The 56759-nt window shown below is 71.3% G+C and carries 51 protein-coding genes and 1 tRNA gene (1 of these 52 running past the window's edge); 25 read left to right on the top strand and 27 right to left on the bottom strand.

Annotated elements, in window-relative coordinates; all coding sequences use genetic code 11:
• From ABZ693_RS13130 to ABZ693_RS13110, 5 genes are all read left to right on the top strand, one after another.
• Nucleotides 1-265, top strand: the 3' portion of a protein-coding gene (locus ABZ693_RS13130) for a hypothetical protein (RefSeq protein WP_359875952.1). The gene continues 263 nt to the left of window position 1, outside the view; only the last 265 of its 528 coding nucleotides appear in the window; the start codon falls outside the window, past its left edge; the stop codon is at nt 263-265.
• Nucleotides 252-2687, top strand: a complete 2436-nt coding sequence (locus ABZ693_RS13125) for a phage/plasmid primase, P4 family (protein ID WP_359875951.1) — start codon at nt 252-254, stop codon at nt 2685-2687. Before ABZ693_RS13130 ends, ABZ693_RS13125 begins: the two co-directional genes overlap by 14 nt.
• Nucleotides 2688-2755: 68 nt before the next feature.
• On the top strand, nt 2756-4609 hold the full coding sequence (locus tag ABZ693_RS13120; RefSeq protein WP_359875950.1) for a DNA polymerase: 1854 nt from the start codon (nt 2756-2758) through the stop codon (nt 4607-4609).
• A 393-nt stretch (nt 4610-5002) separates the two neighbouring features.
• Nucleotides 5003-5812 (top strand): sigma-70 family RNA polymerase sigma factor, encoded by an 810-nt coding sequence (locus ABZ693_RS13115; protein WP_359875949.1) that lies wholly within the window; start codon nt 5003-5005, stop codon nt 5810-5812.
• Nucleotides 5813-6591: 779 nt separating this feature from the next.
• Nucleotides 6592-6843: a hypothetical protein gene (locus tag ABZ693_RS13110; protein ID WP_359875948.1), complete on the top strand. Its 252-nt coding sequence runs from the start codon at nt 6592-6594 to the stop codon at nt 6841-6843.
• 51 nt (nt 6844-6894) lie between these two features.
• Here the strand turns inward: ABZ693_RS13110 and ABZ693_RS13105 are convergent, their stop codons facing one another.
• Complete coding sequence (locus tag ABZ693_RS13105; protein ID WP_359875947.1) at nt 6895-7101, bottom strand: DUF397 domain-containing protein; 207 nt, start codon at nt 7099-7101, stop codon at nt 6895-6897.
• Nucleotides 7098-7937 carry a helix-turn-helix domain-containing protein gene (locus ABZ693_RS13100; RefSeq protein ID WP_359875946.1) on the bottom strand — a complete coding sequence of 280 codons (840 nt, stop codon included), beginning with the start codon at nt 7935-7937 and terminating at the stop codon, nt 7098-7100. The genes ABZ693_RS13105 and ABZ693_RS13100 overlap by 4 nt, the downstream gene beginning before the upstream one ends.
• Before the next feature lie 153 nt (nt 7938-8090).
• Between ABZ693_RS13100 and ABZ693_RS13095 the strand changes: the two genes are divergently transcribed.
• The 4 genes from ABZ693_RS13095 to hemC all read left to right on the top strand — a co-directional run bounded on the left by ABZ693_RS13095 (nt 8091) and on the right by hemC (nt 10897).
• Entirely contained in the window at nt 8091-8264 is a 174-nt protein-coding gene (locus ABZ693_RS13095; RefSeq protein WP_359875945.1) for a hypothetical protein, read from the top strand.
• 229 nt (nt 8265-8493) lie between these two features.
• Nucleotides 8494-8721, top strand: a complete 228-nt coding sequence (locus ABZ693_RS36260; RefSeq protein WP_494485946.1) for a DUF7848 domain-containing protein — start codon at nt 8494-8496, stop codon at nt 8719-8721.
• 770 nt (nt 8722-9491) lie between these two features.
• Complete coding sequence (locus tag ABZ693_RS13090; protein ID WP_359875944.1) at nt 9492-9929, top strand: NUDIX domain-containing protein; 438 nt, start codon at nt 9492-9494, stop codon at nt 9927-9929.
• On the top strand, nt 9926-10897 hold the full coding sequence (hemC, locus tag ABZ693_RS13085; RefSeq protein ID WP_359875943.1) for a hydroxymethylbilane synthase: 972 nt from the start codon (nt 9926-9928) through the stop codon (nt 10895-10897). Before ABZ693_RS13090 ends, hemC begins: the two co-directional genes overlap by 4 nt.
• An 83-nt stretch (nt 10898-10980) precedes the next feature.
• Here the strand turns inward: hemC and ABZ693_RS13080 are convergent, their stop codons facing one another.
• Nucleotides 10981-11274: a GntR family transcriptional regulator gene (locus ABZ693_RS13080; protein ID WP_359875942.1), complete on the bottom strand. Its 294-nt coding sequence runs from the start codon at nt 11272-11274 to the stop codon at nt 10981-10983.
• A 206-nt stretch (nt 11275-11480) separates the two neighbouring features.
• Between ABZ693_RS13080 and ABZ693_RS13075 the strand changes: the two genes are divergently transcribed.
• Complete coding sequence (locus ABZ693_RS13075; protein WP_359875941.1) at nt 11481-11834, top strand: hypothetical protein; 354 nt, start codon at nt 11481-11483, stop codon at nt 11832-11834.
• On the top strand, nt 11831-12031 hold the full coding sequence (locus ABZ693_RS13070) for a hypothetical protein (RefSeq protein WP_359875940.1): 201 nt from the start codon (nt 11831-11833) through the stop codon (nt 12029-12031). The genes ABZ693_RS13075 and ABZ693_RS13070 overlap by 4 nt, the downstream gene beginning before the upstream one ends.
• Nucleotides 12032-12109: 78 nt before the next feature.
• Here ABZ693_RS13070 and ABZ693_RS13065 read toward each other — a convergent pair whose 3' ends face one another.
• The 6 genes from ABZ693_RS13065 to ABZ693_RS13040 all read right to left on the bottom strand — a co-directional run bounded on the left by ABZ693_RS13065 (nt 12110) and on the right by ABZ693_RS13040 (nt 19124).
• On the bottom strand, nt 12110-12481 hold the full coding sequence (locus ABZ693_RS13065; protein ID WP_359875939.1) for a VOC family protein: 372 nt from the start codon (nt 12479-12481) through the stop codon (nt 12110-12112).
• A gap of 67 nt (nt 12482-12548) precedes the next feature.
• Nucleotides 12549-12914 (bottom strand): hypothetical protein, encoded by a 366-nt coding sequence (locus tag ABZ693_RS13060; RefSeq protein WP_359875938.1) that lies wholly within the window; start codon nt 12912-12914, stop codon nt 12549-12551.
• Nucleotides 12915-13339: 425 nt separating this feature from the next.
• Nucleotides 13340-13834, bottom strand: a complete 495-nt coding sequence (locus ABZ693_RS13055) for a DUF5709 domain-containing protein (protein WP_359875937.1) — start codon at nt 13832-13834, stop codon at nt 13340-13342.
• A 461-nt stretch (nt 13835-14295) separates the two neighbouring features.
• A complete protein-coding gene (locus ABZ693_RS13050) occupies nt 14296-15270 on the bottom strand; it encodes a coiled-coil domain-containing protein (RefSeq protein ID WP_359875936.1) in 975 nt (324 codons plus the stop codon).
• Nucleotides 15271-15403: 133 nt separating this feature from the next.
• Entirely contained in the window at nt 15404-18115 is a 2712-nt protein-coding gene (locus tag ABZ693_RS13045; RefSeq protein WP_359875935.1) for an SUKH-4 family immunity protein, read from the bottom strand.
• 7 nt (nt 18116-18122) lie between these two features.
• Nucleotides 18123-19124 (bottom strand): HNH endonuclease, encoded by a 1002-nt coding sequence (locus ABZ693_RS13040; protein ID WP_359876017.1) that lies wholly within the window; start codon nt 19122-19124, stop codon nt 18123-18125.
• Between the two features lie 304 nt (nt 19125-19428).
• Here ABZ693_RS13040 and ABZ693_RS13035 point away from each other — a divergent pair, with 304 nt between their 5' ends.
• Both ABZ693_RS13035 and ABZ693_RS13030 read left to right on the top strand, forming a co-directional pair.
• Nucleotides 19429-19968: a YwqJ-related putative deaminase gene (locus ABZ693_RS13035; protein ID WP_359875934.1), complete on the top strand. Its 540-nt coding sequence runs from the start codon at nt 19429-19431 to the stop codon at nt 19966-19968.
• Nucleotides 19969-19978: 10 nt separating this feature from the next.
• A complete protein-coding gene (locus tag ABZ693_RS13030) occupies nt 19979-20479 on the top strand; it encodes an SUKH-3 domain-containing protein (RefSeq protein WP_359875933.1) in 501 nt (166 codons plus the stop codon).
• Nucleotides 20480-20619: 140 nt separating this feature from the next.
• Here ABZ693_RS13030 and ABZ693_RS13025 read toward each other — a convergent pair whose 3' ends face one another.
• The gene (locus tag ABZ693_RS13025) at nt 20620-22071 is read right to left on the bottom strand and encodes a sensor histidine kinase (protein WP_359875932.1); all 1452 of its coding nucleotides are present in this window, start codon (nt 22069-22071) and stop codon (nt 20620-20622) included.
• A gap of 153 nt (nt 22072-22224) precedes the next feature.
• Here ABZ693_RS13025 and ABZ693_RS13020 point away from each other — a divergent pair, with 153 nt between their 5' ends.
• From ABZ693_RS13020 to ABZ693_RS12985, 8 genes are all read left to right on the top strand, one after another.
• Nucleotides 22225-23097, top strand: coding sequence for a hypothetical protein (locus ABZ693_RS13020; RefSeq protein ID WP_359875931.1), 873 nt, complete (start codon nt 22225-22227; stop codon nt 23095-23097).
• A 24-nt stretch (nt 23098-23121) separates the two neighbouring features.
• Nucleotides 23122-23193 (top strand) — tRNA-Gln (locus ABZ693_RS13015).
• A 110-nt stretch (nt 23194-23303) separates the two neighbouring features.
• The gene (glmU, locus tag ABZ693_RS13010; RefSeq protein WP_359875930.1) at nt 23304-24752 is read left to right on the top strand and encodes a bifunctional UDP-N-acetylglucosamine diphosphorylase/glucosamine-1-phosphate N-acetyltransferase GlmU; all 1449 of its coding nucleotides are present in this window, start codon (nt 23304-23306) and stop codon (nt 24750-24752) included.
• Nucleotides 24753-24872: 120 nt separating this feature from the next.
• Nucleotides 24873-25847, top strand: a complete 975-nt coding sequence (locus tag ABZ693_RS13005; RefSeq protein ID WP_359875929.1) for a ribose-phosphate diphosphokinase — start codon at nt 24873-24875, stop codon at nt 25845-25847.
• A 327-nt stretch (nt 25848-26174) separates the two neighbouring features.
• Nucleotides 26175-26765, top strand: a complete 591-nt coding sequence (locus ABZ693_RS13000; protein ID WP_359875928.1) for a 50S ribosomal protein L25/general stress protein Ctc — start codon at nt 26175-26177, stop codon at nt 26763-26765.
• A 139-nt stretch (nt 26766-26904) separates the two neighbouring features.
• On the top strand, nt 26905-27501 hold the full coding sequence (gene pth, locus ABZ693_RS12995; RefSeq protein WP_359875927.1) for an aminoacyl-tRNA hydrolase: 597 nt from the start codon (nt 26905-26907) through the stop codon (nt 27499-27501).
• Between the two features lie 33 nt (nt 27502-27534).
• Complete coding sequence (locus ABZ693_RS12990; protein ID WP_359875926.1) at nt 27535-27978, top strand: hypothetical protein; 444 nt, start codon at nt 27535-27537, stop codon at nt 27976-27978.
• A 208-nt stretch (nt 27979-28186) separates the two neighbouring features.
• Complete coding sequence (locus ABZ693_RS12985; RefSeq protein WP_359875925.1) at nt 28187-29023, top strand: LPXTG cell wall anchor domain-containing protein; 837 nt, start codon at nt 28187-28189, stop codon at nt 29021-29023.
• Nucleotides 29024-29171: 148 nt separating this feature from the next.
• On the opposite strand, the gene ppc is transcribed toward ABZ693_RS12985, so the two are convergent.
• Nucleotides 29172-31901, bottom strand: a complete 2730-nt coding sequence (ppc, locus tag ABZ693_RS12980) for a phosphoenolpyruvate carboxylase (RefSeq protein WP_359875924.1) — start codon at nt 31899-31901, stop codon at nt 29172-29174.
• 257 nt (nt 31902-32158) lie between these two features.
• Here ppc and ABZ693_RS12975 point away from each other — a divergent pair, with 257 nt between their 5' ends.
• Both ABZ693_RS12975 and ABZ693_RS12970 read left to right on the top strand, forming a co-directional pair.
• Entirely contained in the window at nt 32159-33151 is a 993-nt protein-coding gene (locus tag ABZ693_RS12975) for an acyl-CoA desaturase (RefSeq protein WP_359875923.1), read from the top strand.
• A complete protein-coding gene (locus ABZ693_RS12970; protein WP_359875922.1) occupies nt 33148-33828 on the top strand; it encodes a TetR/AcrR family transcriptional regulator in 681 nt (226 codons plus the stop codon). Before ABZ693_RS12975 ends, ABZ693_RS12970 begins: the two co-directional genes overlap by 4 nt.
• A gap of 46 nt (nt 33829-33874) precedes the next feature.
• Here ABZ693_RS12970 and ABZ693_RS12965 read toward each other — a convergent pair whose 3' ends face one another.
• Together ABZ693_RS12965 and ABZ693_RS12960 are read right to left on the bottom strand one after the other, a co-directional pair.
• Nucleotides 33875-34243 carry a VOC family protein gene (locus tag ABZ693_RS12965; protein ID WP_359875921.1) on the bottom strand — a complete coding sequence of 123 codons (369 nt, stop codon included), beginning with the start codon at nt 34241-34243 and terminating at the stop codon, nt 33875-33877.
• Complete coding sequence (locus ABZ693_RS12960) at nt 34244-35077, bottom strand: trans-aconitate 2-methyltransferase (protein ID WP_359875920.1); 834 nt, start codon at nt 35075-35077, stop codon at nt 34244-34246.
• 150 nt (nt 35078-35227) lie between these two features.
• Between ABZ693_RS12960 and ABZ693_RS12955 the strand changes: the two genes are divergently transcribed.
• Entirely contained in the window at nt 35228-35725 is a 498-nt protein-coding gene (locus ABZ693_RS12955; RefSeq protein ID WP_359875919.1) for a MarR family winged helix-turn-helix transcriptional regulator, read from the top strand.
• Between the two features lie 15 nt (nt 35726-35740).
• Here the strand turns inward: ABZ693_RS12955 and ABZ693_RS12950 are convergent, their stop codons facing one another.
• The 8 genes from ABZ693_RS12950 to ABZ693_RS12915 form a co-directional block, all read right to left on the bottom strand.
• Nucleotides 35741-36424: a response regulator transcription factor gene (locus ABZ693_RS12950; RefSeq protein WP_359876016.1), complete on the bottom strand. Its 684-nt coding sequence runs from the start codon at nt 36422-36424 to the stop codon at nt 35741-35743.
• Nucleotides 36425-36728: 304 nt separating this feature from the next.
• On the bottom strand, nt 36729-37877 hold the full coding sequence (gene galK / locus ABZ693_RS12945; protein ID WP_359875918.1) for a galactokinase: 1149 nt from the start codon (nt 37875-37877) through the stop codon (nt 36729-36731).
• 8 nt (nt 37878-37885) lie between these two features.
• Nucleotides 37886-38854, bottom strand: a complete 969-nt coding sequence (gene galE, locus ABZ693_RS12940; RefSeq protein WP_359875917.1) for a UDP-glucose 4-epimerase GalE — start codon at nt 38852-38854, stop codon at nt 37886-37888.
• Entirely contained in the window at nt 38851-39885 is a 1035-nt protein-coding gene (gene galT, locus ABZ693_RS12935; RefSeq protein WP_359876015.1) for a galactose-1-phosphate uridylyltransferase, read from the bottom strand. Before galT ends, galE begins: the two co-directional genes overlap by 4 nt.
• A 106-nt stretch (nt 39886-39991) precedes the next feature.
• On the bottom strand, nt 39992-40744 hold the full coding sequence (locus tag ABZ693_RS12930) for a response regulator transcription factor (protein WP_359875916.1): 753 nt from the start codon (nt 40742-40744) through the stop codon (nt 39992-39994).
• A 214-nt stretch (nt 40745-40958) separates the two neighbouring features.
• Nucleotides 40959-42794, bottom strand: coding sequence for an outer membrane protein assembly factor BamB family protein (locus ABZ693_RS12925; RefSeq protein ID WP_359875915.1), 1836 nt, complete (start codon nt 42792-42794; stop codon nt 40959-40961).
• A gap of 144 nt (nt 42795-42938) precedes the next feature.
• Nucleotides 42939-44825 (bottom strand): PQQ-binding-like beta-propeller repeat protein, encoded by a 1887-nt coding sequence (locus ABZ693_RS12920; protein ID WP_359875914.1) that lies wholly within the window; start codon nt 44823-44825, stop codon nt 42939-42941.
• 147 nt (nt 44826-44972) lie between these two features.
• On the bottom strand, nt 44973-46796 hold the full coding sequence (locus ABZ693_RS12915) for an ABC-F family ATP-binding cassette domain-containing protein (protein WP_359875913.1): 1824 nt from the start codon (nt 46794-46796) through the stop codon (nt 44973-44975).
• Nucleotides 46797-46919: 123 nt separating this feature from the next.
• On the opposite strand from ABZ693_RS12915, the gene ABZ693_RS12910 reads away from it, so the two are divergent.
• Nucleotides 46920-47540: a Uma2 family endonuclease gene (locus ABZ693_RS12910; protein WP_359875912.1), complete on the top strand. Its 621-nt coding sequence runs from the start codon at nt 46920-46922 to the stop codon at nt 47538-47540.
• Here the strand turns inward: ABZ693_RS12910 and ABZ693_RS12905 are convergent.
• From ABZ693_RS12905 to ABZ693_RS12880, 6 genes are all read right to left on the bottom strand, one after another.
• Nucleotides 47537-48832 (bottom strand): acyltransferase family protein, encoded by a 1296-nt coding sequence (locus ABZ693_RS12905; RefSeq protein ID WP_359875911.1) that lies wholly within the window; start codon nt 48830-48832, stop codon nt 47537-47539. The genes ABZ693_RS12910 and ABZ693_RS12905 overlap by 4 nt on opposite strands.
• A gap of 182 nt (nt 48833-49014) precedes the next feature.
• Nucleotides 49015-52251 (bottom strand): DUF7507 domain-containing protein, encoded by a 3237-nt coding sequence (locus ABZ693_RS12900; protein ID WP_359875910.1) that lies wholly within the window; start codon nt 52249-52251, stop codon nt 49015-49017.
• A 218-nt stretch (nt 52252-52469) separates the two neighbouring features.
• Complete coding sequence (locus ABZ693_RS12895) at nt 52470-53369, bottom strand: 4-(cytidine 5'-diphospho)-2-C-methyl-D-erythritol kinase (RefSeq protein WP_359875909.1); 900 nt, start codon at nt 53367-53369, stop codon at nt 52470-52472.
• Nucleotides 53366-54268 carry a 16S rRNA (adenine(1518)-N(6)/adenine(1519)-N(6))-dimethyltransferase RsmA gene (gene rsmA, locus ABZ693_RS12890; protein ID WP_359875908.1) on the bottom strand — a complete coding sequence of 301 codons (903 nt, stop codon included), beginning with the start codon at nt 54266-54268 and terminating at the stop codon, nt 53366-53368. The genes ABZ693_RS12895 and rsmA overlap by 4 nt, the downstream gene beginning before the upstream one ends.
• Before the next feature lie 150 nt (nt 54269-54418).
• Complete coding sequence (locus ABZ693_RS12885) at nt 54419-55639, bottom strand: resuscitation-promoting factor (RefSeq protein WP_359875907.1); 1221 nt, start codon at nt 55637-55639, stop codon at nt 54419-54421.
• 90 nt (nt 55640-55729) lie between these two features.
• Nucleotides 55730-56599: a TatD family hydrolase gene (locus ABZ693_RS12880; protein WP_359875906.1), complete on the bottom strand. Its 870-nt coding sequence runs from the start codon at nt 56597-56599 to the stop codon at nt 55730-55732.
• Nucleotides 56600-56759 lie beyond the last annotated feature (160 nt).

Raw genomic sequence — 56759 nt, 5'->3', positions numbered from 1 at the left:
CTTCCCCTACGGCGTGGTCGTGCACAAGACCCGTCGCGCTCCCGTGAGTTCGGGACGCGTCCATTTCTCCGTCGCCACGTGGACACGCGTCCGGCTCGCCCTCGGGCACACGAGCCGAACCATGGCCGAGCTGTACGGCTGCACGGCGACCGTGCGCGGGCTCGACACCGGCCGCTGGTACGTGTCCATGTCCCTCCTCGACTTCGCGGCGCTGCTCGGGGACTACCGCACGCGGCATGCGGGGGTGCCTCGTGCTGTTCGCTGATCTGCTCGGCCGGTTCGACGGCGTCAACGAGCACCAGGACGGCGGGTACGTCGCACGCTGCCCCGCCCACGATGACGGACGCCCGAGTCTGCGCCTCTGGAGGGGCGAGGACGGAAAGGTCAGGATCACGTGCCGGGCCGGCTGTGCCACGGCCGACGTGATCGGCGCGGTACGGCTCGGCTGGTCTGATCTGTTCGACGTCTCCGGCCCCGGGGCGACCGTGTCCGCCGAGCGGCCCGAGCTGGTGTCCACGCGGCTGGTCGCCGGTCTCGCCGCGTACGTCGACCGGACGTCGTCGGCCCTCGGTGACTGGTCTTCCGAGTGGGCCGAACGAGCCCGGACGTATCTCGCCGATCGGTTCGGGCTCGATGTCGAGACCGCAGCGGATCTCCGCATCGGAGTCGACCAGGGCGACCGGGGCGACGGATTCCCCTACCTGTCCCGGCAGTACCGCTCCCACCCCCGGATCACGGTCCCGCTCGCCGGGTGGGACGGGGTGGCCCGAGGGCTACAGGGACGCGACATCAGCGGGAAGTGCTCCGCGCGGTGGGTCTCCCTGACCAACCCAAAAGGGCACCGCTGGATCCCGTGGGGCGTGCTCCGAGGCGGGGGCGGCTACGGCACGGTCCTGATCACCGAGGGACCGGGCGACGGCCTTACTGCGGTCGCGTGCGGCTACGACGCGGTGGTGATCCGTGGGGCGTCCCTCGCCGGCTCACCCGAGCTGGTAGCCGAACTGGCCGAGGGACTACGCGGGTCGCTGGTCATTCTGTGCGGCGACGCCGACCGAGCGGGCAGCGGGTTCACTGCTCGGCTCGCTGCTGGTCTCGCGGAGCACGGCGTAACGACTCACGCACTCGAACTCCCGCGTCCGGGCTGGGACTTGACCGACTGGCGCGAGGACAACCCCGGGCAGTTCGCGGCCGAGCTGCACCGCGCGGTCAAGGCGGCCCGTCCCGTACGGGACTCTGCGGACATCGAGGACGACGCCCGGTCGGCGGAACTGGCCGCGCGCACCGGAGCCGACACGGTCACCCGGGACCAGGGCGCCGAGGCTGCCGAGATTCTGGCCCGACTCGTCGGGCAGCTCGGCGAATCGGACGCCATGAACGCCCATGCGCTGGTCGGTTGGGTCGGAGGCCGGATCCGGTATGCGCCCGGCCTCGGGTTCTATTCCTGGGACGGACGGGTTTGGGTCCGCAGCGATACCCGAGTACGCCAGGAAGTGCACCGCATGGGCGCCGCACTTGTCCTCGCCGGACAGACCCAAGCCGCACGCGGATTCACGATGACCACCCGCATTGACTCGCTGATGACCGAACTCAAGTCGGTCCCGTCCGTTCTGGTGGAAGCCGTCGATTTCGACAACCTCCCTGATCTGCTCGCATTCAAGAACGGAGTTGTGGATCTTCGCACGGGCCGGCTGCGCCCACACGACATGCGCGACATGCTCACGTACGGGCTCGACCTCGATTACCGGGCTGAGGCCACGTGCCCACGTTGGGAACGGTTTCTCGCCGAGATCTTTCCCGGGATGCCAGACATGCCCGCTTACATACAGCGCCTCGTGGGTTACGGCATTACCGGGCACGTTACGGAACAGAGCTTTGCCGTTTTGTGGGGGAAGGGAGCCAACGGTAAGAGCGTGCTTGTCGACACCCTCACCGCCGTATTCCGTGCTATCTCTAAGACCACACCGTTTGCGACATTCGAAGCAAAATCAAGCGGCGGCATCCCCAACGACATTGCCGCGCTGCGCGGGGCGCGGCTCGTCATGGCATCCGAGGGTGAGAGCGGGGCCCCCATGTCCGAAGCGATTCTAAAGCGGGTCACCGGTAAGGACATGATCTCGGCCCGCTACCTTCGACGAGAGTTCTTCGAATTCAAGCCGTCCTTTCTGCTGATGCTGGCCACGAACCATAAGCCCAAGTTCAAGAGTCAGGATGAGGGGCTTTGGCGCCGTGTGAAGTTGCTTCCCTTCCTGCGCTACTTCGCACCCCACGAACGAGATACCGAGTTGGACGCGAAGCTACTGGAGGAAGCCGAGGGGATCGCCGCGTGGGCGGTACGCGGGGCGGTCGACTGGTACCGGGGCGGGCTACGAGATCCGCAGGTCATCGAGGGGGCGTCGCAGGAATACCGCGAGACGTCGGACCAGCTCGCCGGCTTCTTCCCCGGGGTCCTGGAGCACGCCTCCGACGACCAGGTAATGAACGGCAATGAAGCCTTCAATTCCTACCTCGAATGGTGTGAAGCCGAGAACCTTCCCGCACGGGAGCGATGGACCCGACGCGCCTTCTATGACGCTATGGAGGAACGGGGAATCTACCGCCGGAAGACCATGCGCGGTATCGCGCTCGTGGGCCTCCGAGAAGCCGACGCGACCCCAGACACACCGGGGCCGGGAATCTTCGCCAACTGACGCAGACCACATACGCGGGTCGTCCACCAATTCAAGGTGGGCGGCCCGCTTTTCGTTTAGGGGGACCCATGCTGACCTTCCGGCACACGATAGCCAGCGAGTCGGTCACCGTGAACGTGCCCGAGGATGCGGCCGATCTCAAACTCTTTTGGGAATGGCTCTATCGGGCCCGCGAGCGAGGACCGATTGCACTGGACACTGAGACAACCGGACTCAACATCTACTCCGCCGGCTACCGGCTCCGAACCGTTCAATTCGGCGACGCGCACGAAGCCTGGGTATTGCTGTACGAGCGGGGCGGATGGCACGCGCAATACGCCCGTGAGGCAATACAGCGATGCCGGGAAGTTCTCATTCACAATGCAGCCTTTGACTGGCTCGTCCTGAATGAGCACGCCGGAATACGGCTCGAAGATCTCGCGCCATGGACAACAGACACCCGCATACTCGCGGCTCTTATCGACCCGCGACAGCCCTCCGAGGGCGGGGCAGGGACCGCACTCAAGCCGCTTTCAGCGAAGTGGATTGATCCGGCAGCCCCGGACACTCAAGGCGGGCTTACAAAGGTTTTCAATTCGCTCGGGTTCACCAAAGAGACCGGGTGGGCTGGAATCCCGCTCACGCACCCAACTTTTTTGCTCTACGCGGGACTTGACGTCATTCTCACTGCCCGACTCGCCCCAATGCTCCGCCGGGAGCTGGAACGGCTCGGCGTGCGGGACCAGCTCGTCACGTACGAACACGAGATAGCCCGCATGTGCGCAGTGATGCAGCGGGCGGGGCTGCTCGTGGACCAGGAGTACGCGGCAGCCCTTGCGGGCCGGCTCGCCGAGGAAGCCGAGCGGCACGGCGCGGTGGCAGCTCGGTACGGCGTCGCCTCGGTCGGTAGCCCCGGGCAAGTAGCGGAAGCGCTGTTGGGTATGGGCGAGCGGCTGACCGAGCGGACGAAGGGCGGGGCACTCGCGACGGATAAGGCCGTGCTGTTGCCCCTCGCAGACCTTGACCGGGACTGGCAGCGCATCGGTGCCCGCACGGCAAATCCCCTCGCTGACGCGGTACTTCGGGGCAAGAGGGCAAGTAAGTGGGGTGTCACGTACGCCGAGCGGTTCATGACCAAGCTGTCCACGGCGGGCCGGCTGCATGCGGCGATTTCGCCCCTCGCGGCGCGCACGGGCCGCATGTCGGTCACGGACGGCCTGCACCAACTCCCATCGTCCGATCACGTCATCCGCCGCGCGATTCTCGCCGAGCCCGGACACGTGATGGTCAGCACCGACTTTCAGGCCGTGGAAATGCGGGTCCTCGCCGCCCTCGCCAACGTTCGCCGCATGAAAGACGGGTTCGTAAACGGCGGGTCCGATTTCGATATCCACATGTTCACAGCCAAGCTCATTAAGGGTAAGAACGCCACTCCGCGTCATCGCAAGATTTTCAAGGGAGCTGGATTCGGAAAAGTCTACGGCGGCGGCATTACGACAATTGCACGGCAGACCGGGGCCGAGGAATCCGAGATCGCGCAAGCGGTCGCCGCCTACGACAGGGCGTTCCCTGAGATTAAGCGCGCGTCCTCACGATGGCAGCGGCAGGCTTTCCAGAACCGCATGGTTTTCATCTCCGCGACCGGCCGCCGGCTTCCACTCGACCGGGACCGTTCGTACAGCGTCGTCAACTATGCCTGTCAAAGTGCGGCGCGCGATCTACTCGGACAAGCCATGCTCAATGTCGAATCGGCCGGGCTCCTCGAATTCTGTCGCCTGCCTATCCATGACGAGCTACTGGCATCCGTCCCGCAGCGTGACGCCGACGAGATCGCGCGCGAGTTCCAGCGCTGCATGTCCATGGACCTGTACGGCGTACCCATCACTGCCGATGCCGAGATCGGCGGTCGGTCGTGGGGCTCGCTGTACGGCGCTGACTACTGATTGCCTCTCTGAGCTGCGGAGACTCGCGATTCCGCGTCCGCGCGGACACCTGAGCAAGAGGGAGGGTTGCCCCCCGGTTGGTCACGAATCGAGCAATGACAGCACGTCAGATAACGGTCGCATGCCCAATCTGAATCCTTTGTCCATGTAAGCGAAGATAACGCACGAATCTATGGCGTTGTCCGCTCCGTGATGCCGACCTAATTTCGGTGCCACGCAGCGACAAGGCAATGCGCAAGCCCCGTCCTGCTAATCCGGGACGGGGTATTTTTATGCCCTTTTGCAAGGCGCATTGCATTTCGAGCTAGGGGAGAACTCTGCCCTTCCGGCTCCGTTCCGGGAATTCCTTGGTCCCCACAAGGACCAAAGCCCCCAGATACGGAGAACGGTCCCATGACGCACCTCACGCACGCTCAAATCGCTGCCGCTAAGGACAATGAACTGACCGCCATTACGGCGATTATCAAAGAAACCGAATCTCTCGTTTGGTCCCGTGCCCGCTACTACGCGGGTTCGACCGCCGAGAACGGGAATGCCCTCGCGGAAGACCTCGCACAGAGCGGTCGTATAGCCGTCTGGGAGTGCATCGCCAAATTCGACGGAGACACCCCCGAAGCATTCATGGCCTACATCGGGCGCCACATCGACACGGCCATGTTGGACGCTCTCCGAACCGAGACCCGCCCGGGGGTAACTGCCCGCGCCGCAAAGGACTTTGAACATGCACTCACCCTCGCGGCCGGCGACCCGTACGATGCCGAACGCATCGCAGCGGGCGGCGAAATGGGCGACCGAAAGATGACCCCTGAGCACGCCTACGCGGCCCGACTCTCGTGGCTCGGACTCGACTACCTCGACCGGCCTGTCTCGGCCGAGGATGGCGACTCGCTCACCCTCGCCGAGAAAGTCGAGCGCGAGTCCGGTGTGCCCGCCGACCTAATCACGCCGGCGGACATCGCATCGCACCGCCGAACCGTTATCCGCACACAGGTGCACCGCGTGCTTGGGCTGCTCTCCGAGCGGCAGCGGCACGTACTCAAAGCGGGGTTTGGAGTGAGCCCCGTCCCGCAGTACCGCCCCGGAGCCGACGACGGCGAGTTGGCGGCGGACATGGGGTGCACCCGCTATCAGGTGCAGCAAGCCCGGACGAAGGGGAACCGGCGGTTCGGCGAGCTGTACCGAGCTGGTGCACGCGCATGGTGACGCTGCGGACCCTCGATGCCGGAACCGTGACCGTGACCCGTTGTGGCGCCCTGTTGGACATTTACGTTCGGGATGCCGAGGGGCGGCGGATCGTTGCGACTGTGGTCCGCCGCGCCAATGCTGTTGCGGGGCTGTTCCCTGTGGACCCCGGCGAGAGCAGCCCCCGCCGATGAAAATGTTGCGTCGTCAACTTGTGCATGTTGCACAGGAGTTGAGAATCAGCCGCTCCACTTGACGGGCCGACCGGTCGGTACCAGACACCTGACCTGCACCTATCTTCACGGAATGCTCTTGAACGTATCCCCTCCGTGACCTAATCTCGATGGCACCTGGCGAAAGCCTGTTCGATTCAAGGGGTGGGGTATGTCCTTCGAGAGGAACACGACGACTGGTAACCGCGCTGGTGGGGGGCCCACGGCCGAGCTGCGCGTAGAGATCTTCCAGAGCGGGCCCGGGGGGGGTTTCCGCGAGTGGGTACCTGCGTTCGACGTGGCCCCGGTAAGGGTCGCCGTCTACACGGAATCTGCACTGGCTACGGCGCTCGCCGGCCACGGTCCGAGGGTCGCGGGACTTCTGGAAGCGTCCTCGGAGGACACGTGGAGGATCACAGCGCACTGTCTGTCCACGGGCGCCGTGGTGGGCGAGTGGACGTGGGCGCGGAGCGAGGAAACGGGCCGGTGGATTCCGGCTGGGGATCTCTGGTGTGTGTGGGACGACTCGCTCAGGATCGCCGCCCTGGAGCGGGCGAACGCGCGGGCCGCGCAGAACGGGGATGCCGCGTGACTGTTGCCCCGACCCGAACTTTCCTCGACGGCTACGACTTCAAGCCGGACGCGTACGACCACGCGGTGCGGATGGCTCAAGTCCTGGTGCGAGCCGGTCTGACCAAGCGGTACGGAGTGAGCGTGCACCGCGCCGCCAAAGTCGGCTGGGGCGTATACCTCACCGACCGTACGCCCGACCAGGCTCCGCCCGTAGGCGTGCACGGCCTACCGGCCGCCGAGCCTGCCCACCGTCTCACGGCGGCATGACAAGGCCCCGCCCTATCCCCAACTCGGGGACGGGGCGGGGCCTTTGGCGTTTCAGGCGTTGAAGCCGTTGCCCTTGACGCCGGCGACGAACGACGAGAACGCGGAGGCGGAGACGCTGAGCGACGGCCCGTCGGAGACCTTCGAGTCACGGACGGGGACGACGTCGCGCGCTGCAACGAGGTTCGTGGCGACCTCAACGCAGTTGCTGTTGGTGCTGCTGTAAGAGGACTTGAACCAGCGGGGGGATGCAGTCGTCACGAGATGCCCTTTCGTACCTGCTCGATCATGGCCACGGAGCCGGCCTGCGAGAGGCATTCGGCCTGAAGCTGATGGTAGCCCGTCAGAACAGGTATTACGGATGAGGTTTCACGGTCCACATGCCCCTGGGCGTGCGACTCCGTGTACGACACCATCGACCGGTCCGGCAGCGTCAGCAGGTTGACGGGAAGGTTGAAAGGCCGCCGCTCGCCCAGCTCGAAGGGCGCTATCTGAAGCATGCTGTTCGGCTTCCTGGCGAACTCGACCAGGCTCCGAAGCTGTGCGTCCATGACCTCAGGGCCACCGACGCGACGGCGGATGCAGCTCTCGTCCATCACCACGAGCAGCATGGGCGGACGGTCTCTCGTCAGCCCTTTTTGCCGCTGCGCGAGGAAACCGACACCCTCGTCCGCTTGCTTCTGGGTGAAGTGACCCCGCTCGACATAGCCGTTGGCCATCGCCTGCGCGTACCCCGGCGTCTGCAACAGTCCAGGGACAACCCCAATGTCGAACAATCGGATCTCGACCGCGCGCGCCTCGTAGGCCACGTACTCCGGGAAGCCCTCCAACAGGATCCCGTGACTCAGCGTTCGCCACTCCCGCTCGAACGAATCTTCCGTGTTCGCGACGCCGAATGCTCGATCAAGAGCCCTAGAGAAAACTAGAGTTGAAGAGCTCCGACCAGTTTCAACCGCCGAAATGTGCTTGTTGGAATATCCCGTGCGGGTAGCCAAGTCGTCTTGCCGCCACCCCCGTTCCTCGCGCAACCTGCGTAAACGTGCCCCGTACGACGCCTGCGGGGAGGCGTCCGGGGTAAGCGCCTTGACGTTGCTCACGATTCTTTCTCCGTGGTTCTTACGTTGAAGACCCTCGCAGAGTAGGCCACGCTGGCGGCCCTCGGTAGCGAAGTCGCGACGGAGAGGAGCAGAGCTGTGCCCGATCACAACGCCTGTCCGAACCCGGAACCTGCACCCATCATCGGGACGTACATGGTCGACACGTTGGTGATACGCCCCGGACGAGTGATGGCCCGCGAGGGCGACGTCTACTTTCTGCGCCCGGTGGGCGGGGGGTGCGAGTGGACCGCGCGAGCCGAGGACCTGCGCCTGCCGACCGAGCACGAACACTTCCTCGCCCTCCCCGCTCCGGTGGTGCCCCGGTGAACCGAATAGCACGCTCCGTGGACTTCTTCGACCCACGCCCCGAGCCGGCCCCCGGGTGCATGGTCTGCGTGATGCTCGTGCGGTGGCACGCCTACTACACGACCGGTCCGCAGCGGGACGAGTCTGCGGCCGTTGACTGTGTAATCAAAACCCGTAACCACCCGCACCGGCCCCCGAAGATGACGATCAAGGCGTACACGCAGCCGCTCTATCGGCCGGAGGCGACATCGTGACCCGGGCCGTGCTGCGGTACGCCGAACACCGCATCCGCCGTCACCCCGAGTCCGAGGCCGTCGCGTCGGCGCGGTGCCTGCACGGCGCATGCCGGTGGGAAGCGCCGCCGAACGCTGACGTAGGCGCCGTGGACATCGCGTGCATGGCGCACACGGGGCGTCACCCGGACCACGACACGTTCGCTCGCATGTTTACGGACGTCGCGCTCGTAGAACGCACCTAGCCCACCCGAACCCCGCTCTCCCCGTCTGTGCCCGTCGTCCGGGCGGGGAGAGCGGACCCAATCCGAGAGCGAGCAACCTCGTGGTGATACGGCGCCATCCGAACCGCATGGTCTGGGTGGGAAACCCTCTGGGGCTCCCGGTCCCGGACGGGTTCGCATCCCGCCGAGTAGCGTTCGAGATCCGTCCCGGCGACACGGTCTGGGTAGCCAACCGCTGGCGCGCAGCGGCAAGGGTCGAGATCTGGCCCGGTCAAGCGGATTGCATCGTTCTCGTGGAGTGGTGCGGCCAGACGGAGTCCCGCACGGTGTACCACGGCTCGGGGCTGGTGCGGATCCTTCAGGATCCCTCCCCCACGATCCCCCCTGATAGTCGGCTGCCGGTCTACGTCGGCCCCTAACCCAAAGCTCCCCGCCTTTGCGGGCGGGGGTGTGCAGTCTTGCGAGCGACTACCCGTCCGGTCCGGATCGGACGGAACAAACTCCCCCGCGCGGAGGGACCTTATTGGGCGCCCTCGGGCTCTCTACAGCGGCGCCGCCGGCCTCCCTTATACCGGCGGTGGGGGACTGCACAGCGGGTCCGACAGCACTGTTGTTCATCCTTGGGGCAGCGCTGTCGGACCCGCACACGCACTCCGCTCCCCGGCATGCGCCTGGAAGCCCCGTGCCGGGGAGCGGCCCTGTCCTGCGGCGGGTGGCGCGGCCCCGTAGGCGCCGCTGCTCATTTCGTCTGGAGGTTGCATGGCATGCGTCCCACAGCCCCCGGTCACCCCGTGACCGCCACCGCACTGATTACCAACCCTCGTGACCAACTGCTAATCGTTCAGCCCGCCAAGGATGGTGCCGCGTGGCATCTGCCGGGCGGCCTCGTTGAGCAAGGCGAATCCCCTCTCGACGCCGTCCGACGTGAGGGCCGCGAAGAACTGGGACTCGATCTCGACGTGAAGGAGCACGGCTTGCTCGCCGTCGAATGGGTGCGGGCGACTCGGCCGGAACGGCGTGACCGGCTTGTCTTCCTGTTCGCCGGCCCAGTTCTCACCGAGGCCGACACAGACCGCATCGTCTTGCAGCGCGACGAACTCGCCGCGTGGCGGTGGGCAACCCACATCGAGGCAAACATGCTGCTTCACCCCGCCGTAGCCGCGCGGATCGTGGGCCCCCTCCATTCCGGCAGCGCCTCATACCGCGAAACAAGAAAGGAAGAGTTATGACGAACGACTTCCCCGCGCGAAAACTGCGCATCGGCACCCGGTCCTCACCGCTCGCGCTCGCTCAGGTCGAGACCGTGTCCGGCCTGCTGCGCAAACTCGTCCCGGACATCGACATCGAGGTTGTTCCGGTCACGACCGAAGCCGACAGGTGGCAAGGTGACCTTGCCCAGCTCGGCGGGAAGGGTCTGTTCGTCCGCGAGATCGACCAGATGTTGCAGCGCGGACAGATCGACATGGCCGTGCACTGCATGAAGGACGTCCCCGGCGACGTGCCCATGCCTCGCGGTTTGATCTTCGCCGCGTACCTCCCCCGCGACGACGTCCGTGACGTGCTACTCGTCCCCGAGGAATCCGACGTCCAGTCGCTCGCCGACCTTCCGTCCGGCGCATCGGTCGCCACCTCCGCCGTACGCCGCAAGGCACAGATCCTCCAGACACGCCCTGACCTGAACGTGATCAGAGTGCGCGGCCTGGTCGGCACCCGCATCGAAAAGCTCGACGGCCGTAAGCCGATGGACCACAAGCTTGACGCCATGGTCCTGGCCCTGGCCGGCCTCGAACGTCTCGACATCACGGAACGGGCCCGTCAGGTGTTCGAGCCGAGAGAGATGCTGCCCGCCGTAGGCGCCGGAGTCCTCGGTCTCGAATGCCACAAGGACGACGACGCAACCGCGTATCTCCTCCAACAGCTCAACCACGAAAGGACCATGACCGAAGTCACGGCAGAGCGGGTGATGCTCCACGGTCTACGAGGGCACTGCAACAGCCCGATCGCCGGACACTGCGTCACCGAGCCGGACGGCCAACTCAGCTTGCGCGGAATGGTGTTCTCACGCGACGGAAGCAAGTTCGTGCACGCCCACATCTGGGGTGAACGCTTGAACGATCCCGGCGTGTTGGGCACGCGGGTCGCCGCAGAGCTGCTGCGCCAAGGCGCCCGCGACATCATCGACGGCATCCCCCACTGACCCTGGCGCCCCCTCCAACGCCCCGTCCGTGCGCGGTCCCCCCATCACGCACGGGCGGGGCTCCCTGTCGTCTGGGAGCAGCGTTACGCGTCCGCCTGGTCGTCGTCCTGGCGCCCATCCTCGATGCCCGAGCCGGCAGGGTGGGACACGTACGAACCCGCGCCCCATCGGGTCTCGATAAGCCCGCGCTCGCGCAGGATCCCGATGGCACGGCGGGCGGTCATCCGAGCCACCTTGAACCGCTCGGCCAACTCGCGGTCACTCGGGATCTTGTCCCCCGGCGCATACTTCCCCGCCTTGATCTCTGCCATGAGCGCATCGAGCACCAGCACATACGGCACCTGTGGTGCGTGTGGATTCTGCGGCAGATCAGGCATGCCCGAAGCCTAGACATTGCGCCCCTCACACGGCGACTTAGGCCAGTAGTCCAGTGGACCAGTTAGACCAGTTGCTCTACGGTCGTACCCAGCACAAACGAAAGTGCCCCGGAAGACCGCTGGTATCGGTCCGCCGGGGCTTGCCGAAACAGCTAGTAGAGAGCTGAACCGACATGCGCGATCTTATCGCCCTCGCATCCCTCGGAATGGGACTGCTGCTCATCCTGTGGTGCGCCCTCGGATGGGCGCCGAGCCGGCCCGGACGCCACTCCGCCGCCTACCGCGCCCCCGAGGCCCTGCCCACCCTCACCGGACCCCGAATGACACCGTGGTCCACCCCGACCCCCGAACACGTCCACGCCCGACGCACGCCGCTCCGAGGCGAGGACACGGCCTTGATCCGCCCCTACGTGTTCGCCGACGCGATGCTGAATCTCGGAACCGTCTGCGAGCGACGCCGTGCGCTGGACGCTGCCGCACAAGGACACGACTACCCGTACAGCTACCCCGGCGCCCCCTTCCCCGCCGAGCACGCAGCCGCTACGGGGGTGACCGCATGACCCGCGAATCCGTCACCGGAACCCCCGCCCCGTCCGGCGCGATGTGCTGCCGCTGCAAGCAGTGGACGTACGCACCCGTGGAAGTCGGCTACCACGAGCGACCGAGCGGCCCCGGAGTCACCCTCTACGCCTGCCCCAGTCACGCCGTGGCCATGACCCCCGGTCCGATGCCCGGAGAGCGCACACGGCGCCCGTAGCCCCGTTCAGACAGCAAAACGCCCCGTTCGGCTCAACTGCCGGGCGGGGCTTCTGTGTTCTCTGACGTGCGCGTATCCTCAGAACTGGTAGTCAGATGTGTTGGGGTCGGCCAGGACGACCCAGCTCCGGTCCGGGCCCTGGCCCACGTCCGCCGTGGTGGCGCCGAGGCCGATCAGCCTGGCCACCTCGTCCGCCGTACTGCGGTCGATCGGACTGACGTCGATGTGGAGCCGGTTCTTCACCGTCTTGCCCTCGGGCACCCGGGCGAACACCAGCGTGGACGGCATCTGGCGGGCCCGGACCTCCTCGGCGGTCGGCACCCAGGAGCCGATCTCGACCGTGTCCTCATCACGGTCGATCACCTTGAAGTCCAGGACCTCGCACCAGAAGGCCGCGAGGCGCTCCGGATCGTGGCAGTCGACGGACAGCTCGGTGAATCTACTGGTCATGGTTCCCCCGGCGTACGAACGGAGTCTCAGCCTAGGAGTTCCCCGCCCGTCCGGACAGGCATTTTCTCTACGCCGGATCGCCGACCTCGAAGGCCGGATCCGGGTCGGAGTCCGCCCCGGGGGCGGGGGCCGGATCGGGGGCCGGGTCGGGGGCCGGGTCGGGGGCCGGGGTGAGGCGGCGGGCCACCGTGACCGGGCCGACGACCGTGAGCGGGATGCCCAGGGCCTCGCAGAGCCGGCGGATGCGGGACAGCGCGCCCAGGCCGGCGGGCGACGGATCGAACGTGGGGAGCTGCACCCGGACGCGCCGGGGACGGTGGACGTGGACCAGGAGCTCGGTCTCCAGGGCGGCCACGGGCCGGCCGGTGACGTCGAGATCATGCGGGAGCGACACGTGCAGGACGCCGTCCTCGAAGGAGTGGCGGATGAGCATGACGATCGGTCTCCTTCCTCCGCTCGGCGGGCGCGGTCCACCGCGCGCGAGAAGCAGCGGGGGCCACGGCCACGCGATGGCGGGCGGATCTCCGGGCTCCGGCATGCCGCCGGGCCGGGGAAGGGCCTCGCCGGGGGAACCTCGCCGGGCTCGTACGGCCTCAGGCTAGGCAACCGCCCGGACTGATCGCACCCGGCCCCGGCCCGCTCCCGCCCGCCCCGGAGCGCCGTCCGGCCGGAACCCACGGGCCGCGCGGGGCACACAGGCGTTGCGCCACTGGAGTGACGGGAGGGACGGGCCGGGGTGCGGACCGGGTGGCTCGGGTCGGGGACACGGGCCGGGTGGTGCGGACCGGGGTGCGGACCGGGTGACGCGGGCCGGATGGCGCAGGCGGGGGGGAGGGTCCGAGGGCGCGGGCCGGGTGGTCAGCCAGTGCCGTCGCCACCCCGCAGGCCGTCGATACCGGTGTCGCGGTGCATCGCGGCCTCCTCGGCCGGGGCCGTGCCGTCGTCCCGTCCGACGTCCACGGCGGTGACGCCGTCGTCGGACCGCCAGGCCAGCCGGCCCGCCCGCCGGGCGCCGGTCTCCTCGTCCAGCGGCTCCCCCTCGCCGCCCGGCAGGTCGCCCACGTCGTCCCCGAGGAGCGGGTCGGTGCCGGACGGATCGTCGGGGCGTTCCTCGGCGAGCCGGTCGTCGAGGGACGCGCGCTCGTACTGCTCGCGGGCGGTCGTCCCGTGGTGGGCGACCCCGCGCGGGCGTTCGGGCGGCGAGTAGCCGGGCTTGGCCAGATCCTCGGTCGGGTCGGTGTCGAGCGCGTTGTCCGGGTCGTACGGGCCGCTCGGCCGGTTCGCGCTGTCCGAGCCGGCCGGCTGGTAGACGTCGTCCCCGCGCGCGTCCGCCGGCGGGGTGTTCTCGCTCATCTCCCCGCTCCTCTCGTCTGTCCGCCAGGTCCCCCCGCGCCCCCGCGCCCCACCGGGGCCCGCTGGGTCCACGGCATCCGCCCCGCGCCTATGCGGGTACCCACGGAGCGGGAACGCAGACATCGGCGTCCGCCGAACGCCGGACAGATGGTCCGCCCCCGAAGAACGCGTGTCCCGGGGCGGCGCCCCCTCCCCCTTTTGGAGAGTCCCGCGCGCGTACGCAACGTCCTCGCGGCCCTCGCCCTGGGCTGCCGGAGCCCCGACCGGGACGGGTCCGAACCCACCCCACTGGCCGGCGAGGACGGGGGCCGCCCCGGACGTGGTGCCGGAGGCGGACGTGGTGCCGGCGGCCTCCTCCGGCGCGTCGAGCAGGTTCGGCACCACGAGCAAGATCAAGACCGGCGGCACGACCGGCCTCGCCCGCTCGGTGGCGAGACAGCCGGCGGCGTCTCCTTCCGCGCCTATGCCCTCCGGGACGTCTTCGACGTCTCGGCGCCCTCGGCAGCCCCGGTGGCCTCGGAGCCGCCTTCGGCCGCCTCGGCCGCCTCGGCCGCCCTCGCGCTCCTCGTACGCCCCGGCGGACGCCCGCCCGTGAGCGCCGCCAGCGAGGCGCGGATGTGCTCCATGTGGGAGTGGATGTCCTCGCGGTCCTCCTCGTGCTCGCGCAGCACCCGCTCCGTCGCCCGCTCGATCCGCTCCTCGCCGACGTGCGCGGCGGCCAGCAGCTCCGCCGCCTTCGCCTCCGCGTCCTCCTGCCCGTGCCGGGCGGCCTCCTCGGTCCTGGCCAGGGCGCGGCGGGCCTCCTCCAGACGCTCCTCGGCGCGCGCGACCTGCTCCTCGTGGCGGGCACGCTGGTCGGCGAGGGCCGCCGCCTCCGCGCGGTCGGCCGCCTCGCTCGCCGCCTGCTGCCGCTCGGCCTGGTCGGCGAGCAGCGCCGCGCCCTCGCGTTCGGTGGTCTCGTAGGCCTCCTCGGCCTCGTCGCGCAGCTTCCGGACGTCGCGGGTCGCCTCGTCGCGTATCGACTCGGCCCGCTCGCCGGCCGTCTTCACGGTCGCGCGGGCCGTCGAATCGGCCTCCGACCGGACCTCGCCCGCGTACGTCGCGGCCGACTCCGCCAGCTCCTCGACGGCCGCCTCCGTCGCCTCCGCGAGGGACTGCGCCTCGGCCTCCGCGGCCCGTACCAGCGCCTCGTCCTCGGCCTCCGCGTCCGCCAGGATCCGCCGCGCGCGCTCGCTCAACGCCTCGTAACGCTGCGGCGCGAGCGAGGCGACGGCCTCGCGCAGCCGGGCCGCCTCCTCCTCCATCTCCTTGGCCAGGACCGTCAGCCGCGCCGCCCGCTCCCACGCGGCGTCCCGCTCGGCGGAACGTTCCGCCAGGTAGCGGTCGACCTGCTCCGGGCGGTATCCGCGACCGCGTCCCCCGATGGAGAAATTCATCCGACGCCCCTTCGGCTGCTTTTGACCTCGAAAGTCAAGGATGCGGCATCAGAACGGACAAAAGGCGCCCGATGTGAGCACACATCGAGCGCCTTTTGTCACATTGCCCGGGTCTCCCCGCGGAACGGATCCCCTACAACAACCCGTCCCACATCTGCTCCAGGAGCACCGACCACCAGTTCTCCGGCGACGACAGCGCCGCCGGGTCCAGCATCGCCAGCTGCGCCTGGAAATCGACCGTCCAGCGGCCCGCCTGCTCCGGGTTGAGCCCGAACCGCAGCCGCCACATCCGGCCCAGCAGCGCCAGGCAGCGCACGAACTCCGGCAGCCCCGTGTTCACGAACTGCGGCGGCGCCGACTGCCCGCCCGGACCCGGCTCCACCGGCACGGCCACGATGTTCGCCGTCCCGTACTGCACACAGATCGCCCGGCCGAAGTCCGTCCCCAGCACCAGGTACGAACTCGCGTCCGCCGCGGGCTGGATCTGCCGCTGCTGCGCCACCTCCGCGAGCGTCGGCACCACCGGCATCGGCGGCTGCGCCCAGAAGAACGGACCGAAGTCGGCCGGCAGACCCGCCCACACGAGCGTGACCGCCACGACCTCCGGCACACCCTGCCGGGACACCGCGCGCTGGTCGAAGCGCAGGATGCCCGGACCGAACGCCCCGGCCAGCTCCTGCGCCACCCCGTCCGGCGGCACCGGCGGCGCGGGCTGCACCTGCGGCAACGGCGCCCGCACCGGCGCGGGACGCGCCGGAGCGTCCGCGACCTGCGCCAACTCGCCCTGATGGGTGAGGAGTTGATGCATACCCTGACGACGGGTCGCGTGCTCACGGCCGTACGGCGCGATGTTGGTGATCCGCGCCTGCGGCCACGTCTCCCGGATCATCCGCGCGCAGTAACCACCCGGCAGCTCGCACGACTCCAGCTCGGTATGGAGTTCGAGGACCTGCTGCGGCGGTACGTTCATCGCCCGCAGCTCGTGCAGCATCTGCCACTCGGGGTGCGGGGTGCCCGGCGCGGAGCGGCGGATGAGCTGCTGCTCCGAGCCGTCGGGCGCGCGGTAGCGCAGCACGGCCTGGTAGCCCGGGCCGACGGTCGGCTGACCGGTCGGCTGCGGGTAGCCGTACGCGCCCCCGGGGCCGGAAGCGGGCGGCGGCGTGGATCCGGGCGCGGGCGCGGGGCCCGGCGGCGGAGGCGGACCGGCCGGACCGCCGGGGCCACCCGGACCGGGCTGCGCCAGCATCGTCGCGGCGTGCGCGACACCACCCGGAGGCGTACCGGGAACACCCGGCGGCGGGGGCGGCGGAGGCGTGTTCCCACCCTGACTCGGCTGACCCGGACCCATCTGATTCGGATGCGCCAACATCGTCGCGGCGTGCGCCACGCCACCCGGAGGCGTACCGGGAACACCCGGCGGCGGGGGCGGCGGAGGCGTGTTGCCCCCCTGACCCGGCTGACCCGGACCCATCTGATTCGGATGCGCCAACATCGTCGCCGCGTGCGCGACACCACCCGGAGGCGTACCGGGAACACCCGGCGCGCCGGGAGGACCGGGCGGGCTGGGAGGACCGGGAGGACCGGGAGGACCGGGCGGGGTCGGCGCACCCGGGACACCAGGGGCACCAGGAGGACCGGGCGGGGTCGGGGCTCCGGGAGAGCCGGGCGGGCCGGGAGGCTGCGGGCCGTCGACGCCGGCCTGGGACGCCGGCTGCGGCCGGACGTAACGGCCGGGCGGCGGCGTCGCCTTGCTCGTCGCCGCGTCGGCGATGTCCGCCGCACCAGGCGCCCTCGGCGGCACCGAAGGCGGCGTCGGCGCTCCGGGCGGACCCGGCGGGGTCTGCCGGGCCTGCGCGGGCGTCGGAATCGGGGCCGGGGACGGAATCGGGGCCGGGATCGGGGACGGCGGCGGAGGCGTCTGGCCGGGGCCGGCGCCCGGGTTCAGCGCGGGCGCGATCGCCGTCGCGGGCAGCGCGCTGCCGCCGTGCATCAGCGCGGTCGGCGCGTCGGCGCCCACCGCGGGCGGCGGCGCGTCCTCGTCGTCCGCCCCGGACAGCGGCGGCGCGAAGACCGTCGCCGGCAGCGGAACGGCGCCGGCCGCACCACCCGCGCTCGCGTTGGCGTCCGCCCACGGCCCGTTCACCGGCACCCCGTCGGACGCCGTCGGCACATAGTCGTCGGACACCTCGTCCCCGCCGCGGGCGGGACCGGAGGGAGACGCGGACGCGCCGGTGCCGGAGGGGGTGGCACCGGACGCGCCCGCGGGCATGGGGGCGGGGGGCGGCGTGGGCGCGGGGGCGGCGGGCGCCGCACCGCCGGCCGAAGCCGAAGCCGGAGAAGGGGAAGGGGAAGGCGAAGCGGAAGGCGAAGGAGAGGCCGGGGAAGCCGACTCGTCCGCCTCCGACGGGGACGTCGTCTCCTGCGACGCGTCCGCCGTCGCCTGCGACGCGTTCGACGCCACCGGCGGCAGGCCGACCTTGTCCGCCGCCTCCTGCAGCCACTCCGGCGGAGTCAGCAGGAACGACGTCTGGTTCAGATCGATCCGGGCCGCCGCCGGAGCCGCCTCCGGCGGCGCCTGGTCCGCCGACGCGCCGTACGCCTCCTCGTAGCGCCGGATCACCTCGCCGACCGGCAGCCCCGGCCACAGCGTCACCTCGCCGCCGTCCCGCGCGAAGACCAGCCGCAGCCGGTCCCCGTCCGCGGTCCGCGCCTCCTCGCGGTCCTCCGCCCAGACCACGAACCCGAGCCCGAACTCCCGTACCCGCACCTCACGGTGCAGATACGCCGGCACATCGCCGTTGATCCACTCCTCGGCGCGCTCCTGCGCCTGCGCGAACGTCACCACAGCCAGTTCACTCCCCCACCGGGACCACGGGCACGGCGCGCGCGAAGCCACCGTCCACCATCAGATTCGCCACCGTCTCCAGCTCCGGCGGACTGCCCGCCAGCCGCTGGAGGAACTCGTCGAAATCCGCGCCGCAGGGCACCAACAGCCGCTCCACCCGCTCGGCCACCGTCCAGGCCGCCGCCAGCTCGCCGCCGTCCCGCGCGTCGTCGTACGCGCAGAACCACACCGAACCGACCGCCTCGCCCTTCACCTTCACCGCCAGCAGACCGCCCTGGACGAAGGCCACCCCGAGGTAGTCCTTCGTCAGATGATCACGCAGACACTTGTTGACGTAGACCAGGTCGTCGACACCGGCCTCCTCGCGCACCGTGAAGAACGGCTGATCGACCAGCAGACCCAGCTCCGCGTCCAGCGCCGTACCCACCGGAGCACAGCCGCCGGCCGCCTTCAGGAAGGCCCGGTACGCGCCCGGCAGGCGGTACCCCAGATCCTCCTCGACACCCTGCACCTGGTGCTCCGGCACCGACACCGCGCGCTTCGGCAGCCCGAAATGCACCGGCCGCGTCTCCTGCAGCGGACGCGTACCCCGCTTCGACTGGTCCACCGAGGCCGACGTCGCCACTCCGCCGTGATGCCGCAGCAGCGCCTTCACCTCGACCGGGACCAGCTCCAGCCGCCGCGAACCCGCCACGTGATGCCACGTCCAGCCGTGCGGCGTCGCCACCGCCGGAATCGTGTCCCACAGCTCGTGCCCCGTCGCGGCCAGCGCCGCGTTCGCCGACACGTAATCCGTCAAGCGCAGTTCATCGACGCCGAAACCATCCGGCGGATCGGCGATCTCCGCCGCCGCACGCGCGTACGGAGAGAAAACCGGGTAGCCGTGCTCGTCCACCCGCACCCCACGGGGATGGCGGGAGGCCCGGACCGGGTCCGGGAAATGCACGACCTGACCGGCGTACGCCGCGTTCGGCGGCACGGTGTCCCGGCCGAGCCGACCTGTCGTCATGGCGATTGCCCCCAAAGTGGCTTTCCGTGGCTTCTGCTGAGCGGCGGCCTGTTTCCTGCATCCGACCGACCCGGGCCCACAGCCTAAGCGCTGCCACAAGCCCCCTCCCCGGCCCGCCCCGGCCGGGCCCCGACCTCAGCCGACCCGCTCACCACAGTGACGATCCGTCACCTCCGCGTCACCCCCCTCACCCCCGCCACGACACACCCATCACCGTTTCCCCGCCCCAGCTTTCCCATCGGGCACCGCATTTGGCAGGCTGTTCACGCAACTCGGGGGGATTGCGGAGGGGAAGACCAGCACCATGAACGCACGAACGACACCGGCACCGGCGCCCACACAGGGTGACCCACGTCTCGCCTGGGGCAACGACGCCACCGCGCATCACGCCCCCACCCTGCGCCAGCGCCGCGACGGCATCCTGCCCACCGTCGGCGCGGCCCTCTCCGTCCGCGGCGAGACACTCACCTGCACCGCCGCCCGCGGCGACCAGGCCCCCGCCCTCCACCCACTGGTCCAGGACTTCCTCGACACTCTCACCAGCGGCCAGCGGGAACGCTTCACCGGCCGCTGCCCCGAGGCGATCCTGCTCTCCCGGCACCTGACTGCCACCGAGAACAGCCGTTCCAAGCGCGCGCAGCGCAAACCGCTCACTCCGAGCGAGGCCCGGCGCGCCCTCAAGCACGCCAAACTCACCGCACGGCGCATCCGCGAGGACGGCGACCCGCTGCACGGCAGCTACGCCGCCCCCTGCCGCTCCTGCGCCGCCATGCTCGCCCACTTCGGCGTCCGTACGGTCGACCCGGCCGGCACCGCCCCCACCCTCCCCACGCAGAACGGCTGAACGCGCCCGCATGCCCGACCTCACCAGCACCCGCTTCCCGGTCAACGTCGACGCCGCCCTCCGCGAGGCCGGCTGGCAACCCGGCCGCTGGGACATCAAGCTCGCCGAAGAGTGGGCCGACACCCTCCGCGCCCACACCTCCCCCGCGGGCCACCGGCACGCCGTCTTCCCCGCCGTCGTCGAAGCCTGGGCCGAATTCGGCGGACTGCTCGTCACGCCCCCCGGGCACGGCCGGCAGATAGCCCCCGCCCCGCTGCGCTTCGACCCGCTCGCCGGCCTCCACCTCGCCCGTACGCTCGGCGACCTCGGCCGCGCCCTCGACACCGAACTCGCCCCCCTCGGCGAGGAAGGCGAGAACAGCGAGCAGCGCGCCATCCTCGCCATGGACACCGAAGGCCGCGTCTACAGCATCGACCACACCGGCGACTGGTTCCTCGGCCGCGACATCGACGCCGCCCTCGCCACCCTCGTCACCGGCACCCAGCCCACGCGCCTGACCACCGCCCCCTGACCCGCGGGCCCGGACACCCGGGGGTCAAGGGCGGCGGTCGGGGCAGGGACCCAGGGAATCGGGACTTCAGGAACGGGTCCTCGACGACAAGGCCTCAGGAGCGAGGCCTCGACGACACGGCCCCAAGGACGCGACGGGACTCACGCCCCCACCGGAACCGGCAGCACCGCGCTCACCCGGAAACCGCCCGCGTCCGTCGGCCCCGACACGAACACCCCGCCCAGCCGGGTCACCCGCTCCCGCATCCCCACCAGACCGTTGCCCCCGCTCGGCAGATCCGCGGCGACCACCGACGCGTCCGACGGACCGTTCTCCACCTGCATCGCCACTTCCTCCCCGCGATGCGCGAGCCGCACCACCACCTCGGCACCCGCCGCGTGCTTGTGGACGTTCGTCAACGCCTCCTGGACCACCCGGTACGCCGTCTGCTCCACCGCCGGCCCGTACGCGCGCACCTCGCCCATCACCACGAACTCCACCAGCGCGCCGGCCTGACGCGACTGCTCCACCAGCGCCTCCAACGCGTCCAGCCGCGGCCCGTCGACCCCCTCGGCCACCGCGTCGGCACCCGTCACCGGACCCACCGGACCCCCAGGGCCCATCGAACCCACCGGCACCTGCGGACCCGCCGGCCCCACCGACACCGCGGCCTCCGCCGCGGCCGCGGCCGCCCGGCCCACCGCCGCCAGCGGCGGCGCCTCCCGGCCCGCCGGACCGGCCGGACCCGCCGGACCCGCCGCCGGGGACTCCTCCCGCAGCACGCCCAGCATCTCCCGCAGCTCCGTCAGCGCCTGCCGGCCCATGTCCCCGACCAGCGCCGCGTTCCGCACCGCCTTCTGCGGATCCTTCGGCGCCACCGCCTGCAGCGCCGCCGCGTGCACCACCATCAGCGACACCCGGTGCGCCACCACGTCGTGCATCTCCCGGGCGATCCGCCGCCGCTCCTCCTGCCGCGCCCACTGCGCCTGCTGCTCCGCCCGGTCCGCGAGGAGCGACAGCTCCTGCTCCAGGCTGTCCGCCCGCTCCCGCAGCGACTCCATCAGCCGCCGCCGCGCGCCTATGTAGAGGCCGAACAGCACCGGCGGCGCGTTCAGCCCGAGCGTCATGAACGCCGACACCACCGGCACGTACCAGCCGCTCGGATCGAAGTCCTGCTGGTCGAGATCGGCCTGGGCGACGTCCTCCCGCATCCGGGCCACCATCACCACGAACGTCGCCAGCGTCGACATCCCCGCCAGCGCCGCCGTGAACCGCCGCGGCACGTCGGCCGCGGCCAGCGTGTACAGACCGACGATCCCCATCAGGAAACCCATCTCGGCCGGCGCCATCGCCACCGAGAACAGCACGACCGTGATCGGCCACCGCCGCCGCACCACCAGTACGGATCCCACGGCCAGCCCGACGAGCACGCCCAGCGGCACCGGCAGCGACACCCGGTGCGCGAACGCGACCCCCTCCACCCCGCATTCCAGCGCCGACACCACGGCCAGCCCGACATCCAGCGCCACACTGCGGCGCTTCCCCCACCACCACCAGCTTCGCTGGGCGCCCCGCGCGCCCGTCACGTCCTGATCTGCCCCCGTTGCGGTCATGGCACCCACCCTACGGGCGGGTGCCACCGATTTTCCCCCCGCCGGCGCCCCCGGAGCGCCGCCCGTCAACCCCGCACACACACCAGTCCCTCGAACTAACGAATCGCCCGAATATTCGACCCGGACTCCCCTATTCCGGACGAATCTGAGCCCATGAGCCGCACCACCCCCGGACCCGACCACCCCGCCGACTTCGAGGACCTCCGCCGCCAAGCCGTCGCGCTGCGCCGCGAGGGCCTCAGCCTCCGCCAGATCCGCGACCGCCTGAAGATCCACAACAACGACCTCCTCAACCGCCTCGTGAAAGGCGAACCCCCACCGGACTGGACCCGCCGCCCCAACGCCAAGGACGACCTCCGCGAGCGCGCCCGCGCCCTGCGCCGGGAGGGCAGGACCTACGACCAGATCCAGCTGGAACTGGGCTGCTCGAAGAGTTCGATCTCGCTGTGGGTACGGGACCTGCCGAAGCCGGAGCCCCGCTACACGCCCGAGGAACAGCGCGCCCTCATGAACGAGGGGCGGGCTCGCATGCGCAGCGCGCGTGACGAGGAACGAAAACAAGCCAAAGGACGCGCCGCCGCGGAGGTGGGTTCCCTGTCACCCCGCGAGCTCTTCCTGATCGGCGTCGGGCTTTACTGGGCCGAGGGTTCCAAGGACAAGCCGTACGCGCGCCGGGAGGACGTCCTCTTCGTCAACAGCGACCCGGGCATGATCCGCGTCTACCTCGCCTGGCTTCACCTGCTGGGCATCACACCCGCCCGTATTCGCTACCGCGTCATGATCCACGCGACCGCCGACATCGCCGGTGCCGAGCGCTACTGGGCCGGTCTCGTCGGGACGGACGTCGACCGGCTCCAGAAGACCACCGTCAAGAAGCACAACCCCAAGACCGTCCGGAAGAACGTGGGCGAGGACTACCGGGGCTGCCTGGTGATCCGCGTGACGAAGGGGGCCGACTTGTACCGTCGCATCGAAGGCGCCTGGTACGGCATAGTGGGTGCCGCTGGATCAACGGACCAAGATTAATGTCCGCATTGACCCAATACGCCATCCCCTGTGGTGTAATCGGCAGCACTGGGACCTTTGGAGTCCTATGTCCGGGTTCGAGTCCTGGCAGGGGAGCTGCGCAGTTCGGGCCCCGACCCTTCCAGGTCGGGGCCCTTACTCATGTCCCGGGCGATACCCCCCGGTATCCTGCGGACGTCCGACACCCGAAGCCGAAGGGCATATCCGTGAGCGCCAATCGCCCGGCAGCCGTCGTCGTCCTCGCAGCGGGTGAGGGCACCCGCATGAAGTCGAAGACCCCCAAGGTCCTGCACGAGATCGCAGGACGGTCGCTCGTCGGGCACGTCGTGTCCGCCGCCCGTGAGCTGGAGCCCGCGGACCTGATCGTGGTCGTGGGGCACGCCCGGGAACGGGTGGCCGCGCACCTGGAGGAGGGGTACGCGGGGACGCGGACCGCCGTACAGGAGAAGCAGCTGGGCACCGGGCACGCGGTGCGTACCGCGCTCGACGAGCTGGGCCGTACGCCCGAGGGCACCGTGGTCGTGGTGTGCGGTGACACGCCGCTGCTGTCCGGGGCGACCCTGAAGGCGCTGGCGGCGACGCACGCGGCGGACGGCAACGCGGTGACGGTGCTGACGGCCGAGGTGCCGGACTCCACCGGGTACGGCCGGATCGTGCGCGACGCCGCGACGGGCGCCGTGACGGAGATCGTGGAGCACAAGGACGCGACGGACGAGCAGCGGGCGATCCGGGAGATCAACTCCGGGGTGTTCGCGTTCGACGGGGCGCTGCTCGCGGACGCGCTGGGCAAGGTGCGGACGGACAACAGTCAGGGCGAGGAGTACCTCACCGACGTGCTGGGGATCCTGCGCGCGGACGGTCACCGGGTGGGCGCGTCGGTCGCCGGCGACCACCGGGAGATCCTGGGAATCAACAACCGGGTGCAGCTGTCCGAGGCGCGCGTCCTGCTGAACCGCCGGCTCCTGGAGCAGGCGATGCTGGCGGGCGTGACGGTCGTGGACCCGGCGTCGACGTTCGTCGACGTGACGGTGACGTTCGAGCCGGACGCGACGGTGTTGCCGAACACGATGCTGCTCGGTGCCACGCACGTCGCGGAGGACGCGGTCGTGGGCCCGAACACGCGCCTGTCGGACACGACGGTGGGCCGCGGGGCGCGGGTGGACAACACGGTGGCGGACTCGGCCGCGGTGGGCGAGGGCGCCATGGTGGGCCCGTACGCGTATCTGCGTCCGGGGACGTCGCTGGGCGCGAAGGCCAAGGCCGGTACGTACGTCGAGATGAAGAACGCGACGATCGGCGAGGGGACGAAGGTCCCGCACCTGTCGTACGTGGGGGACGCGACGATCGGCGAGTACACGAACATCGGCGCGGCGAGCGTCTTCGTGAACTACGACGGTGAGGCGAAGCACCACACCACGGTGGGGTCCCACTGCAAGACGGGGTCGGACAACATGTTTGTGGCTCCTGTCACTATCGGGGACGGTGCCTACACCGCCGCCGGATCCGTGATCACGAAGGACGTGCCGTCGGGCGCGCTGGCCGTCGCCCGTGGCCAGCAGCGGAATATCGAGGGTTGGGTGGCCCGCAAGCGGCCGGGGAGCGCCGCCGCTCAGGCCGCTCAGGCGGCTGGGGAGAAGTCCGCAGGCGAAAGCTGACCGGAAACGACTGCGCCGGACACGGCGTACCGTGATACGTGCACACAAATTCGGCTGGCTCGCACACGCGTACGAGGCGCGGGTAATCGCGGCCAGAGAACCCGTCGAGGAGACAGTGCTGTGACCGGGATCAAGACGACCGGCGAGAAGAAGCTCATGCTCTTCTCCGGCCGCGCCCACCCCGAGCTGGCCGAGGAGGTCGCGCACCAGCTGGGTGTCGGTCTCGTTCCGACCAAGGCGTTCGACTTCGCCAACGGTGAGATCTACGTCCGCTTCCAGGAGTCCGCGCGCGGTGCGGACTGCTTCCTGATCCAGAGCCACACGGCTCCGATCAACAAGTGGATCATGGAGCAGCTCATCATGGTCGATGCGCTGAAGCGGGCCTCGGCCCGCAGCATCACCGTGATCATCCCGTCCTACGGCTACGCCCGTCAGGACAAGAAGCACCGCGGCCGCGAGCCGATCTCGGCCCGCCTCATCGCCGACCTGATGAAGACCGCCGGTGCGGACCGCATCCTGACCGTGGACCTGCACACGGACCAGATCCAGGGCTTCTTCAACGGCCCGGTGGACCACCTGTCGGCGCTGCCGGTCCTCGCGGACTACGTCGGCACCAAGGTGGACCGCAAGAAGCTCACGATCGTGTCCCCGGACGCCGGCCGGGTCCGCGTCGCGGACCGCTGGTGCGACCGTCTGGACGCGCCGCTGGCGATCGTGCACAAGCGCCGTGACAAGGACGTCGCGAACCAGGTGACCGTCCACGAGGTCGTCGGTGACGTCAAGGGCCGCGTCTGTGTCCTCGTCGACGACATGGTCGACACCGGCGGCACGATCTGCGCCGCCGCGGACGCCCTGTTCGCGCACGGTGCGGAGGACGTCATCGTGACGGCCACGCACGGCATCCTGTCCGGCCCGGCCGCGGACCGTCTGAAGAACTCCAAGGTGAGCGAGTTCGTGTTCACGGACACGCTGCCGGACCCGGGTTCGCTGGAGCTCGACAAGATCACGGTCCTGTCGATCGCGCCGACGATCGCGCGCGCGGTCCGCGAGGTCTTCGAGGACGGTTCGGTCACGAGCCTGTTCGAGGAGCACTGAGCCTTCCGGATCCCCTGAGCCGAGGATCCGAGCGGCGGGCCCGCTTCCTTCGTACGTCGTCCCCGCGACGCGTACGGCGGAGGCGGGCCCTTTCGCGTGCCCGCCCCGCCCCGCCCCGCCCCCGCTTGACACCGCTCCGGAGATCCATTTGGGCGGGCCGGAGGGGGCGGCTAGACTGTCGAGGTTGCTCGGCGAGGGAGGCCGGAGCCGTACGCGCGTCGTACGGGGTTCCGGCGGTCCGTTATCGACGCGCTCTTCGTAGCAGGCCATCGTGCAGGTCGTGGCCGGGTGACAGTCTCATCCGTCATCTGACTACGAGGAGTGCACATGTCCGACGTGAAGATCTCCGCCAGCATCCGCACCGAGTTCGGCAAGGGCGCCGCCCGCAAGATCCGCCGTGCCGACCAGGTTCCCGCGGTCCTCTACGGCCACAAGACCGAGCCGGTCCACATCACCCTCCCGGCCCACGAGCTGACCATGGCGCTGCGTACGCCGAACGTCCTGCTCTCCGTGGACATCGAGGGCCAGGGCTCCGAGCTCGCCATCCCGAAGGCCGCCCAGCGCGACGCGCTGAAGGGCTCCCTCGAGCACGTCGACCTTCTCCTGGTCAAGCGTGGCGAGAAGGTCACCGTCGAGGTCCCGGTCGTCGCCGAGGGCGAGCTGGCCGTCGGTGGCAACCTGCTGGAGCACGTGCTGAACACGCTCTCCGTCGAGGCCGAGGCCACCCACCTGCCCGAGTCCGTGACGGTCTCCATCGCGGGCCTGGACGCCGGCGCCTCCGTCCTGGCGAAGGACATCACCCTGCCCAAGGGTGTCTCCCTCGCGACCGACGCCGACGCCGTCGTCCTGCAGGTCCTGGCCGCGCAGGCCGAGGAGCCGGCCGCCGAGGCCGAGGGCGACGAGTCCGCCGAGGCCTGAGCCGTAGGCTCTGCCTGACGTGACGGGGTGAGGGGCCCACCGGGCCCGTCACCCCGTTTCTCTTGCCCGCGCGCACTTTCGGGCATATGCCGGTGCGTGCGCGGGTGTGTAGACGAGGACACGAGGAGACGAGACGCATATGACGGACGACGCGAACGCCCCCTGGCTGATCGTCGGCCTCGGCAATCCGGGCCCGGAGTACGCGGGCAACCGGCACAACGTGGGCTTCATGGTGGCGGATCTGCTGGCCGGGCGGATCGGCGGCAGCTTCAAGCGGGCGCAGAAGGCGCAGGCGCAGGTGCTGGAGGGCCGGATCGGTCCGATGGGGCCGGGGAGCCGCCGGGTGGTGCTGGTGAAGCCGATGTCGTTCATGAACCTGTCGGGCGGTCCGGTGACGGCGCTGCGGGACTTCTACAAGGTGCCGACGACGCGGGTCGTGGCGATCCACGACGAGCTGGACATCGACTACGGGGTGCTGCGGCTGAAGATCGGTGGCGGGGACAACGGTCACAACGGTCTGAAGTCGATGACGAAGTCGATGGGTCCGGACTATCACCGGCTGCGGTTCGGGATCGGGCGTCCGCCGGGGCGGATGCAGGTGGCGGACTTCGTGCTGAAGGACTTCTCGTCGACAGAACGCAAGGAGCTGGACTACTTCGTGGACCGGGGGGCGGACGCGGTGGAGTGCCTGGTGACGGAGGGCCTGGAGCGGGCGCAGTCGGCGTACAACTCGTAGGAGCCGTTCCGTACGGCTGTACGATCGCGGGTCATGACGTTCGCTCGTAATGCCGTGGTGGCCCTCGTCGTTCTGCTTCTGCTGGTGGCGGGGGCGTGGTCGTCGTGGGGCACGGCGCAGCATGTGCTGTTGTCCCAGGGGCGTGAGCGCGGGACGCTGACGGTGACCGGCTGCAATGACGAGACGTGCAGCGGCCGTTATGTCCCGGACGGCAAGGGGTCGTCCGGCCGGGCGCTGACGATCGTTCATTCGGTGGCGGCGGACAAGGGCGAGACGCTGCCGGTGGTGGTGAAGCCGGGGACGGACGAGGCGGTGCGGGCGGGCTGGGGCGGTGGTCTGCACGCGTGGCTGCCGCTGGGCGGTGCGTTGCTGCTGGCGGCGCCGCTGATCGGGGGCGGGATGCGGCTGGTGCGGACGGCGTGGTCGTTCGCGGGGGCGGGTGCGGCGGTGCTGCTGGGGGCGTTCTTCCTGCTGTAGGGCCGTCAGGGACGGGCGAAGTGGCCGGAAGAGGCCGGAAGAGGCCGTTCCGTACGCGTTACCTGGGCTGTTTCGGCGGGGATTGGGATCTTTCGACCGAATAGTCATCGACCCTTGGGTTAAGCGTGACTTAAAGCGATGGATAGGCTGCCCCCGCCACCCCCTCACGGCACCTCTCCCATTCGTCTCTCAGATGGACAGCAGCCCTATGCGACGTTCCCTCATATCCGCCGCCACGGTGGTCAGCACCGTCACCGCGGCCTCCCTGATGCTCGCTCCGATGGCCTCCGCCACCGGAAAGCCCGGTGGCAACGGCAAGCCCGGGGACAACGGCACCGTGAAGATCCACGATGCCAAGACGGGCGAAGAGCTCATGAAGAACGAGCCGCACGTCTGCACGTTCTACCTCGACGGCTTCAAGTTCGACGGCGCCCAGAAGGTCGACTGGACCATCAAGGGCTGGGCCCCGACCAAGGACCTCGAGGGCACCTCGGGTTCGCTCACGCTGGACGGTTCCGGCCACGGGCGCACCCAGGACATCTCGCTGCCGAACGGCCACTACAAGCTGTTCTGGAACTTCGACGGCGAGAACGGCAAGGCCAAGCAGAAGGTCTTCTGGGTCGACTGCGAAGGTACCGAGCCGGGCACGCCGGGCGAGACCCCCGGCACCCCGGGCGAGACGCCGGGTACTCCCGGCGAGACCCCGGGCACCCCGGGCGAGACGCCCGGCACCCCCGGCGAGACCCCCGGTACGCCGGGCGAGACGCCGGGCACCCCGGGCGTGACCCCGAGCACCCCGGGCGAGACGCCGGGCACCCCCGGTGAGACCCCCGGTTCCCCGGCGCCGTCCACCACGTCGCCCGCCGGCAGCGCCGGTGGCGACAACGGTTCGAGCTCGACCGGTGGCGACAACGGCAAGACCGAGGGCGACCTGGCCGAGACCGGTTCCAGCGCTCCGGTCGGCATCATCGCCGGTGTGGCCGTCGTCCTCGCGGCCGCCGGTGCCTTCCTGGTGAGCCGCCGCAAGAAGGCCCAGCAGCACTGACGGCGTACCACCTGATGGCGTACCACCTGATGACGCACCACTTCATGGCCTACCGCCTGACGTGGTGACGTCCTGACGGAGCCCGTCACGCATGTGCCCCCGTGGATCGCTCCACGGGGGCACGTGCGTATACGGGACCGGACGGGACTCAGCCGGTGTTGCGCAGGCCCGCCGCCACACCGTTCACGGTGAGCAGCAGCGCCCGGGCGAGCAGCGGGTCGGGCTCGGTCCCGGCCTCGGCGGCGGACCGCTGACGGTCGAGCAGGGCGACCTGGAGGTACGAGATCGGGTCGAGGTAGGCGTCGCGGATGGCGAAGGTCTGCTGCAGGACGGGGTTGGAGTCGAGCAGCCGCTGCCCGCCGGTCACCTTGAGCACCTCGGCGACGGTGAGGGCGTGTTCGGCCTCGATGGTCTCGAAGACGTGCCGCAGGTCGTCGGGGACGAGGGTGTCGACGTAGTGGCGGGCGATCCGCAGGTCGGTCTTGGCCAGCGTCATCTCGACGTTGGAGACGAAGTTGCGGAAGAAGTGCCAGCGGTCGTACATCTCGCCGAGGACGGCGTCGAGGCCGGCCTCGCGCAGGGCCTTGAGGCCCGCCCCGACGCCGTACCAGCCGGGGACGATCTGCCGGGACTGGGTCCAGCCGAACACCCAGGGGATGGCGCGCAGTCCGTCGAGGCCGGCGCCGGAGTCGGGGCGGCGGGACGGCCGGGAGCCGAGGTGGAGGTCGGCGAGCTGGTCGACGGGGGTGGAGGCGAAGAAGTACGCGGGCAGGTCGGGGTCCTCGACGAGCCGCCGGTACGCACCGTGGGCCGCGTCGGACACGGTGTCCATGGCGGCGTCCCAGCGGGCGAGGGCCTCGTCGGACTGGCGGGGCGCGGTGTGCAGGGCGGAGGCCTGCAGGGTGGCCGCGACGGTCAGTTCGAGGTTCTCGCGGGCGAGCGACGGGATGAGGTACTTGTCGGAGATGACCTCGCCCTGCTCGGTCACCTTGATCTCGCCCTCCAGGGTGCCCCAGGGCTGGGCGAGGATGGCGTCGTGGGAGGGGCCGCCGCCGCGGCCGACGGTGCCGCCGCGGCCGTGGAAGAGGCGGAGCCGTACGCCGTAGCGGTGGGCGACGTCGCGCAGCCGGCGCTGGGCGCGGTGGATCTCCCACTGGGAGGTGGTGATGCCGCCGAACTTCGAGGAGTCGGAGTAGCCGAGCATGACCTCCTGGACGTCGCCGCGCAGGGAGACGAGGCGGCGGTACGAGGGGTCGGCGAGCATGTCGTCGAGGATGACGTCGGCGGCCCTGAGCTCGTCGGTGGTCTCCAGGAGGGGGACGATGCCGATCTTCGCCCAGCCGGCGTGCAGGTCGATCAGGCCGGCCTCGCGGGCGAGGACGGTGGCGGCGAAGACGTCGTCGGCGCCCTGGCACATGGAGATGATGTACGACTCGATGACGTCGGGGCCGAAGACGCCGAGGGCGCGGCCGACGGTCTGGAAGACGCCGAGGGTCTTCTGGCCGGCGGCGTCGAGGGGCGCCGGGGTGGGGGCGAGCGGGCGGCGGGAGCGCAGTTCCTTGGCGAGGAGCTTCTGCCGGTACTCGCGGGGCATGTCGGCGTAGCGCCAGGACTCCTCGCCCAGCCGGTCGAACAGCTGGCCGAGGGCGTGGTGGTGGGCGTCGGCGTGCTCGCGGACGTCCATGGTGGCGAGCTGGAGGCCGAAGGCGGCGAGCGTGCGGATGGTGCGGTCCATCCGGCCGTCGGCGAACAGGCCGCCGCGGTGCTCGCGCAGGGAGGTCTGGACGAGGGTGAGGTCGCGGAGCAGCTCGTCGGTGCCGAGGTAGTCGCGGCCCTCCTGGTGGGGGGTGCCCTTGGCGAGGCGGTCGCGGGTGTTGAGGAGCTTCTGGCGGACGCAGGTGACCTTGAGCCGGTAGGGCTCCTCGGCGTTGAGGCGCTTGTAGCGGGGGCTGATCTCGGGCAGTCGTTCGAGGTCGGCCTGGAGGGATTCGAGGAGTTCCTCGGTGGCGCCGGCGTACCGGATGGAGTTGGAGAGCAGCCCGCGCAGGAAGTCGACGAGTTCGAGGGCGTCGGTGATGCCGTGCTCGTGCTGGAGGATCAGCACGTCCCAGGTGACCTGGGGGGTGACGTTGGGGTTGCCGTCGCGGTCGCCGCCGATCCAGGTGCCGAAGGTGAGCGGGCGGGTGCCGGCGGGCAGCTCGAAGCCGACGCGTTCCAGTTCGGCGGCCAGGTCCTCAAGGACGTCGCCGACGGCGTCGGCGTGCAGTTCGTCGAGGTAGTAGATGGCGTTGCGGGCCTCGTCGGAGGGCTCGGGGCGGACGACGCGCAGTTCGTCGGTCTGCCAGATGAGGTCGATGTTCTCGGCGAGCCGCAGGTCGTGGCGGCGCCGGTCGGCCTCGATGACGGGGGTGTCGAGGAGGGCGGCGATGCGGCGCAGCTTGTTGAGGACGGAGCGCCGGGCGGCCTCGGTCGGGTGGGCGGTGAAGACCGGCCGCACGTTGAGGTTGCGGATGGTGGCGCGGACGTGGTCGGCGTCGCCGTCCTTGAGCATGTCCGCCGTCCGGGCGAGCAGTCCGCCCTCGGCGGCGCGCTTGTCGCGCAGCTCGCGGCCGCGGTGCACCTGTTCGGTGACGTTGGCGAGATGGAAGTACGTGGAGAACGCGCGCACCAGCTGGGCGGCGGTCTCGAGTTCGACTCCGCGCAGCAGCTCGGCGGCGGCGTCGCCGTCCTCGCGGGTGAGGCGGCGGACCTTCTCGACGAGTTCCAGGAGGGCGTGACCCTCCTGGCGGACGAGCGTCTCGCCCAGCAGGTCGCCCAGTCGGCGGATGTCGGAGCGCAGCTCGGAGCTGGCGGTGGAGGTCTGGTCGGCACTGCTCACAGGTGTGGCTCCTTGCAGTGTTTGAGCACGTCTGGAGGGGTTCTGCAGGCTTGCGGACCGCGCTGTCCGGCGCACCCAGGATAGGTGTCCGGGTGCGCCGCACGGGCCATACCCCGGGTTTGGCGGTCTTGCCGGACGGGGAGGCGCTGCCATACTTACGACGCCGTAGGTTACGGAGCCGTAGCCTCGTGACGTTTCAGCGTTTCAGCGTTTCACCCTTACCCACCCCCTCACCCTCATCTCCCCAGGGGACCGTCATGACCACAACCCCCGAGGTGACGTCCGCGTCCGAGCGGACCGCCTCGCCCGCCGCCGGCCAGGCCGGGCCGTCCGCCACGCTGGGCGGGGACAGCAAGCGGTCGATCGAGCAGATCACGCTGCTGCTGTTCATCACGGTTCCCTTCGCCGCCCTGGTCGCGGCGGTGCCGCTGGCCTGGGGCTGGGGGGTGAGCTGGCTGGATCTGGGCCTGATGACGGCGATGTACTACATCGGCTGCCACGGCATCACGATCGGCTTCCACCGCTACTTCACGCACGGGTCGTTCAAGGCGAAGCGGCCGCTGCGGATCGTGCTGGCGGTCATGGGGTCGCTGGCGGTCGAGGGGCCGCTGGTGCGGTGGGTGGCGGACCATCGCAAGCACCACCGGTTCTCGGACGCGGAGGGCGACCCGCATTCGCCGTGGCGGTACGGCGAGACGGTGCCGGCGCTGCTGAAGGGCCTGTGGTGGGCGCACATCGGCTGGATGTTCGACGAGGAGCAGACGTCGCAGCACACGTACGCGCCCGATCTGATCAAGGACCCGGTGATCCGCCGCATCTCCCGCCAGTTCGTGCTGTGGACGCTGGTCTCGCTGCTGGTGCCGCCGCTGGTCGGCGGGCTGGTGACGATGTCGTGGTGGGGCGCGTTCACGGCGTTCTTCTGGGGCTCACTGGTCCGGGTGGCGCTGCTGCACCACGTCACCTGGTCGATCAACTCGATCTGTCACGCCGTGGGCAAGCGTCCGTTCAAGTCGCGGGACCGGTCGGGCAACGTGTGGTGGCTGGCGGTCCTGTCGTGCGGCGAGTCCTGGCACAACCTGCACCACGCGGACCCGACGGCGGCCCGGCACGGGGTGCTGCGCGGCCAGGTCGACTCCAGCGCGCGCCTGATCCGCTGGTGCGAGCGGCTCGGCTGGGCGTACGACGTGCGCTGGCCGGGCGCGGAGCGGATCGCCGCCCGGCGCCGGTCTCCGGCCACTGACGCGGCATGATGGAGGATGTGGCGATCGACGGCGGTACCAGCGGTACGAACGAGCAGAAGCCCCGGCGCGGCCGCCGGGTGAGGATGACGGGCGCGGAGCGCCGGGAACAGCTCCTCGACATCGGTCGCACCCTTTTCGCGGCGAAGGGCTTCGAGGGCACGTCGGTGGAGGAGATCGCGGCGAAGGCCGGGGTGTCCAAGCCGGTGGTGTACGAGCACTTCGGCGGCAAGGAGGGCCTGTACGCGGTCGTGGTCGACCGGGAGATGCGCCAGCTGCTCGACATGGTGACCGGGGCGCTGACCGCGGGCCACCCGCGCGAGCTGCTGGAACAGGCGGCGTTCGCGCTCCTCGACTACATCGAGCGGTACACGGACGGCTTCCGGATCCTGGTGCGGGACTCGCCGGTGGCGCAGTCGACGGGCACGTTCGCGTCGCTGATCAGCGACATCGCCACGCAGGTGGAGGACATCCTGGGTCTGGAGTTCAAGGCCCGGGGCTTCGACCCGAAGCTGGCGCCGCTGTACGCGCAGGCGCTGGTGGGCAGTGTGGCGCTGACCGGCCAGTGGTGGCTGGACGTGCGCAAGCCGAAGAAGGCGGAGGTCGCCGCGCATCTGGTGAACCTGGCCTGGCACGGCCTCGACGGTCTGGAGCAGAAGCCGCGGCTGATAGGCCACCGCAAGAGCTGAGCGGTACGGGTGGGGCGCGCGGGTACCGCGCCGCCCCACCCCGCCCTCACTCCACGGGTTCGAGGAACTCCAGCCGGTTGCCGACGGGGTCCTCGGAGTAGAACCGCCGGTGCCCGGGCAGGTGGTCGTCCCAGACGACGGCGCCGCCGTGCGCGGCGACCCGCGCGGCGAACGCGTCGATGCCGCTGACCCGCAGGCCGGGGTGGGCCTTGCGGGCCGGTCTGAAGTCGGCCTCCACACCCACGTGCACCTGGACGGCGCCGTCGGCGGCGGCGAACCAGCAGCCGCCCCGGGCGGCGAGGACGGGCGGCTTCGGGATCTCGGTCATCCCGAGCACACCCTCGTAGTAGGCGCGCAGCCGCGGTTCGCTGCCGGCGGGGGCGGCGAGCTGGACGTGGTCGAGGGCGACGAGCATCTAGAAGGCCTTCCGGACGAGGGCGAAGATCCTGCGGAACGGGAAGGCGGTGCCGTACGGGCCGGGCGGGTAGGCCTCGCGCAGCCGCTCCCGGTACGCGGCGAGGAAGGCGTCGACGGCGGCCTGGTCGTCGCCGAGGGCGGTGAGGACGGGCCGCAGGGCGGTGCCCTTGACCCAGTCGAGGACGGGGTCCTCGCCGGTCAGCATCTGGTGGTACGTGGTCTCCCACACGTCCACGCCGTATCCCAGCCCGGACAGCCGGTGCAGATATTCGGCGGGTTCCAGGATGTGGACGAACCGCCGGCCCTGGTCGCCGACCCGGCCGCGCCATTCGGGGGTCTCGCACAGTTCGCCGAGGAGGGCGTGGCTGGGCGAGGTGAAGTTGCCGGGGACCTGGAAGGCCAGCGTGCCGCCGGGCCTGAGGCCGGCGACCCAGGCGGGCAGGGACTCGGGATGGTTGGGCACCCATTGCAGGGCGGCGTTGGAGACGATCAGGTCGTACGGCTCGTCGGGCGTCCAGTGCGCCGCGTCGGCGAGCCGGAAGTCGAGCCAGCCGCCGCCGGCGGTGGTGCCGGACCAGTCCTTCTCGGCCTGCTCCAGCATTTCGGACGACAGGTCGAAGCCGGTGATGTGGGCGTCCGGCCAGCGGTCGGCGAGCAGAGCGGTGACGTTGCCCGGACCGCATCCGATGTCGGCGATGCGGGCGGGCCGTTCTTGGCTGGGCAGGCGCGGTATTCGTGCGAGCAGATCGAGGAACGGCCGGGTGCGGTGTTCCGAATGCCGCAGGTACTGCTGTGGGTCCCACGTTGGTGCGGCGGAGTCCACGGAACGCATTGTCGAAGTCCCCTCGCTGGAACGAATGACCGAAACGGAACGGGTAGTCCCGGCCCGGTCCCTTCCCCGCACTCCGCCATTCTATATCTTGACGTCAAGATACTCGGCCTGAAGAGACTTTACGTCAACAGACCCTCTACACTGATCGTCATGGAGGACGAGGTCGACCGACTGGTCGCTGCATGGCGCCGCGAGCGCCCCGACCTCGACGTGGAACCGCTCGAGGTGCTCAGCCGCGTCTCCCGGCTGGCCCGCCACCTCGACCGCGCCCGTCGGCTCGCCTTCTCCGAGCACCAGCTGGAGCCCTGGGAGTTCGACGTCCTCACGTCGCTGCGCCGCGCCGGCGCGCCCTACCAGCTCTCCCCCGGCCAGCTGCTCACCCAGACCCTGGTCACCTCGGGCACGATGACCAACCGGATCGACCGCCTCACCAAGAAGGGCCTGGTCGAACGGCTCCCCGACCCGAGCGACCGGCGCGGCGTGCTGGTCCGCCTGACCCCCGAGGGCCGCGACCGCGCCGACCAGTCCCTGGCCGGCCTGCTCGCCCAGGAACGCGCCATCCTGGCCCGTCTGGCCCCCGCGGAACGCACCGAACTGGCCAGCCTGCTGCGCCAGTTGACGGCCCCGTTCGACAACACCCCGATCTGACCGCGGCCGGCCGGGTCAGGAGGCGACGTCCTCCACGGGCCCGACCCCGGCCCGCCGGGCCAGCGCCACCGCGGCCAGCGTGGAGTGGACGCCCAGCTTCCCCAGCACGTTCTGCATGTGCGTCCGTACGGTGTGCGGGGACAGGAACAGGCGCTCGGCGACGGCCTTGCGCCCCAGTCCCGCCACCATGCAGCGCAGTACTTCCCGCTCGCGCGGCGTGAGCGCCTCGACGAGCCGCTCGCTCTCCGTGCGGTGCCGGCGGGCCTCGGTCAGCTCGCGCAGGACGCCGGTGAGCAGGGCGGGCGGCAGATGCGTCTCGTCCCGCAGGACGCCGCGGACGACCGCGAGCAGGCGCTGCAGCGAGCAGTCCTTGGCGACCCAGCCGGAGGCCCCGTTCTGCAGGGCGAGCGCGGCGCGCGGGGCGTCGTCCTTCTCGGCGAGCACCACGACCCGCAGCGACGGGCGGCCCTCGCGCAGCTCCGCGACCAGCGCGACCCCGTCGGCCCCGCCCAGATCGGCGTCGACGAGCAGCACGTCGAACCGCCGCCCCTCGGCCGCGGCCCGGTCCAGCGCACGCCGCGCGGCGGCCCCGCTCCCCGCGGCGGCGACGTCGACGTCGGGCTCCGCCGCGAGGGCGGCGGCCAGCGATTCGGCGAACACGCGATGGTCGTCCACCACCAGAACCCGGATTCGGGCCACGGACACCCCCAAGAATGGTCGAGGTACGGCCCGGCGCGGGCACGGCACCGGGAGCGGCGGGCCCGTCGGTTCACACGGCCGCCGCCGTGCCCTGACAGTTACCCCGCCCCGGGCGCCGTACCCGGCGGGTCTCGATACCCCTGATCAGCACCGGCCCCCACCGATGCCACGACCAACGTACAAGCAGCCCGCACCCGCCCGAGGCGAATTCCCGGAAGTCCCCCACCCTCCACACACCCCACCCCCGACACCCGCAACCCCCACCCACTCCCCACCAGCGAAGACGGCGGGCGGCCGCGGCCCCTCAGCCCACGCGCCGCGCCCCCGCGGCCGGCACCGCCGCGAAGACCCCCGGCACCCCGTACCCCGCGCCGGCGAACGCGCCGGTCACCGCCGCCGACACCGCGTCCGCCCGCTCCGACTCCACGAGCACCACCGCGGACCCCCCGAACCCGCCCCCCGTCATCCGCGCCCCCAGCGCCCCGGCCTCGACCGCCGCCTCGACCACCAGGTCCAACTCGGGGCAGGACACCCGCAGGTCGTCCCGCAGGGACGTGTGTCCTTCGACGAGCAGCGCTCCGACGGCGCGCGGGTCGCCGCCGTCGAGGAGCGCGATGACGCGTGCGACGCGGTCGTTGTCGGTGACGACGTGCCGGACGCAGCGCCGTACCGATTCCGCCGCTCCCTCCAACTTCCGCAGCGCGTCGTCCAGTTGCGTGATGCTCACGTCGCGCAGCGTCCGCACCCCGAGCGCCCGCGCGCCCGCTTCGCAACCGGCGCGCCGCTCCGCGTACGCGCCGTCTCCGAGCGCGTGCTTCACGCGGGTGTCGACGACGAGGAGCCGCAGTCCGTCGGCGGCGAGGTCGAAGGGCACCTGTCGATATGTCAGGTCGCGGGTGTCGAGGAACAGCGCGTGGCCTTCGGTGGCGCACGCGGAGGCCATCTGGTCCATGACGCCGCAGGGCACGCCGACGAAGGCGTTCTCGGCGCGCTGGGCGAGCACGGCGAGTTCGGGGCGGCCGAGGCCGAGTCCGTACAGCTCGTCGAGGGCGAGCGCGGTGACGACTTCGAGGGCGGCGGAGGAGGAGAGTCCGGCGCCGGTGGGCACGGTGGAGGCGAGGTGGACGTCGGCGCCGCCGACGGGGTGTCCGGCGTCGCGCAGGGCCCAGACGACCCCGGCGGGGTACGCGGCCCAGCCGCTCACGGAGCCGGGCGCGAGCGCGTCGACCCGGGCCTCCACCACACCGCCCTCGACGTCCCGGGAATGCAGCCGCAGCACGCCGTCGTCCCTGCGGGAGACGGCGGCCACGGCGGTGTGCGGCAGAGCCAGCGGGAGCACGAAGCCCTCGTTGAAGTCGGTGTACTCACCGATGAGGTTGACGCGTCCGGGCGCGGCCCAGACTCCTTCGGGCCGGGCCCCGTACAGCGCGTCGAACTCTGCCGCGATCCTCATGCGTATCCCTACTCCTGTTCCTTTTCCTGCTTCCGCGCGAACGCCCACGCGTCCTCGACGATGCCCGCGAGGTCGGCGCGGGACGGCGTCCAGCCGAGCCGCTCGCGCGCGGCGTCGGCGGAGGCGACGAGCACGGCCGGGTCGCCGGCGCGGCGCTCGGCCATGACCTCGGGCACGGGGTGCCCGGTGACCTTGCGGACGGTCTCGATGACCTCGCGGACGGAGAAGCCGTTGCCGTTGCCGAGGTTGCAGATCTGGTGCTCGCCGGGCTTCATCGCGCCGAGCGCGGCGAGGTGCGCCTCGGCGAGGTCGGCGACGTGGATGTAGTCGCGGACGCAGGTGCCGTCGGGCGTCGGGTAGTCGTCGCCGTAGACGTTGATGGCGGCGCGCTTGCCGAGGGCGACCTGGAGGACGAGCGGGATGAGGTGCGACTCGGGGTCGTGCCGCTCGCCGCACTCGTGGTAGGCGCCGGCGACGTTGAAGTAGCGCAGGGAGACGGCGGCGAGGCCGTGCGCGGCGCACTCGCCGGTGATCATGTGGTCGACGGCGAGCTTGCTGGCGCCGTACGGGTTGGTCGGCGCGGTGGGCGCGGACTCGGTGATCGGCACGCTCTGCGGCTCGCCGTAGGTGGCGGCGGTCGACGAGAAGACCAGCTGCCGGACGCCGGCGTCGCGCATGGCGGCGATGAGGGCCATGGTGCCGCCGACGTTGTTGTCCCAGTACTTCTCGGGCTTGACGACGGATTCGCCGACCTGCGAGTACGCGGCGAAGTGCAGGACGCCGTCGTACGAGGAGTCGAGCCAGCGCGCGGCGTCCTGGATGCGGCCCTCGATGAACGTCGCGCCGGCGGGGACGCCTTCGCGGAAGCCGGTGGAGAGGTCGTCGAGGACGGTGACCTCGTGTCCCGCCTCCAGCAGGTGCGTGGCGACCGTGCTGCCCACGTAGCCGGCTCCACCCGTCACCAGGTACTTACTCAACTGCTTGCCACCTCTCGGAGTCTGTCGGCCGCGGACTCCGGTGAGACGTCGTTCATGAAGGCGCCCATCCCGGATTCGGTGCCCGCGAGGTACTTCAGCTTGCCAGAGGCTCGGCGGACGGTGAAAAGCTCCAGGTGCAGGGCGAACTCGTCGCGGGCGTCGGCGGGGGCCTGGTGCCAGGCGGAGATGTACGGGGTGGGCGGGGCGTCGGGCCCGAAGAGGCGGTCGAAGCGGCGCAGCAATTCGAGGTAGAGGCCCGGAAGTTCGGCGCGGGCGTCGTCGCCGAGGGCGGTGAGGTCGGGGACCCGGTGGTGCGGGTAGAGGTGGACCTCGTAGGGCCAGCGGGCGGCGTACGGCACGAACGCGGTCCAGTGCTCGCCGGCCAGGACGACCCGTTCACCGGCCCGCTCGCGCGCGAGGACGTCGTCGAAGAGATTGCGGCCGGTACGCGCGCGGTGCGCGGCGGCGGCGCGCAGCATGGTCGCGGTGCGCGGGGTGGTGAAGGGGAAGGCGTAGATCTGGCCGTGGGGGTGGGCGAGGGTGACGCCGATCTCGGTGCCGCGGTTCTCGAAGCAGTAGACCTGCCGGACGCCGGGGCGGGCGGCGAGTTCGGCGGTGCGGTCGGTCCAGGCGGCGACGACGAGGGCGGCCCGCTCCTCGGTGAGGTCGGCGAAGGAGGCGGTGTGGTCGGAGGTGAAGCAGACGACCTCGCAGCGGCCGTTGTCGCCGGAGAGGGAGGGGAAGCGGTTCTCGAAGACGGCGACGTCGTACGCGTCCGCGGGGATCTCGCTGTGCCGGTCGCCGGTGGAGGGGCAGAGCGGGCAGCTGTCGGCGGGCGGGTGGTAGGTGCGGCCCTGGCGGTGCGAGGCGATGGCGACGTGCTCGTCGAGGAGCGGGTCGTGGCGGATCTCGGAGGCCGAGGTGACGGGCGTGAGGGGGCGCGGGTCGGCGGCGTCGCGGACGGTGTCGTCGTGGGCGTCGAAGTAGACGAGTTCGCGCCCGTCGGCGAGGTGGGTGACGGTCTTCTTCACGGCGGGCTTCTTCACGGCGGGGCCTCCATCGAACAGAACCCTTCATAAAAAACCACAATCCAACATCACCGCGCAACACTCACCCCGGTACGACCGCACCGGGGCATCAGCCGCGCGCCGCCGAGGCGCCCCCCAGACCCACGCCGCCTACGCCGCCCAGGCTCCCGACGCCCGCGCCGCCGCCCACACCCGCCGGGGCCGGCACCCGGTCGAGCAGCCCCGTCCGCGCCGCCAGCGCCGCCGCCTCCAGGCGGGACCCGACGCCCAGCTTCATCAGCACCCGCTGCACATGCGTGCGCGCCGTACTCGGCGCGATCGCCATGCCCGCCGCGATCCCCCGGGTGTCCTCGCCCTCCGCCACCCGGACCAGCACCTCCGCCTCGCGCGGGGTCAGCAGCCGCAGCAGCCGCTGCCCCTCGTCGTCGGGCTGCGCCGCCGGGTGCAGCAGCTCGGCGAACGCGGCCTGGAGGAGCTGCGGCGCCACCGCCGACTCGCCCGCCCGGGCCTTCACCAGGGCGCGCTCGACCCCCTCGATGCGCTCGTCGTGCCGGACGTACCCGGCCGCACCGGCCGCGAACGCGGCGGCGATGCCGCGCGGCGACGGCACCGGGCCGAGCACGACGACGGCGGTCTGCGGGCGCTCGCGCCGGATCCGTACGACCGGATCGAAGACGCCCGGTTCGGCGGGCCGCGAGGTGCCGAGCAGACAGACCTCCGGCGCGCGGCTCACCACCAGGTCCGCGGCCCCCGCGACCGGCGCCGCCGCGGCGAGCACCCGGTGCCCGCGCAGCTTGAGCGCCGAGGCCAGCGCCTCCGCGTGCAGACGGTGGTCGTCGACCACCATGAGCCGAACCCCCATCGGTCCTCCCCTCCCCGGGCCAGGCCGCCCCCGGCCCCTGGACCCGGCACGGTACACACTCCCCCGCCCGTCTCCGCCCTGTTCGCGGGCATCGGCCGGCCGCGGGCCGGATCCGGCGCAGGTCCGGGAAACACGAGGGGCCCCTCCCGCGGTGGGAGGGGCCCTGAGTCCGTCCGGCCGTCCCCCAGGGGTGGCTGTACGGGTGTGCGTACGGTCAGCCGGCCGCCGAGAAGGCGACGACCAGGTACTCCTTGCCGATCGGCTTCTTGCTGATCAGGGTGTCCGCGACGAAGAAGTGCCCGTTGCCGTACAGGTACTCGGCACTGGGGGCGTTGAAGCTCGTCTCGGCGTCCCGGATCTCCTTCTGGTCCGGGTTCTTCATCAGCACGGTCGACTTCATCGAGCCGCCGTCGATGGAGACGATCTCGCCGCCCTTGTTGTACGGGGGCAGCTTGTACGCGATGAGGTTGCCGCCGTCCATGCGCAGCGGCATCAGGGTGTAGCGGTCGCCCGCGTCGGCCTTCTCCGGGGCCAGCCGGCCGTTGTCGAGGTCGAAGGCGACGATCTCGTTGGTCTCGTCGCCGTACTCGCCGGTGCTGCCCTCGTGCTTCTCGGTCGGCACGTACAGCTTGTTGTTGCCGACGGCGAGCTGGGTGCAGCCCTCGACCCGGCTGGAGCGGCAGCGGCCCGCGTAGCGCTGCGGGTCGGCCGTGATCTTGGCCTTCAGCTTGCCGGTCTTCTCGTCGATGGAGAAGAAGTCCGAGATGCCGCTGCCGTCGCCCTCGACGTCGCCGACCTCGGCCGCGACGACGAGCGGCTTGCTGGAGACGACGGACGCGAAGTCGACACCGCGGGGCATCTTGTACTCCGACCGCGGGGCGCCGGACATCGGGTCGAGGGTCTGGATGCTGACGGTCGGGTCGTCGTACGTGCCGCACCTGCGGACCGCGACCAGGCCGGCGCCGCCGCCGTAGCCCGCGTCCTCGCAGCTGTCGGCGTTGGCCTGCGGCTTCCAGCGCGGGTTGCCGTTGGCGATGTCGAAGCCCGCGCCGCCGTCGAGGCCGCCGGCCGCGACCGTCCGGTCGTGCACGGTGACCTCGGTGAAGGTGGCCTTCTTGTCGCCGGCGGTGCCGCCGGTGATCGAGGTGGACCACACCAGCCTGCCGGTCGTGAGGTCGACCAGGCCGACCTCGGTGCAGGGCTGGAAGAAGCGCGGGGCGGCCCGCTTGGACGCCTCGAAGAGGATCGGCACCTTGTGGTCGTTCGTCATGTGGGCCGAGGCGCCGCAGATCTGACCGGTCAGCGGCAGGGTCCACTTGACCGAGCCCTTGGCCGGGTCGTAGCCGACGACCGAGTTCAGGCCCGCCTTCACGTACGTGGTGTCCGTGAGCCAGGAGCCGGAGGTGTCGGTGACGTCCTGGACCCGCGGCAGGTCCAGCTTGAACGCGAGCGTCGACTTCGGGTCGGCCGGGGCCTTCTCCTTGCCGGGCCCGTCCACGCCGCCCGAGCCGCCCTTCTCGCCGCCCGTGCCGCCGCCGGCGGCCCCGCCGGACGTGGCCTGCGGGTCGGCGGGCTTGTCGCCGCCGGTGTTCGCGTAGATCAGGCCGCCGCCGACGAGCAGGACGACCGCGGCGGCCGCCGCGACGACGATCCGCATCTGCGTCGACAGCTTCTTGCGCCCGCCGGGCGCCGGCTGGCCCGCCGCCGGCATGGGCCGCATCGGCTGCGTGGGGAACTGCGGCTGCTGCTGCTGCGGGTAGCCGTACTGCTGCGGCGGCTGCGGCATGGTGGGCGGCTGCGGCGGCTGCTGGCCCTGCGGATAGCCGTCCTGCGGGTAACCGTACGGCGGCGGCACCGCCGGCTGGCCGGGCTGCTGCGGGTATCCGTACCCCGGCTGACCCGGCTGACCGGGCGGCGGCGGGGTGCCGTAGGCGCCGGGCTGGGGGTCCTGCGGCGCGCCGAACCCACCCGGCGGGGGGTCCTGCGGTGCCCCGAAGCCGCCCGGCGGCGGCCCGGGGGGCTGGTTCGGCGGGGGCGGCGGCTGCGTCATGACGTACGTACCTCGGAAGGGTCGGGGAGGGGACGGCGGGGCGGGCGGGACGGGGCGTCACGGGGACGGCCTCACCGGCGGGGAACGACGACGCGGGTGGCACGGCACCGGCGGACGGGCCGCCGTGCCGTACCACCCGGGACGTCACTTGCCGTAGGCCATCATCGACTTGGTCTCCTTCTCCGCCTTGTCGTTGGCGGCGGAGATCCGGCCGGCGGCGATCACGAAGGTCCCGCCGGAGTACGCGTAGGCGGCGTCGTAGAAGGAGCTCTCCATCGACGCGAGCCCGGCCTGGCCCTGGATCAGCACCTTCGGCGCGCCGCCCGTCGGGGCGAGGGTCGCGACCGCGCTGCCCTTGCCGTACTTGGGCTCGACGTACACCAGCACGTCGGAACCCTCCATCCGCAGCGGCTGCATGGCCTGCTCGGCGGGCGCCTTGGCACGCCACTTGACGTTGCCGGAGTTCAGGTCGAAGGCGACGACCTCGTTGGACTTGCCGTACTCGCTGTCGGTCGCCATGTAGAAGGTGTTCGCGTCGGCGGCGACACCGGTGCAGCCCTGGAGGTTCTTGCCGAAGACGACGAAGGTGCCGCCACAGCTCGGCGAGAACCGGTCGGAGCCGCCCGCGTGCATCTGCGAGCGCAGCTTGCCGCCCGAGGTCAGCGTGAAGATCGACCACTTCTTCTTGTCGGTGTCGTCGTTGCGCTGGATCGTGGAGACCACCAGCGGGTCGACGGAGTAGACCCGGTCGACCTCCCACGTGAGCGGGAGCTTGTAGGTCCACTTGGTCGCGCCGGTCGCGGGGTCGATCTCGCTGACCGCGTGCGACTCCTTCTTCACGTCCCCGGACGGGCACTTGGAGGCGGCGATCAGCTTGCTGCCGCCCGCGTACGCGTACGGCTTGCAGCCGCTGGTCGGCGAGGTGAAGAGCTGCTTGCCGTCGGCGAGGGAGAAGCCGTAGGCGGAGCTGGAGCCCGACGCGGTCACCGTGTTGCCGCTGATGGCGAGGGTGTTGTCGGAGAAGGCGAACAGGCCGGTGGGCTTGGGGATGGCCTTCTTCCAGCCCGCCTTGCCGGTCTTGAGGTCGACCTGCTGCATCTGGAGGCACTTGGCGCGGTCGCCGGCGCTGTCCTTGACGCCGAAGACCATGACGCCGTCGGCGGACGGCTCCGGCGGGGCGGCGCACAGCTCGAAGGGCACGTCGACGTGCCACTTCGAGGAGCCGTCGGCGAGGCTGTAGCCGTCGATGCCCTTGTACATGGCCTTGACGACGGTGTCGCCGACGATCCACGGGCCGTAGACGTCGGCGCCGTTACGGGGCAGGTCGACGTTGTTCTTGAGCAGCCACTGGACCTTGGCCTCGCTGCCGGTGCGCTGCGCGTTGAGGTCGTCCTCGCCGCCGTCGCCGTCGCCCTTGCCGTCGCCCTTGTCGACCGGGGCGGTGGTCTTCGGCCCGTTGGAGGAGGTCTCGGTGGGGCCGGCGACCGGCTTGTCCTCGTCGCCGCCGCTGAGCGCGAACCAGGTGCCGCCACCGACCACGAGCAGCGCGGCCGCCGCCGCGGCGACGATGACGCCGGGCTTGCCCTTGAACGGGTTCCTGCCGCCTCCGCCGCCGGGGCCGGGCACGGGCCCGCCGGCCATCGGGGCGGTCGGGTAGCCGCCACCGCCCCCGTAGGGGTTCTGCTGCTGCCCGTAGGGGCCCGGCTGCTGGCCGTACGGGCCGGGCTGCTGCGGGTACCCGTAGGAGCCGGGCTGCTGCCCGTAGGGGCCCGGCTGCTGGCCGTACGGGCCGGGCTGCTGCGGCTGCCCGTACGGGCCGGGCTGACCGGGCTGCTGCTGCGGCGGGGCGTACGGGCCGGGCGTCGGGCCGGCGGCCGGGGTGGCGGGTGCCGTGGGCGGCATCGCGGGTGCCGTCGGCGGAGCCGGCGGAGCCGCGGGCGCCTGCGGCGGGACCGGCGGCGCGGGCGGAACGTTGGAGTCCGGGTTCGGTGCGCCGAAGCCCGGCGGCTGGTTGCTCGGCGGCTGGGTCATCAGCGCGGTCCCCCTATGGATATGAACGGGTTTTCTTTCTACCACCCGGAGGATGGCTCAAAAGTGGCCGGTCCGCGCCTTGTTCCCAAGGGCGAACCGGCCTGTGATGCCGTCGTTACTCGTTCTCTACGAGTTCTCTACGGGTGCCTACGCATCCTCGGCGAGTTCCAGCCACCGCATCTCCAGCTCCTCGCGCTCGGCCGCGAGCTCCCGGAGCTCCGCGTCCAGTTTCGCCACCTTCTCGAAGTCCGTGGCGTTCTCGGCGATTTGAGTGTGCAGCGTGGACTCCTTGGCCGAGATCTTGTCCAGCTGACGCTCGACCTTCTGGAGTTCCTTCTTCGCGGCGCGGGCGTCGGCGGCGGACAGGCCCGGCTTCTGGCCGGCCGCGGCACCGCCGCCCGCGGGGGCGGCGGCCGGGGCCGGGACGGCGGCCTCGACCATCGCGCGGCGCCGCTCCAGGTACTCGTCGATGCCGCGCGGCAGCATCCGCAGCGCCTGGTCGCCGAGCAGCGCGAAGACGCGGTCGGTGGTGCGCTCGACGAAGAACCGGTCGTGGGAGATGACGATCATCGAGCCGGGCCAGCCGTCGAGGAGGTCCTCCAGCTGGGTCAGGGTCTCGATGTCGAGGTCGTTGGTGGGCTCGTCGAGGAAGAGGACGTTGGGCTCGTCCATGAGGAGCCGCAGCAGCTGGAGCCGGCGCCGCTCACCACCGGACAGGTCGCCGACCGGCGTCCACTGCTTCTCCTTGCTGAAGCCGAACTGCTCGCACAGCTGCCCGGCGGTCATCTCCCGGCCCTTGCCGAGGTCGACCCGGTCGCGCACCTGCTGCACGGCCTCCAGGACGCGCAGTTCGGCGGGCAGCTCGGTGACGTCCTGCGAGAGGTACGCGAGCCGCACGGTCTTGCCGACGACGATCCGCCCCTCGGCGGGCTGCTGCTCGCCCTCGGTGACGGCGGCGTCCGCGAGCGCGCGCAGCAGCGAGGTCTTGCCGGCACCGTTGACGCCGACCAGACCGATACGGTCGCCCGGGCCGAGCTGCCAGGTGAGGTGCTTGAGGAGGGACTTCGGACCGGCGGTGACGGAGACGTTCTCCAGGTCGAAGACCGTCTTGCCGAGCCGGGCGTTGGCGAACTTCATCAGCTCGCTGGTGTCGCGCGGCGCCGGCACGTCCGCGATGAGCGCGTTGGCGGCCTCGATGCGGAAGCGGGGCTTGGAGGTACGGGCCGGGGCGCCGCGGCGCAGCCAGGCCAGCTCCTTGCGGACCAGGTTCTGCCGCTTGACCTCCTCGGTGGCGGCGATCCGCTCCCGCTCGGCGCGGGCGAACACGTAGTCGGAGTAGCCGCCCTCGTACTCGTACACCGAGCCTCGCTGCACGTCCCACATGCGGGTGCAGACCTGGTCGAGGAACCAGCGGTCGTGGGTGACGCAGACGAGCGCCGAGCGCCGGTTGCGCAGGTGCTCGGCGAGCCAGGCGATGCCCTCGACGTCGAGGTGGTTGGTGGGCTCGTCGAGGATGATCAGGTCCTGGTCCTCGATGAGCAGCTTGGCGAGCGCGATCCGGCGGCGCTCGCCACCGGACAGCGGGCCGATGACGGTGTCGAGGCCCTTCTCGAAGCCCGGCAGGTCGAGCCCGCCGAACAGCCCGGTGAGCACGTCGCGGATCTTGGCGCTGCCCGCCCACTCGTGGTCGGCCATCACGCCGATGACCTCGTGCCGGATGGTCGCCTCGGGGTCGAGCGAGTCGTGCTGCGTGAGGACGCCGAGCCGCAGCCCGCCACTGTGCGTGACGCGGCCGGTGTCGGCCTCCTCCAGCTTGGCGAGCATCCGGATGAGCGTGGTCTTGCCGTCGCCGTTGCGGCCGACGACACCGATCCGGTCCCCTTCGGAGACGCCGAGCGAGACCCCGTCCAGCAGCGCACGGGTGCCGTACACCTTGCTGACGGACTCGACATTGACCAGGTTGACGGCCATTTCACTCCTGTACGGGATCGGTAGACGTTCAAGAGTAGACGGTGCGGGGTATGCCTCACTCTTTGTAATGACGCCACGGGAAGCGCGCGGCAGGCGGGGGACCGGGGCGGAACAATCGGGGCCATGGGAGAGACCACGGGGCCCGAGCGCACGATCCAGCCGTTCACGGAGCCGGTTCCCACCTGGCCGAGACCGCCCGTCGGGGGCTGGCCGGTGGACGACCTGATGACGCTTCCCGGCCTCCCCCGGCACACCGAGCTGATCGACGGGAGCCTGGTCTTCCCGGCGCCGCGGCGCCGCTTCGACAGCGTGATGATCTCCCTCGTCTGCGAAGGGCTGCGGAGCAGCGTGCCCGCCGGGTTCCGCGCCTACAGCGGGATGACGGTGGTCGTCGACCGTGCGAACGCCCCCGAGCCGGACGTCCTCGTCGTCCGCGAGGAGGCCGTCGGCGGTCTCGGCCAGCGGTCGTTCCCCGTCGACGGCGTCGCCCTGGCCGTGGAGGTGGTCTCGCCGGACTCGGAGTCCCGCGACCGCACCACCAAGCCGCACAAGTACGCGGCCGCCGGCATCGAACACTTCTGGCTGGTGGAAATGGAGGGCGAGGACGACCACCCGGTCGTCCGGGTCTACGAGCGCGACCCGGTCACGCGGACGTATCTCTGCACCGGCATCCACCGCGACCGGCTGAGACTCCCGGTCCCCTACCCCCTCGACATCGACCTCACCGCCGTCGACGACTTCTAGGCCCGCCCCGCCCGCTCCACCAGGAACCAGCCCGCCAGGGCCATCGCGACGGCCGCGGGGGCGGTCACCCGGACGGCGATCAGGGTGGCGGTGTGGCCCTCCAGGAGGCCGCCGAAGCCGGTCATGGAGAGGCCGAGGACGCCGAGCAGGGCGAGGGTGTTGCCGAGGGCGGCGAGCGGGCCGCCCGTGCCGTCCGAGGGGGCGGCGGGAGCCGGGTGCTCGAAGCGGCGGAAGACGGCGACGAGCAGCGCGGTGAGGGCGACGGCGGCGGCGATACGCAGCGGGACCTGGGCCCACCAGGCGCCGGTCGCGGGGGCGGGGAGGCGGACGCCGAGGGCGAGCATCGCCCCGTACACGCCGAGCATGGCCGTCAGGTGCCACAGGAACGCGGTCATCGCGATGCCGTTCGCGGCGACGACCGCCCGCCAGACGCGGGCCCGCGCGGCGAGGCGGGTGCCGGGGCCTTTCAGCAGTTCGACCGCGCCGACCAGCCACAGCCCGTGGCAGAGCAGGGCGAGGGTGGGCGGGGCCATGTTGGAGATCTTCTCGCCGGGCATGCCGACCATGGACAGCGGATACGGGCCGAACGCCACGAGCGCCACCGCGCCCGCGAGGCCGGCCGCGGCAAGCAGGGCCGGGCGGCGGATCATGCCGTCGGCGCGCAGGAAGCCGAGCTGGTGGACGGCCAGCCAGACGAGGGCGAAGTTCAGGAACTCGACGTACGGCACCCCGGCCGCGAACCGCAGCAGGTCGACGCCGACCGCGCCCGCGACCAGTCCGGCGAAGGCGCCCCAGCCGTACCGCTCGTGCAGCCGCAGCAGCGGCGGGGTGAAGGCGACCATCGCGAGGTAGACCCCGATGAACCACAGCGGCTGGGTGACCAGGCGCAGCGCCACGCCCGTCAGCCCCGGCCCGGCCGTCCCGTCGGCGGCGAGCAGCTGGACGGCGAGCGCGAGCACGCCCCACACCGCGATGAAGACCATGGCGGGCCGCAGCAGCCGTTGCAGCCGGGCGCGCAGGAAGCCCGCGTACTGGGGGCGGGAGCGGTGGGCGAGGGCGTGCGAGAAGCCGCCGACGAAGAAGAAGACCGGCATGACCTGGAGTGCCCAGGTCAGGAGCTGGAGGCCGGGGACGACGGCGAGCAGGTTGCCGACCTGTCCGTCGCCGGTGACGGCGGCCATCAGCCAGTGGCCGAGGACCACGACGGCGAGCGAGGCCACCCGCAGCAGGTCGATGTAGCGGTCGCGCGACGCGGGGGTGGCGGCGGCGAGTTCCCGAGCGCTGATTCCCATGGGGGTACGGTGCCGGGCCGGCCGGGCACGGCGTCAGAGCGTTCGTACTCACCTCATGCATGAGTACGAACAGAATCGGCCGGATCCGCGCGGCGGCGCCGACGGAACGGAGAAACCCCCGGCGCCGCCTCTTTCGGGACGGCGCCGGAGGTCTGTCGGTCCGTCTGTTTCCTCTCTGCCGCTCAGCGGCGGGCGGGCTCCTTCTTGTGGCCGTAGCCGTGGTCGTCGCAGTCGCCGTACTCGCAGGGCTTCTTCACCTTGATGGTGATGTGCGCCCGGGCCGGCTCGCTCGTGACCTCGCGTCCCTCCGGGTCGGTCCCGGTCGCCCGGGCCGTGTTGGTGATCACGCACTCCTTGCCGTGGCCACCGCCCTTGCCGTCCTTGCCGCGGTCGTCGCACTTGTCGAGCGACGCCTCGGTGACGGTGTAGGTACCGGTGCAGGTGGTGGAGGCGCCCGGTGCGAGCGTGCTCGCCTCACAGGTGACGTTCGAGATCAGGTCGTCGGTCACCCGTACGTCCTCGATGGGCGTGGTGCCGGAGTTGGTGACGGTGTACGCGTACTCCACCTCCGAACCGACCTCGAACGGTCCGCGGGAGACCACCCGCTTGGCGAGGGTGAGGGCGGCCTGCCCGATCGGGACGGTGACGCTGGCCTCGGCGGGCTCGCTCGTGGCGTCCTCACCGCGCGGGTCCGTGCCGGTCGCCCGGGCCACGTTGGTGATGACGCAGCTGGTGGTCGAGCCACCCTGCCGGCACGCGTCGATGTCGGCCTGGGTGATCGTGTACGTGCCCTGGCAGAAGGTGGAACCGCCGGGGACGAGGTCCGTCTCGTCGCAGACGACGTGCTGGACCCGGTCGTCCGTCACCCGCACGTCGTGCAGCGGGGCGGTGCCGGTGTTGGTGACGGTGTACAGGTAGTCGACCGTCGTCCCCACCTGGAACGGGCCTTCCGAGACGACCTGCTTGGCCAGGGTGATGTGCGGCTCTCCGATGAGGACCTCGACGCTCGCCTGGTCGGGCTCGCTGACGATCCGGTCGCCCTGCGGGTCCGTGCCGTTCGCCCGGGCCGTGTTGGTGACCATGCACGGCCGGGTGGTGCCGCACGCGTTCGCGTCGGCCTGGGTGATCGTGTACGAGCCGGTGCACTCGGTGCTGGCACCGGGCGCGAGCGTGGTCGCCTCGCAGGTGATGGTGGTGACCTTGTCGTCACTCACCTGCACGTTGGCCAGCTGGACGTTGCCGGTGTTGGTGACGGTGTACGCGTACTCGACCGTCGACCCCACGTGGAACGGGCCTTCCGAGGTCACCCGCTTGCCCACGGTGATGTGGGGCTCGGCGATGGAGACGCCGACGCTGGCCTGGTCGGGCTCGCTGACGATCTCCTCGCCCTGCGGGTCGGTCCCGCCGGCCTGCGCCACGTTCGTGATGACGCAGTCCGTGGTGCCGCCGGTCTCCCGGCACTGGTCGATGTCGGCCTGGGTGATCGTGTACGAGCCGGTGCAGGTGGTGGAGGCACCGGCGGCGAGCGTCGTCGCCGCGCAGGTGACGCCGGTGGCGTGGTCGTCCAGGACCTGGACGTTGGTCAGCGTGGTGGTGCCGGTGTTGGTGACGGTGTACGAGTAGTCGACCGTCGAGCCCAGCTGGTACGGGCCGGTCGACGTCACCGACTTCGCGATGGTGATGTGCGGCTGTCCGATCGGGAGGGTCAGCTCGACCTCCGGGGAGGTGATCGTGTTCCCGTCGGACGTCCCCGTCGCCGTGGCGGTGTTGGTGACCGAGCCCTCCGTGCCGTCCGCGGCGGTGATCACGTAGGTGCCGGTGCAGGTGGTGCTGTCACCCGGCTCCTCCGCGGGGGCCAGCGTGGTCGACTCGCAGGTGATGTTCGTGACCTTGTCGTCGTGCACCGCGACGCCGGTCAGCTCCGTTCCGCCGGTGTTGCGGACGGTGTAGCGGTAGGTGACCGTCTGCCCGACCGCGTACGGTTCGGGCGTCTCCACGTTCTTCTCGACCTCGATGCCCGGTGGCCGCTGGAGCGGCACCCGTTCCGAGGAAGGCGGTGACTCGACCGTCTCGCCGTCGGAACTGCCCGTCGCGATGGCGGTGTTGAGGACGGCGCCGGCGGCCACGTCGGCCGCGGTCACGGTGTACGTGGCGGTACAGGTGATGGTCTGTCCGACCGCGAGATCCGTCGTGGGACAGGCCACCGGGCCGATCTTCGGGTCGTTGACGACGAGATCGGTGATGGGCGTCGTCCCCGAGTTGGTGACGACGAAGTCGTACGGCACCTGCGACCCGGGCGCCAGGTCACCGGGGAGCGGCAGCCTGGCCTGCTTGACGAGGTTCAGCTCGGGAAGCGGGTCGGCACTGTGGACGACGACGTTGCGGACGAGGTGGACGTCGGTGTTCGCCCCGGTCGAGGCGGCGAAGCCGAACTTGAAGGTCGTCGGCAGGGGCGTCGGCGCGGGCGTGTTCAGGACCTCGTGCGAGCCGGTGCCGTCGTTGAAGTCGACGGCCACGGTCAGCTGCGGGTTGGCCCCCGCGGTGATGTGCACGTTCACCCGGCGCCGGTCGGCCTCCAGCAGCTGCACGGCCTCCGCCGGGGTGGTGCCCGCCGGGATCGAGGTCGTCGGGCCCTGGAGCTCACCCGGGAGCGTCGACGGGTAGGGACCGGTGGGGCCGAAGTTGCTGACCGTGGCGGTCATGAAGCAGTACCCGATCGTGCCGTCGCCCGGCCCGCGCAGGGTGATCACGTTGGGCGCCGGGGGCGGCCACGACTGGAAGGACGGCGAACGCTGGGCGCAGCCGTTGCCGCGCGACTCCCCGTCACCGAAGTAGTTGCCGTACACGTCGAGGCCCACGCCGAGGTACCCGTGGTCGACACCCGGCTGCATGGGGATGCCCGGGTTGTCGCCCTCCCGGAGCTGGGCGTAGCCGAGGCTGCCGCCGAAGGCTCCGGGGTGGGTCAGCGAGGAGGCGCCGTCGGCCAGGAAGAAGGAGATCCCGTCGGCGGGGCGGGCCGGGGTCGTGCTGCCGTACTGGTACTGGTCGAAGGTGACGTCCAGACCCTGACCCGCGGGGAGGGCGTGGTTGTACAGCACGGCCGCGCTCTTGAAGTTGCTGGCGTCGGTCAGCCGCAGGAAGCCGTCGGGCGCCGCGTTGTTCGGCGGCACCGGCCCCACCGGGCTCGGCCCGCAGCCGCCCAGGGGGTGGCTCCCGCTCGGCGGCTGCGAGGCGGCGCCCGGCGCACCGGTGAGGCACGCGGGCCCCACGGCCATGAACTCCGGTGCCGTGGCCTCGGCGAACGTCTCGTTGAGCAGGGGCGAGCCGGCTCGCAGCCTCGGCTCGGGCTTCGGCTCGGCGCCGGCGGTGCCGCTCAGCGCGAGGGGCGCTCCCGCGCCGACCACGAGTGCCAGAGCCACCGCGGCGATACGGGAGACGCGCCCGGGCGGTGTGGGCCGGCCGGGTGCGGAAGGGGGTCGTCTTTTCCTCATGCCCCGCATCAGACAGTCACCGCATTCACGCGACTACCTGACAAAGTGCCACGTACCCCCAAAGGCTTCCGCATTGGAGCCGAGTGCCGTAATACGCCCCCGGACGCGACAGCCGGAGGGCACGTCGGAGGACCGCCGGGACTGCCTTAAAGGAGGGTGGCCCCGGCCGCCGGGGAGGTCGCCACGCGCGCCGTACGGCAGGTGCCGGAGGCGATCAGCGCGTCGGCGACCGAGGCGGCGGCGTCCGCGTCCTTCACCAGGAACGCGGTCGTCGGCCCCGAACCGGACACCAGCGCCGCCAGCGCGCCCGCCTCGGTGCCCGCCGCGAGGGTCGCGGCGAGCGAGGGGCGCAGGGACAGGGCGGCGGACTGGAGGTCGTTGGCGAGGGCGTCCGCGAGGGCGCTCGTGTCGCCGGTCCGCAGGGCGTCGAGCAGCGCGGGCGACGCGGCCGGCTCGGGGACGTGCACGCCCGCGGTGAGACGGTCGAACTCGCCGTACACCGCCGGGGTCGAAAGCCCGCCGTCGGCGACCGCGAACACCCAGTGGAAGTCGCCGCCCACCGGCAGCTCGGTGAGCCGCTCGCCCCGCCCGACGCCGAGCGCCGCGCCGCCGACCAGGCTGAACGGCACGTCGCTGCCCAGCTCCGCGCAGATCTCCAGGAGTTCGGCGCGCGGCGTGCCGAGGCCCCACAGGGCGTCGCAGGCGAGCAGCGCGCCCGCGCCGTCGGCACTGCCGCCGGCCATGCCGCCGGCGACCGGGATGTCCTTGGCGATGTGCAGGTGCACGTCCGGGGAGATGCCGTGGCGGGCGGCGAGCAGCTCGGCGGCCCGCGCGGCCAGGTTGGTCCGGTCGAGCGGCACCTTGTCGGCGTCAGGGCCGTCACAGGTGATCGTCAGCGTCCCGGCGGGCGTCGCCGTGACCTCGTCGTACAGGGAGACGGCGAGGAAGACGTTGGCCAGGTCGTGGAACCCGTCGGGGCGCGCGGCACCGACCGCGAGCTGGACGTTGACCTTGGCCGGGACCCGTACGGTGACGCTGGCACTCATGCCGTGGATTCCTTCTGCTGCGGCTGCTCGGGCTTGTTCTCGGCGATCCGGGCGAACTCCTCGACCGTCAGCGCCTCACCGCGCGCCTGCGGCGAGATCCCGGCCGCGACCAGGGCCTCCTCGGCGGCGGCCGGCGAACCGGCCCACGACGCGAGGGCGGCCCGCAGGGTCTTGCGGCGCTGCGCGAAGGCCGCGTCGACGACCGCGAACACCTCCCGCTTCGACGCGGTGGTGGCGACCGGCTCGGCACGCCGCACCAGGGACACCAGCCCCGAGTCGACGTTCGGCGCGGGCCAGAACACGTTCCGGCCGATGGAGCCGGCCCGCTTGACCTCCGCGTACCAGTTGGCCTTCACCGACGGCACGCCGTACACCTTGTTGCCGGGCCGCGCGGCCAGCCGGTCGGCGACCTCGGCCTGCACCATGACGAGGGTGCGCTCGATGGTCGGGAACCGGTCCAGCATGTGCAGGAGGACCGGCACGGCCACGTTGTACGGCAGGTTCGCGACGAGCGCGGTCGGCGCGGGACCGGGCAGCTCCCGGACCAGCATCGCGTCGGAGTGGACCAGGGCGAAACGGTCCTTCCGCTCCGGCATGCGGGCCGCGATCGTGGCGGGCAGCGCGGCGGCGAGGATGTCGTCGATCTCGACGGCCGTCACCCGGTCCGCGGCCTCCAGGAGCGCGAGGGTGAGAGAGCCGAGCCCGGGGCCCACCTCCACCACCGTGTCGTCCGGGCGCACCTCGGCCGTGCGGACGATCCGCCGCACGGTGTTGGCGTCGATGACGAAGTTCTGGCCCTTCTGCTTCGTGGGCCGTACGCCGAGGGCGGCGGCCAGCTCACGGATGTCGGCGGGGCCGAGGAGGGCGTCGGGGCTGTCGGGGCCGGTGGTGGTGCTCACCGGTACAGCGTAGGGCCTGTCCCCACCCACCTGTCCGGCCGACGCCTCCCGGAGAACCTCGGAGCCCTCTTCCCCTGTGCTTTTCCTCCCCTCCCCGGCCCCCGCGCCCCCACCCCCGACACCAGCGCCCGCCCCGCGGCCCGCACCCCCTCACCCGGACAACCGCGACCCGCAATGCGGCCACGGCGCCGCCCCCCGGCTCACGTACAACTTCTTCGCCCGATACGTCTGCTCCGCCGCCGGCGCCTCCTGCGCCGTCCCCGTCCCTCCCAGCGCCCGCCACGTCCCCGCGTCGAACTGGTACAGCCCCCCGTACGTCCCCGACGGGTCCACCGCGTCGGCCCGTCCCCCGGACTCGCACGCCGCGAGCGCCCCCCAGTTCAGCCCGTCCGCGCCGGCCACGGACCCCGGCAGCCGTCTCGTGCCGACGCGGATCCGTTCGGGGACGGGCTCGTGGACGGTCTCCTCGCTCGTCACGCGGGGTTTCTGCCGGACGCCGTTGACGGTGCGCAGGGCGTACGTGACCCGGCGTACGCCCGGCGTGCCCTGCCGGTCGACGACTTCCGTCCCGGCGAACAGGGTGGGGTCCGGTGTCCGCTCGACGGCGAACGGCACGGGTTCCTCGCGGATCTCCTCGCCGCCGGTGATCCGCAGGATGGTGACGGTCTGGCCGTCGCGGGGGAAGGAGGCGGGCGGTACGGAGGTGGTGTCCTCGTCGGCGAGGACGATCCCGGCCTCCTCGACGGCCTCGCGGACGGTGGCGGCGTTGGTGCGGACGGTCCGCTCCCGGCCGTCCGCGAGGAAGGTGACGGTCCGCTCGGTGCGGACGTCGAGCGCGAGGCCCCGGCGGGAGATGGCCGCGGACCGGGAGACCGAGAGGTACGCGCCTTCGGCTCGGACGCCGAGCTGGCGCAGGGCGCCGTCGACGGTGTGGGCGGTGGTCCACACCTGGCGGCGCTGTCCGTCGAGGGTGAGGGAGACGGGGCGGCCGTAGCGGACGGCGACCTCGTCGCCGTCGGCGAGGGCGGCGCCGGGGGCGGGGGCGACGATGTCGTGGGCGCCGGGGGCGAGGCCCCGCTCGGCGAGGAGTTCGCCGATGTCGTCGGCGAAGGTGTGCAGGGTGCGCGGGACGCCGTCGACGGTCAGCCGGACGGCCTTGTCGTCGGCGACGAACGCGGTGGTGCCGCCGGCGAGGCAGGCGACGACGAGGGCCTGCGGGAGGACCCGGCGCAGGCCGCCGGTGGCGGGCGGCGGCGCCTTGCGGCGGCGGCCGCGGCCACCGCCGCCGGGGGGCCCAGGGGTGGGCCCGGCGGAGGGCCCGGCGGAGGGCCCGGGGATGGCGCCGGTGCCCGCACCGGATCGAGTGCTCACGAGGCCGGGACCCTAGCCCCGGCCTCGGTGACACGTCATGACGACGCGACTGCGCCCCGCGATCGTTATGCGGTGGTGATGTCGGACCGGTCAGTAGTCGAAAGCACGTGCCGTGTTGACGGCGAGCGCCTCCGCCAGCTCCTCCTCCGTGATCCCGCGTACCGCGGCCATCGCCCGGACGGTCACCGGGATCAGGTACGGGGCGTTCGGGCGGCCCCGGAACGGCGCGGGCGTCAGGAACGGCGCGTCCGTCTCGACGAGGACGCGGTCCAGCGGGGCGACGGCGAGGGCGTCGCGCAGCGGCTGGGCGTTCTTGAAGGTGACGTTGCCGGCGAACGACAGGTAGTAGCCCTTGGCCTTGCAGATCTCCGCCATCTCGGCGTCGCCCGAGAAGCAGTGGAAGACGGTCCGCTCGGGCGCGCCCTCCTCGTCGAGGATCCGCAGCACGTCCGCGTGCGCCTCGCGGTCGTGGATCACCAGGGCCTTGCCCTGCCGCTTGGCGATCTCGATGTGGGCGCGGAAGGAACGCTCCTGCGCGGCCATCCCCTCGGGGCCCGTACGGAAGTAGTCGAGGCCCGTCTCGCCGACGGCCCGCACGTCCGGGAGGGCGGCCAGCCGCTCGATCTCGGTGAGCGCGTCGTCCAGGGCCGCGTCGCCGCCGGCCTCGCGGGCGCCCTGGCGGGACCACCCGTCGGGGTCGCCGAGAACGATCCGCGGGGCCTCGTTGGGGTGCAGGGCGACGGCGGCGTACACGTTCGCGTGGGCGGCGGCGGTGTCGGCGGCCCACTGGGAGCCCTTGAGGTCGCAGCCGACCTGGACGACGGTGCTGACGCCGACGGCGGCGGCCTTGGTGAGGGCCTCTTCGACGGTGCCGGACTGCATGTCGAGGTGGGTGTGCGAGTCCGCGACGGCGATGAGAAGGGGTTCAGGCAGGGGTGGCGGGGCGTCCTTGGCGGTCATGGAGGTGATCGTATGCGGGGCGCGTTCGCGGGGGCCGGGGCATGGTGGGTGGGGGTGCGAGGGCCAGGGCCTTTCTTTTGGATCAGGCTGGATCAGGGAGCGGGGTCCGGTGCGGGTGATCGCAAGGCGGAGGAGGGAGACAACGCGGTGGGGGTACCTC

Origin of the sequence: Streptomyces laurentii, assembly GCF_040635425.1 — a bacterium.
In the GTDB taxonomy this organism is placed as follows: domain Bacteria; phylum Actinomycetota; class Actinomycetes; order Streptomycetales; family Streptomycetaceae; genus Streptomyces; species Streptomyces laurentii.
The sequence above is the reverse complement of the archived record's forward strand: the minus strand, read 5'-3'. Positions and strand labels throughout refer to the sequence as shown.

Bases quoted from the DNA above. Each gene is read 5' to 3' on its own strand.
- ABZ693_RS13120 (WP_359875950.1), top strand. From the start codon at position 2,756: ATGCTGACCTTCCGGCACACGATAGCCAGCGAGTCGGTCACCGTGAAC.
- ABZ693_RS13115 (WP_359875949.1), top strand. From the start codon at position 5,003: ATGACGCACCTCACGCACGCTCAAATCGCTGCCGCTAAGGACAATGAA.
- ABZ693_RS13095 (WP_359875945.1), top strand. From the start codon at position 8,091: ATGGTCGACACGTTGGTGATACGCCCCGGACGAGTGATGGCCCGCGAG.
- hemC (WP_359875943.1), top strand. From the start codon at position 9,926: ATGACGAACGACTTCCCCGCGCGAAAACTGCGCATCGGCACCCGGTCC.
- ABZ693_RS13080 (WP_359875942.1), bottom strand. From the start codon at position 11,274: ATGCCTGATCTGCCGCAGAATCCACACGCACCACAGGTGCCGTATGTG.
- ABZ693_RS13075 (WP_359875941.1), top strand. From the start codon at position 11,481: ATGGGACTGCTGCTCATCCTGTGGTGCGCCCTCGGATGGGCGCCGAGC.
- ABZ693_RS13070 (WP_359875940.1), top strand. From the start codon at position 11,831: ATGACCCGCGAATCCGTCACCGGAACCCCCGCCCCGTCCGGCGCGATG.
- ABZ693_RS13065 (WP_359875939.1), bottom strand. From the start codon at position 12,481: ATGACCAGTAGATTCACCGAGCTGTCCGTCGACTGCCACGATCCGGAG.
- ABZ693_RS13060 (WP_359875938.1), bottom strand. From the start codon at position 12,914: ATGCTCATCCGCCACTCCTTCGAGGACGGCGTCCTGCACGTGTCGCTC.
- ABZ693_RS13055 (WP_359875937.1), bottom strand. From the start codon at position 13,834: ATGAGCGAGAACACCCCGCCGGCGGACGCGCGCGGGGACGACGTCTAC.
- ABZ693_RS13050 (WP_359875936.1), bottom strand. From the start codon at position 15,270: ATGAATTTCTCCATCGGGGGACGCGGTCGCGGATACCGCCCGGAGCAG.
- ABZ693_RS13040 (WP_359876017.1), bottom strand. From the start codon at position 19,124: ATGACGACAGGTCGGCTCGGCCGGGACACCGTGCCGCCGAACGCGGCG.
- ABZ693_RS13035 (WP_359875934.1), top strand. From the start codon at position 19,429: ATGAACGCACGAACGACACCGGCACCGGCGCCCACACAGGGTGACCCA.
- ABZ693_RS13030 (WP_359875933.1), top strand. From the start codon at position 19,979: ATGCCCGACCTCACCAGCACCCGCTTCCCGGTCAACGTCGACGCCGCC.
- ABZ693_RS13025 (WP_359875932.1), bottom strand. From the start codon at position 22,071: ATGACCGCAACGGGGGCAGATCAGGACGTGACGGGCGCGCGGGGCGCC.
- ABZ693_RS13020 (WP_359875931.1), top strand. From the start codon at position 22,225: ATGAGCCGCACCACCCCCGGACCCGACCACCCCGCCGACTTCGAGGAC.
- ABZ693_RS13000 (WP_359875928.1), top strand. From the start codon at position 26,175: ATGTCCGACGTGAAGATCTCCGCCAGCATCCGCACCGAGTTCGGCAAG.
- pth (WP_359875927.1), top strand. From the start codon at position 26,905: ATGACGGACGACGCGAACGCCCCCTGGCTGATCGTCGGCCTCGGCAAT.
- ABZ693_RS12990 (WP_359875926.1), top strand. From the start codon at position 27,535: ATGACGTTCGCTCGTAATGCCGTGGTGGCCCTCGTCGTTCTGCTTCTG.
- ABZ693_RS12985 (WP_359875925.1), top strand. From the start codon at position 28,187: ATGCGACGTTCCCTCATATCCGCCGCCACGGTGGTCAGCACCGTCACC.
- ABZ693_RS12975 (WP_359875923.1), top strand. From the start codon at position 32,159: ATGACCACAACCCCCGAGGTGACGTCCGCGTCCGAGCGGACCGCCTCG.
- ABZ693_RS12970 (WP_359875922.1), top strand. From the start codon at position 33,148: ATGATGGAGGATGTGGCGATCGACGGCGGTACCAGCGGTACGAACGAG.
- ABZ693_RS12965 (WP_359875921.1), bottom strand. From the start codon at position 34,243: ATGCTCGTCGCCCTCGACCACGTCCAGCTCGCCGCCCCCGCCGGCAGC.
- ABZ693_RS12960 (WP_359875920.1), bottom strand. From the start codon at position 35,077: ATGCGTTCCGTGGACTCCGCCGCACCAACGTGGGACCCACAGCAGTAC.
- ABZ693_RS12955 (WP_359875919.1), top strand. From the start codon at position 35,228: ATGGAGGACGAGGTCGACCGACTGGTCGCTGCATGGCGCCGCGAGCGC.
- galK (WP_359875918.1), bottom strand. From the start codon at position 37,877: ATGAGGATCGCGGCAGAGTTCGACGCGCTGTACGGGGCCCGGCCCGAA.
- ABZ693_RS12930 (WP_359875916.1), bottom strand. From the start codon at position 40,744: ATGGGGGTTCGGCTCATGGTGGTCGACGACCACCGTCTGCACGCGGAG.
- ABZ693_RS12925 (WP_359875915.1), bottom strand. From the start codon at position 42,794: ATGACGCAGCCGCCGCCCCCGCCGAACCAGCCCCCCGGGCCGCCGCCG.
- ABZ693_RS12920 (WP_359875914.1), bottom strand. From the start codon at position 44,825: ATGACCCAGCCGCCGAGCAACCAGCCGCCGGGCTTCGGCGCACCGAAC.
- ABZ693_RS12915 (WP_359875913.1), bottom strand. From the start codon at position 46,796: ATGGCCGTCAACCTGGTCAATGTCGAGTCCGTCAGCAAGGTGTACGGC.
- ABZ693_RS12910 (WP_359875912.1), top strand. From the start codon at position 46,920: ATGGGAGAGACCACGGGGCCCGAGCGCACGATCCAGCCGTTCACGGAG.
- ABZ693_RS12905 (WP_359875911.1), bottom strand. From the start codon at position 48,832: ATGGGAATCAGCGCTCGGGAACTCGCCGCCGCCACCCCCGCGTCGCGC.
- ABZ693_RS12895 (WP_359875909.1), bottom strand. From the start codon at position 53,369: ATGAGTGCCAGCGTCACCGTACGGGTCCCGGCCAAGGTCAACGTCCAG.
- ABZ693_RS12880 (WP_359875906.1), bottom strand. From the start codon at position 56,599: ATGACCGCCAAGGACGCCCCGCCACCCCTGCCTGAACCCCTTCTCATC.